The organism is Nocardia sp. AB354 (genome assembly GCF_049538315.1).
In the GTDB taxonomy this organism is placed as follows: domain Bacteria; phylum Actinomycetota; class Actinomycetes; order Mycobacteriales; family Mycobacteriaceae; genus Nocardia; species Nocardia nova.
The window spans coordinates 1-57671 of the sequence record NZ_JBMVFU010000035.1 but is presented as its reverse complement, the minus strand read 5'-3'; the positions used below and the strand labels follow the sequence as shown (position 1 = coordinate 57671).

The following is a 57671-nucleotide window of genomic DNA, read 5'->3' as shown; positions in this document are numbered from 1 at the left end:
CGAAGCAGGCACTCGGCATCGAGTTGGCAGAGGTATTCCTCCGGCTGGACACCGAGCTCAACGATGTGGGCGAGCCGTTCGGCAACCGCCCGACGACCACGACTGTCGATTACGCACCGCCTCCGCCCACCGCCGGAAGGCTGCAAGGCGTATTCCCGCCGCAGGTTCACACCAGTTTCTCGTTCGACTGCAGCACCGGCAACTCCCGCCTGAACATTTGGCGCAATGCCGTTCGCGTGCTGCAACAAGCCGGCCTCGGCAACCCGCTCATCGCCCTCGATGCAGACAGCAAGCCGGTGTGGCCGGCGCGACTCGTGGGAGATATCGCGCAGTCACACGGATTCACCATTGTCGCTGTGGCAGACGCTGCAAAGTTCAGTGCCATCGGCCTTGACGTACGTCCGGACAGCCGCCAAGCGACCGGTCCGTTCCCCACCTTGACGAGGTATGAGCATGACCGACTGACCACTCTCACAGAACAATTCGGTCACACGTCCTGGGAACAGGTCCTGGCTTCGGCCAAGGGCAACTTGGTCCGGGTACGAACACGGTTGGACGGAAGCGCGCCCGACGGTAGGCAGATCAACGTCACGCTCCGCCCGGACCCGGGCGGCGCAACCGGGCGATTCGATGCCCGGATCGCCACCGCGGACGGACCGGTTCCCATGTCTGGCACCTTCCGAATCGACCGCGGCGTCGTAATCACCGGGGTCGCCGTGCCGCATGCTGATACTGCGACTACAACGTCACGAGCCCGCACCGTCCGATCGGCCGCTGCGCCCGGACAGTCGGCTGCTCGACAATTATCTTCCGAAGATCTCGACATTTGCGGGCGCCCCGAGCACGGATCGCTTCAATCCGGCCGGCCCACACCCTGGAGCGGACGTCGGGCCAGCGATGGTACACCGCATTCGGCGCCGGATCGGCCGCTGGATGCCGGAACATCGCATCCACCAGACGCCGCGCACAGTTGCGACAGGTTTGCCGACGCACCTCCCCGACCGAACTCTCGCGCGCCCAGGTGGTGTGACTGATCATCGGCACCCCACCGCGTCCGGTGCCGCGGCTGCAGACGGCCAACTAACGGGCATCCACGATCAACCAAGGTGCTGGTGCTCACGTTTCCCACAGGGAGAAACGTAATCCAAACGGCGACTCTGACAAATGTGCCCCAAACGAGCTTGACTTGAACTGCGCTTCAAGTAGGACGATGGATTCATGACAACAAACACTTCTGACGCAGACAGCTTGAACCCCCAGGTAGCCGTCTTTTTGGAACGTCTCGCGGCAGCCAATTTCGGCGAGCTTCACACCTTCACTCCCGCGCAGGCGCGCGAGGGGTCCCGCCGTCAAATCCCACTGCTGGCGCCGCCCGAAGCGATTGCGCAAGTCGAAGACCGCACGATCTCCACGCCGGCTGGAGAAACCGCCATTCGCATCTTCACTCCGGACGCCGAGGGGCCGTTGCCGATCCTCGTGTTCTTCCATGGTGGCGGCTTCCTCCTGGGCGATCTCGACACACACGATGGGCTGTGCCGAAGCCTGGCCAACAACGGCGCCTGCATCGTCGTGTCGGTCGACTACCCGCTCGCGCCGGAGCACAAATTCCCCGCGGCGCCGAACGCATGCTTCCACGCCACCGCCTGGGTGGCCGCCAACGCGAGCAGCTTCGGTGGCGACCCTGACCGAATCGCGGTAGGGGGCGACAGCGCGGGTGGCAATCTGGCCGCCGTAGTCGCGCAACGAGCCAGCGCCGAGAACGGGCCGTCTCTCACTTTCCAGCTGCTCATCTACCCCGACCTCGACTTCCGTCGGACCAACTTCAGCATTACCGAGTACGCGGGAAAGTACGGGAATATCGGACGGGCGGCCCAGGACTGGTTCATGGACAACTATCTCAACAGTGAAGAGGAAAAGCTCTATCCAGAAGTGTCGCCACTGCTGGCGCCCGACGTAAAGGGCCTTCCTGAAGCGCTAATCATCACAGCTGAATTCGACGCGCTTCGCGACGAGGGCGAACAGTACGGTGAGCGCCTCGAGCAGGCCGGCGTGCCGGTAACGGTCACCCGCTACCCCGGCATGATCCACGAGTTCATCCGCCACAACTTCGATGACAGCGAGAAGGCGAGGCGCGATGCCGGTGCGGCACTGAAGGCGGCCTTCAGCCGATGACTGCCGGAGTGTCGCGGCGAGCCGCGATCACAGGGCTCTGTCGACCGTCGCGAAGGACCGCTTGAATTCAGGGCATTCGACGATCGGACTGTGTTCGCATGTGGCGGCGTGCCGCAACCCGTTCCGCATGCGAACCAGCCGGTCGATCTCGTCATTCAACTGGAGGGCCTTCTCGGCCATGCCGGCACGTAACTCGGTATCGTCTGGTTTCGCGGTCAAGAACCGAGACACCTGTGCAAGTGTGAATCCCGCCGCGCGGGCACAAGTCACCAGCGCGAGCCGGTCCAGCACGTCAGGCCGGTAGGTACGCCGGAGCCCATTTCGTCCCTCAGGCTCGATCAACCCGCGTTTCTCATAGAACCGCAACGCCGAGGGCGCCAATCCCGTCTGTGCTGCCACTTCCGCGATGTCGAGGACTGTCACGCTCGCCTCCCTACTTGAACTTCGCTTCAAGTACGACTATAGCCCCCGCCGCGGGCGCAGTCCTCGACCGGCCGGACTTCGGTCCTCCATCGAAAGGCCCGAAACCCCCGATGGCGGGGCGCACCCGAGCGTGCGCCCCGTCTTGCACCACCTCCGGCCTGGGGCCGTTGTGGCGCAGGCATACAGCAGCACAGGCCGACGACCGCTCGGAGTGGAATAAGGCGTACGAAAGGGCCGCGCACGCACTTGTAAGTACGTACTTCCCAATGGAAAGTCTCTCTCTGATAGTTAGTTCATGGAGCTTTCGGGATCTGGTTATCGCGCAGCGGCCGCGCAGGAGGTGCTGTTGGGCGTAACCGGAATGGCAGTTATCGCCCAACTTTACCTGTCGGTGCCTCTGTCACCCGATGTCGCGCAGTCCTTTCCGGGCGCCGAAACGCCGACGATCTTCGGCGGTTCTTTCGGTGGCAGTTACGCGACCGGGTTTCTGTTGCTGTCACGACCGGTCGGTCGAAGTGAGCCTCGGACCGCAATCGTGCTAGCACTGAGCTCCCTGGCAATCACAACGCTTTTCACCGCACAGGCAACGTCGTGGACGGAACTCGTAGGCGCCAGAGCATTGCAGGGGTTGAGCGCTTCAGCGTTCACGCCGGCTCTTCTGGCTTTCATCGCACGCCAACTGCCATCGGAGCGAAAGTCGACGGCAGCCGGCCTGACTGCCGCATTCTTCCTCTCGGCGGTCGCCGTCGCTCAAGTCGGCGGACAAGAACTCGAAATGGTCATCGGGTGGCGCGGCGTGCTCCTCATATTCGCTGCGGCATATGGCATCGCCGCTGTTACCCTTGCGGCAATTCTTCCCTCAGCTCGCACACCCGATACTTTCGATCCCGCAGCGGACCGCGTCACGTGGCGTGTCAATCTGCTAGTACTCGGCCGAGGAGAGTTCCGAGCACTACTGCTGATCACGCTGACGGCGCTGGCGGGCCTCGTGGCGTTGTATTCGGCCGCCTCACGGAGCCATGTGCTCAGCGCTAGTGAGGTACAGGCCGTGCGTCTGGCCGCGATTCCGGCGCTCGCGATGGCCTGGCCTGCCGGTCGCCTTCTCTCTCGCGTTGATCTCCGGAATGTTCTCCGGATAGGCCTGGCGACATGTGCCGTAGGCGAGCTGGCGGCCACGGTCTTGGTCGAGAACGGTTTGGTCGTAGCAGGATTCGTCATCGGAGTGGAGCTCAGCTCGCTCGGGGTGGCTATGGTCGTGCCGGCCCTCATGGAAGCAGTGCGCCGTGCGGACCCCAGCGGTGCAATCGGCCCCAGTGCATACCCGTTTTGCCTCTTCGTCGGTGCCACAGCGGGAGGTGCGGTCGTTGCTCCGCCGGGTCCCTTGTGCCTGTCGCTGAGCTCCTTACATCTGCTGGCGGCAACGGCGTCGGCCAGTTACGTCACCTCGCGTGCGTGACCGAAAATATTCCGAAGAAAGGGAACATCTCATGTCTCGACCTGCAGCAAGCAGCACGATCACTATCGGAGCGACGGCGGTTACCTACCTGCCCGATGGATACGGTTGGCTGAACCCCGCCGCCGCCTTCCCGTCCAGTCAGCCCGATGGTTGGCGGACACACTCCGAATTCCTCGACGAGCGAGGTTGGTTTCCGGTCAGTATCGGATCGTTTCTCATCCAAACTTCCGAACGTGCGGTTCTGGTCGACCTCGGGCTCGGCCGAGTCGAGTTCAGCATTCCGGATGTCGCCGACTTTCGTGGTGGAGACCTGATCGAGGCATTGGCGGGACGCGGCCTCGCACCCGCCGACATCGACACTGTCTTCTACACGCACCTTCACCACGACCACGTCGGATGGACGAGCAACGTCGCGCCCGCGCCGAACGCGCCGGAGGGACCAGAGATTTCCGGTCTGACGTTCCGGTCGGCACGGCATCTGGTCAGCGGAACCGAATGGGAACATTGGTCTGGTACCCACGAGCTGGTAGGCCCGGACCCGTCCGCGGTCCAAGCTCCACTTGAAACCGTGATCGGATATGTCTCCGACGGAGACGAGATAGCTCCCGGGGTGCGGGTACTCGCGACTCCGGGCCACACTCCGGGGCACAGCAGTTTAGTGGTAACCGATGCGGCGGGAAAGGATCCCAGACGTCTCGTCATCCTCGGCGACGTCATGCACTGCCAAGTCCAAGTGGTCGAGACGAACTGGAGCTTCGCCTTCGACGTCGATCCAGCCGCGGGCATCACCACGCGCGAGCACCTGCTCAAAGATTTGGAGGATGACAATACGATTTTGGCCGGTGGGCATTTCGCCGATAATGTCTTCGGCCGCGTGTTGCCGGCAGAAATGCGCAGAGCCTGGTCGAGCGGGTACGTCGCCGACTAGCGTCGACACCATGCGCCCACCGCATACACGCAGGCCCCGGCCGGGAACTCCCGGCCGGGTCCTCGCCTGGCTTCCGGATGGTCGACCGGCTGATGTGTACAGCGCACCGTGCCCTTCCAGGCAGGCCCTGGATCGTATAGCCGATAAATGGACCGCGTTGATTGTCGGGTGCCTTTCGACCGGCACCAAGCGCTACAGCGAGTTGCGCGCCGCGATCGACGGAGTCAGCGAGAAGATGCTCACCCAGACCCTTCGAAGCCTGGAACGCGACGGACTCATAATCCGTACGGTGCATTCGTCAGGCCCACTGAAGGTGGACTATCAACTGACTTCGCTGGGCCGAACCCTGAGCGATCCCCTCGCCGCGATTCGGGCATGGGCCGAAACGCATATCAACGAGATCAACGATGCCCGTGAGCGTTTCGATCGCTCCAACATGTCCGGTTAGGCAATGAAGAGCGGGCGAATGGCCACCGTCATCAACCGGGTGCCGCGTTCCCTGCCGTCGCTCATGTCGCGACTTCTTGATCGCCTCACCTGGGTCCGCGGGCGTCTCCACACAACACTTCGTCACCGAAGGTTTGGCGCATTCGCAGCGCCGGCGGCCCCGGGGTCGGAGGACACCGACGTGTCGACGATAGCGAGAAATGCGCGAGCGGCCGGAGTGCTGCCGGTGCGGCTCCAGATGATGTGCTCGGCGCGGGTAGGCGCGTCCGTGACGTCGATGGTAGTGACTCCTGTGAGTTGGGGAACGTAGGCCGAGGCCAGCATGGCAATGGCCAGGCGTTGCTCCACCAGTCTGGCGATCAGGTATGCGGTGGTGACCTCGAAGGCCACGTCGCGAGTGAGTCCGGCGGCCGTGAACGCCTGATCGGCCTGCGCTCGTCCGGCTGTGCCGGGTGGCAGATCGACGAATACTTCTGAAGACAGCCGGACGAGGTCGACACTGTTCCGAACCGCCAGTGGGTGATCGGGCGCCACCACAGCGACGAGGCGGTCGTGAGCCAACTTCCGGGATCGGACGCCCTGTGGGTCGGAGGTGACCGGTAGCCCGATGAAGGCTACGTCGATAGTGCCATTTTTGACGTCTTCTATGAGATTCTCGCTGGCACCGGCGCGCAAAGCGATGCGAACGTGCGGGTGACGGGTGCGGAACTCCTGCAACGCTGCAGGAACATCGACCGCCGCGACCGTCGGGATCAACCCCACGGTCAGGCGACCGCGGATGTCGCCTACGGCGGCGGCGACCTCGGCCGCTGCGCGCTCAGCCGCCTCCAGGCATTGACGTGCGGCTGGAAGAAAGGCCGCACCGGCGTCGGTCAAGCGCACTCGCCGACTGGTTCGCTCGAACAGTTTCGCGCCGAGTTCCTTTTCCAATCGGGCGATTTGGTGGCTGAGAGCGGACTGGACCACCAGGCACCGTTCTGCCGCGCGAGTGAAGTTGTTGGTCTCGGCGACCGCGATCACGTAGCGCATCTGCTGTAACTCCATTGATCAATCTTGAATCAAGATGGATGCTCTGACAAACATGTGTTGGACTCATTCTTGGTGGCCGGGCGACACTTTTGGTTGTCAAATGCTCAGCAACGCAAGGGGTTCACCGCAGTGAGCAGCACCGCACCGGCATTACCCACTACCACCGTCGATCTATGGGTCGACCCGCGCTGCCCCTGGGCGTGGATTGCCACCCAATGGCTGCTCGAGGTGGAGCAAGTGCGGTCGATCGAAACACGCATCCACGTGATGAGTTTGTCGGTACTCAACGAAGGCCGGCAGTTGCCGGAGCAGTATCGCCAGAGTCAGGCCCAAGGTTGGGGTTGCGTGCGCGTTTGCAGTGCTGTCCAGCAGCACTCCGGCGACGAAATGCTGCGCGCCCTGTATTTGGCCATGGGTACTCGGATACATCACGATCGCGCGGGCCTCGGCAGGGACATGATCCTGGCCGCTCTCACCGATGTCGGCCTGCCCGGTCACCTTGCCGACGCAGCGGACACGAGCGAGTACGACAGGGCATTACGCGCCAGCCACCACCGAGGAATGGAGCTCGTTGGTGACGCTGTCGGCACACCGGTCATGCATATACCCAGGTCCGACGGCACGCCCGCGGCGTTCTTCGGTCCGGTGATCTCCCCCGCCCCCCGCGGCGACGAGGCTGGGCGGCTCTGGGACGGCGTACTGGCCCTCGCCGGCACCGATGGCTTCTTCGAGCTCAAACGCGCCCGCAACCGCAATCCGATATTCGCCTCCCGCTGACCACTCCACCGCCGGCGATCCATCGCCGGGTCGAAGTCACACAACCGGAGAGAAGAGAGATGTCGACCAATCCGGAGCGTGCGCTGACACCAGTCCGATCGTGGCTGTGCGTCAGCGTCGTCACCGCCAGTTTGTTCACCTTCGTCACGACCGAATTGATGCCCGTTGGCCTGCTGACCTCACTGAGCGCGAGTTTGAACGTCGCGGTGGGGGTAGCCGGGCTGATCGTGACACTGTTCGGTATTTCCGCCGGGCTGGGCGTGCCCTTTCTGGTCGCCTGGACCAGACGGGTCAACCGCCGCACTCTGCTATCCGCACTCCTCGCCATCATGGCTACGGGGAATTTGATTGTCGCTGTCTCGCCGAGTTTCTGGCCGGTGCTGACCTCCCGGCTGGTCATGGGATTCGCCCACGGCGTGTTCTGGGCCATTGCCGTGAACATGGCGATGCGTTTGGTCCCCGAACGGCACGCCGGCCGGGCCGCCGCTATCGCTCTGTCGGGAATCTCGATCGGCACCGTTGTCGGCATCCCGCTGGGGACCTTTGTCGGAGGTCTCACTTCTTGGCGCACAACATTTTTCATCTGGAGCATGGTGTGCCTGCTGGTTCTGGCCCTGGTCGTGGCGACGATCCCCTCGATGCCGTCGGAAAATGCCGTTTCGGTGCGGGAAGTCTTCGCCCTGCCTCGCGATAACGCGCGGCTGCGAAGCGTCTTGTTTGCGGTCATCCTCTATGTTCTCGGCCATTTCGCGGCGTACACCTACGTCCGGCCGTTCCTCGAAAACGATGATTCGGCCTCATCAGGGTTCATCACCGGTGCGCTGATCGCCTACGGCATCGGAGGCGCTGCCGGCAACTTCATCGCGGGACAGATGGCGAGCAAGAATTTTCGGACCGGCCTGGCGATCTCGTGCGGAGGGCTCATGGTATCCCTGGCGTTCCTCGTCACGGTTGGGCACAGCCCGTTCGCGGCCATCGTTTTCATAACCCTGTGGGGCATCTCGTTCGGAGCCGCGAATTTGTGCCAGATCAACCTGACACTGGCCGCCGCACCCGACACATTCGAAGCGGCCATGTCGATCAACACCCTGGCCTACAACGTTTCCATCGCCCTCGGAGCCCTGTGCGGCGGCCTGTTCGCCGACAGGCTCGGCGTCGGCAGCGCGTTCGGGTTCGGTGTGGCACTGACGGCGTGCGCAGTGTTGCTCGTCCTCGCCAGGGGCCGCAAATCAAAGGACAGCAACAGTGCGACAGACGCTGGACGAGACGATCAGGTCATCGAGATATGAGCGAACATGATGACCACGCCGCGCAGGACTACACCTGGATCGATACTGTCGCCGGGGTCGATCTGGACGAATTGTCGGCCCTCTATCGAATCGCGCCACTGGGTGACAAGAAGCCCAATGCGTTGCGTACCGTCTTCTCGCACAGCATGTTCGTTTGCTTCGTGTACTCCAACAGCACCGAACTCGTCGGGGCGGGGCGCGCGTTGGCCGACGGGCTGGATTGCGCCTACATCGCCGACATTGCCGTTCACCCCGTACACCAGAATCGAGGGCTGGGCACCAAGATCACCTCGCACCTGGTACTCCGTTGTCGGGGGTACAAGAAGACTCTTCTCTATGCCTCGCCGGGAACCGAAGGGTTCTATCGAAGGCTGGGATTTTTGCCGATGACAACGGCGATGGCCATCTGGCACGACCCTGAGGCCGCCGTCCACAACGGACTGGCGTCCCGCGCCACACAGGCCGCGGGCAACGAATCATCGTGACGAGACCACCGAGATACGAGCTCCACGACCGCCGGGCGCCACGTCATTCGGCGCCCACAAGCATCAGCGTGAACGCGATAGATCCTGGTTACGTTGCGATCGATCCGAATCACCAAGCCGGGCCCATGTCGGCAGATGAGGCGGGGGCGTTTATCGCGCGCGTGCTGAGCAAGCTCGACGGCAATCGCCGTCGTGGCGTGTTGAGGTGGCTCAGCGCTGTCTTTTCGGTTGAAGACTGGAGCCGGCAACGATCTCGTGATTGGCCCCCCTTCAAGATTAAAAGGGCGGCGCCGCCGCCAGATCGAGGTACTCGATTACCGATTCCTGGCCGCCGTCGGCCCGGCAACACCCGCGCCGCGCCGACGGCATCGGATCGTCAAGATCGTCGACCAGCTTACGGCCGCGCCCGAGATGGGCTCCAGACACCAGCCGGGCCTTCGTTTCGGCGAATCTGCGCAGGATGCGGGGCGCGGCGGTGTGGACTCGAGCTGCGGTCGCCGCCGTCGCCCCAAAGCTTCGGTAATCACCATCGCCTTCTGTACCTACTAGTATGTATAGTCTGTTGAATGAACACGAGGAACAACCTCATCGAGAGCACACGGGCGCTGTTGTGGGAGCGGGGCTATGTGGGGACCAGCCCGAAAGCGATTCAGCAGCGCGCCGGAGCCGGGCAGGGCAGCATGTACCACCACTTCGCCGGCAAGGAGGAATTGGCGCGTGCCGCGATCGATCGGACAGCCGCGGAGTTGCGTGCCAGCGTGGACGCGCAACTATCCGGTCCGGGCACTGCGCTACAACGCATTTCGGCCTATCTGTGCCGCGAGCGAGACATCCTCAAGGGCTGCCCGATCGGTGGGCTGACCCAAGACCCGGACGTGATAGCAGCACCCACCCTGCGCGAGCCGGTCGAGGAGACCTTGACCTGGTTGTGCGCCCGCCTGGAAGGCGTACTGACCGAGGGCCTCGATGCTGGGGAGCTGAGTCCGACCCTGAACCCGGTTGCAACTGCAGCGGCGATCGTCGCTGCGCTGCAGGGCGGGTACGTCCTGGCCCGCGCCGGAAACAGCGCAACGCCTTTCGAGCAGGCGGTCGAGGGGATCCTCGCGTTGCTCACCCCCCATGCCATCCACTGAATTTCGAAAACCGCACGAGATCAAGGAAATACGTCGAGCATGCGCATATCCCACGCTCCTCACACCGCTATATCCGCTTCATCGACGTCCGTCACCGGTGACGCGCGCGCCGAAGAACTCGCTGTCCCCGACGGCCCGTCTCGAACGCGGGTCCACAGCGTCCGGTTTGCCCCTGGCGCCCGCACGCGCTGGCACCGTCACCCGGTCGGGCAGGTACTCGTGGTGACCGACGGCACGGGCCTCGTGCAGCGCCGCGGGGGTCCGGTCGAGCCCATTCGGACCGGCGACAGCGTGCGGATCGAGGCCGACGAATGGCATTGGCACGGAGCGACTCCCGGCAACTCGATGACGCATGTGGTCATCGAGGAACTTTCGGTGGACGGGAGGCCGGCGGAGTTCGCAGGGGCTGTGACGGACGTCGAATACCGCGCTGCGAGCCGAGACCAGGCCGACCCAGCTCCGCCGCTGAGCCGCGTGATCGTGATGGACCAGCAACTGCCGCAACCGCTGGCCACTCAGCGTGTCGAGATCCGGCGGATCACCATCGCACCCGGCTGCGCCGCCGGGCTGCACATTCACAACGGACCGGTATTTGGCAATATCGAGACCGGATCGGTCGTCTATCAGATCGAGGGACAACCGAAAAGCGTGCTCGAACCCGGCGACGTGTTCTACGAACCTGAGGGCATACGCATCGCACGCTTCGACGCACAGGACGACGGCGCCACGTTCCTCGGGTACTTCCTGCTTGGTGCCGGCATGAACGCCGAGCTTGTCGTCCCCGACGCCTGATTTCGCTGGCCCATTTCTCGAGGGCGGAGGAGACAGCCGCCAGTACAGGCGGTACGGGATGCGGCGCGAGGAACGGTGCCGTCTTCGGACCGCTAACCAGCCAGCCGGGGATCATTGCGCGTCGGGATGCCGCTGGCCGCCTGGGCAGCGGCGATGTCGCCCACGCATCGCCGCCAAGCAGCTCAAACAGACGGATTAGACGCCCGGGCTCAGCCCTCATCGTCGCTGGCGGCGTCGCCAGGGTCGGAACAGTATCTTGTCCGCGCGTTGCGGGGGACCCCGCAGAGTCGGGCAGCGATACCGAAGAGGCGAACGCGTTCCGATGGCCAGTTTTCTTGCTTCTCGTGACGATCGAGTGCGCGACGATAGATCTCCTGAACTATGCAGTCGGCGGCATCGGCGGAACCGAGCATGAGTCGGCAGAACAGCCGCAGCTGTGCGATGCAGCACGGCGTCGTGTTGGGCGATGTTTCCCTCGTCGGACATGCCGTTGCCTAGTCAGAGCCCGAACAGCGGAAATAGCTCGGAGCCGTGGAACGCGACGATCCTGCTGACGCCTTCGCCCCTGATGGTCAATACATGCAGTGCGTGTGGGTGGTGTGCGCCGTCGCGGCCGCGCGCGTACACCGCGAAGGCGGGCTGTCCATTGGCGGACGTGGCAATCAGTTCGGCCGGACCGATCATCCGCATCTGTTTAGCCAGGAAGCCGAGAATGATGTCACGGCCTTCGAACCAGGTCGCGATCGGCGGCATTTCCCACCGTGCGTCCTCGGTCAATACCGCGACGAGTCGATCGACATCCGCGGTTTCGAATGCGGTGACATACCGGTCGAGCAAGGCTCGCCGCAGCGGTTCGGCGGGTTCGGTCACGTCGTCCTCGCTGAGCGGAAACCGGCCTCGGGCCCGCTGCAGCGCGCTGTTGACGGCGGCTGCCGTCATCTCGAGCACTTCTGCGACCTCGGTGGTCCGCCATTGCAGCACATCGCGCAGGATCAGCACGGCTCGTTGCCGCGGTGGTAGCTGTTGGAGCGCCCCCATCAGGGCCAGGCGCATCGTATGTCGTTGCACCACGACGCTCGCCGGGTCGGCCGGTGCGGCAGTGAACAGAAAGTCAGGTATCGGCTGCAGCCACGGTATCTCTGGGGATCGCTTGGCCAGCCTGATGTCCAAATTTGTTTCGGGAGCGCCGATCTCGGCGGGCAGCGGCCTGCCTCTGCTTTTCTCCAGCGCTTTGAAACACGCCCTGGTAGCGATGCGGTAGAGCCAGGTGCGCAACGATGATCGTCCCTCGAACCCGTCGTATGCCCGCCAGGCGTTCAGATATACATCCTGAACTACATCTTCAGCCTCCTGGGTCGAGCCGAGCATGCGGTAGCAGTAGGCGATCAGCTCGCGTCGGAACGGTTCGCTCAGCCTCCCGAAATCCTCGTTGCCGGTCTGGGCCTCACTCATAGTGCGCATGATCCGCCGCTGCGGTAGTTGATCGCTCGATCGGGCCGTATTCGTCGTGTCGGTTCAGCCACGAGAATCGCGGCACCCGTGGGTAGTCCCCGTAAGAGTCCTCCCAGTCCTCCTGGCGCCCGAGTGCCGTGAAATCCAGCGAACTCAACGTCGCGCCCATGGGCTCGTGCTCGCGGTCGTTGATGAAGTAGGTGCGGTAGACGTTGTCGCCGTCGCGGATGAAGACGTTCGTTCCATACCACTCGGCCACGGCGAAGTCGGCGTCGAAGCCGTCGGTAATCGTGTACCACGGTAGAGACCAGCCCATCCGCGCTTTCACACGCTCTATGTCGGGTTGCGGCGCTCGGGAAGCGAACGCCAGCGTCGTGTCGCGGGCGTGGAGATGCGCGAGATGGGCGACCTGGTCGGCCATCAGCGAGCAACCGACGCACGCGCGATCGGGCCAGCCGGACACCCCCGGCTCGAAAAAGGCACGATAGAGCAGCAGTTGGCGGCGCCCCTCGAACAGATCGGGCAGGCGCGCTGGCCCGTTCGGCCCATCGAAGAGGTATTCCTGATCAACCTTCAGCCACGGCATTCGCCTGCGGTCGGCGGCCACGGCGTCGCGAGCGCGAGTCAGCTCCTTCTCCTTCGCCAAGAGCTGCAAGCGCGCGGCCTCCCATTCCGCAGGCGTAACGACTGGGGCTTGGTGGGTATTGTTCATCGTCACGTCCTTGTCCAGGAATTTCGAATCAAGAGATGGTGATGTCGGCCATATCGATGGCGACCAGGACAATCTGGTCGTCGCCCATTGGGGCGTAGGCGCGGCGGGTGGCGGGAATGATGATGCCGTCGATATCGCGGTAGTCGGTGGCGCAGAGCTGTGACTCGGTGGTCGGGTCGACGATGTCGATGGTGAAGTCGTGGCGACGCAGCAGCCCGTCGGGGCCGAAGCAGAACACCTGCGTACGGGTGTGGCTTTTGATGTTATCGGGGAAACTCACGCTCAATCGTCGCCAAATTTCACCATTGGCCTCGATAGGGCTGATCTCGTCGCAGACGAACCCCGGCCATGTGAGCAGGAAAGGCGTATTCATATACGTCCACAACGCTTCACCGGTGAAGTACGCCAGATGCAGGTCGTCCCAGGGGGTCTGGAATTGGTGGCCGGCGAACGACCGCTCCGGGTCCTCGCGAGTGTCGACGACCGTGCCGTCGGGTTGCTGGAGGACGACCCGGTCGGGCTGGAACACCGAGCGTCGGTGTTGCGCGCGGTAGTCCATGGTCAACTGTTGCCGGGTGGTATCCACCTCGAAGCGGACGTCGCTCATCGCGTCCGTCTTTCCTTTCATCTGCCAGAAGGCTCCGCTGATAGCGCCGTCGACCTGGATCGTCTTGATCCGTTTCCACCGGTCCAGACCGCCGTGCGCTGCAACCGCAGTCGCGAGTAAATCGTTCATTACCTTGCTCCTCTGATTCCGATAAGGGTTTGCCCGACCGCCGAAGTCCCGGCGATCGGGGGTGATGGGTCAGTCGACGATGATGCCGCCGGTCAGATTGGCGACAGTCCCGGTCATCGCCGATGCTTGGTCGGAGGCGAGAAATACCGCGACAGAGGTGAGCTCGGCCATCGTTGTGGGCCGTTTGCGGTGCGTCATCGAGGTGGCCATGGCGGTGAACTGGTCCTTGGAGATGCCCATCGCGTCGGCGTGCAGTCCATAGACGAGGTCGATGGTCGGCGTTTCAAGCATGCCCGTGGTTCGCAGGCAGAGCGAACGCACACCATGCTGCGCCCATTCCGCGGACAACGCACGGTTGAGCGCTTCCATCGCCGCCCAGCCCACGCTCATGCCACCGACCAACGGCAGGCTCACCCGGGCGGGTTCGGGTGTATGCATCAGGATCACTCCCGACCCTCGGGGGATCATATGCAGCGCAGCTGATTTCGCGGTCACGAAGTGCGCTCGGGCGTATGTCGTGATCGGCCGCATGAAATCCTCGACCGGCAAGTCGGTGAACGGGATGCCCTGCAGTCTCCGTGGTGAGATCCCGATCGCGTTGAACGACACGTCAACTCTGCCAGCGTCGGCCACGACCGCGTCAAGGTGTTCGATGACGGATTTCTCGTCCAGGGCGTCGACCACAGCGGTCTCGACGGCTCCGCCTGCGTCGGAGATTTCCTTTGCGACGGCATTGACGCTGTCCGCGGTTCGCCCGGTCAGGAAGACCCGGGCACCTTCCTGGGCGAACCCGCGGGCGACCGCGCCGCCGACCGCGCCGCCCGCGCCATAGACGACCACGTTTTTGTTCTCCAGCAACATATCCTTCTCTTTCCAGTTGGTCACGCGAACACGTGACGTCGGTGGCCTGTGAGCTGGTACCTCCCAGCTCGTCGCGGTTGCCGCTGTCCCTGTACACCCGTGCTACCTCTGCGCCGACGGTGGCGGGCGTGAGCAGCGGTTCGAGTGCTGCGGTGAAGGTGACCAGCGCTGGTTGGTGCCGCGCGATCACGGTGCGAGCAGTCTCCGCGTCGGTTGCGCCGGCGAATATCGAGATGAAGGCCGCACCCAATTTCCGGAGCACGTCCGCCCACGCCTCCGACGTACGCGCGACGCCCACGACCTCACGCCCTTGGTCGATCAGCCCGGCGGCGATCGCCGCTCCCAAACCGCGGCAGGCGCCTGAAACCACCGCCGTGGCCCGCGGCCGCTGTGATGACATGGCGTCGAGCGGCGCCTGATCGCGCACTCGACTACTCCTCCGCCTGCCTGTTCACTGACGAAGCCCCGTCCGGCCATAATGACCACCTCCTGTCAGTACAGAGGCGATCGCATCGCGAAAGTAATCGGCACTCCGCCAGATTTCAGCAGGCCTGCATCTGATACAACGTCGATGCGATGGGGCCAAGACCTAGCGGTTTGTGACTGTTGCATTCTGTGTGACGAGACCTGCGGTTACTCCACCTGCGTAAAACCGCCGTTCAGAACGGGATGTCGCGCATTCGCAGGGCTGTCAACGGCCAGTAGTTCGTGGGTCTGGCCGGAATTTGATGATGGGCCAGGCTTATTGGGCGAGGACGCGGGTGCGGAGGAGATCGAAATTGGCACGCCCGTACATGGCCCTCTTGTATGCCTTGATCCGGCAGACGGCTCCTTCGACAGCGCCGCTGTTCCAGGGCAGGGTGAGTCCGTTGCGGACGGCGTCGTAGTCCTTGAGCAGCCCGTCGGCGAAGCGGCGCAGTTGCGGGATGCTGCCGGCCTTGGCCTGGTTGATCCAGTCGTCGAGCTGCTGACCGCGGCGGTGGCGCAGCATATCGGCGAAGCCCGTGACCAGCTCTTCGAGTTCGCGCAGGGTGTCGCAGTGGTCGAGTGCGTGATGCAGGTCGGCGAGTTCGTCGGTGGTGAGTTTGTGTCGGGGCCGCATGAACAGGCTGGTGAGCTGGCGTGCGGTGATCGGCGGTTTCGCCGTCCAGACCGGCGCTGGTGCGGTGTTCTCGCGCCAGGTGTGGATGAGCCGGCGGACCGAGCGTTCGCTGCCTCGGTAGCCGCGCTGGCGTAGCTCACCGAACAGCAGCCGAGCGTTGCTGCAGCCGTCTTCCCACCGTCCCGCAAGGTAGGGCACGTGCGGGTCGAGGGCGCTGCCACGTCGCGGGGCCGGGGTGAGAAGCTGATCGGCGGTGCCGGCCAGGCGGTAGCGCCGCACGGTCTTGCCGTCCAGATTCAGGGCCTTCGCGATCGCGGTCGGACCGACGCCCTTGGCGACCAGCGCGTGGATCTCGGCATGGCGTTGCCGGGTAGCCGCTACTCGCCGTGCCGATGCCGGTCTCTGGCTCGCCAGCGTCGGGGCGGGTTGGGCGACCGCTGCGTGTTCGTCGTCTTCGCGCAGGCATTTACGATGCGCGCGAACAACTTTGTCGACCGCTGCAGTCAGATTATGGAGCAAATGCCACCTGTCCGCGATTTGAATCGCTTGCGGCGCACCGCGACTGGCACCGTCAGCATACGGGCCGCCGCGGTCGCGACACACTACGCGAATGCCTGGATGTTGGGCCAGCCAGGCGGCGAGGGTGTCGGAGGTCCGGTCCGGCAGAAGATCGACCGGCCGGTGGGTGCGCATGTCGATCACCACAGTGCCGTAGACGTGACCGCGGCGGATGGCCCAATCGTCGACGCCGACGTCCACCAGCTCACCGACCGCCGGCAGCCGGATCGACCGCACCAGCCCCAACAACGTTGATCGCGACACCTCCACCGCCAGCTGCCTCGCCATCCTCGCACCGGGCCGACTACCCAGCGCCAGTCCGACCCGCGTCAACAACTCGGTGACCAGCGGACTGCGCCGCTGATACCGAACGGCCAAGCCTGGGACCTGCTCGGAGAAGATCCGGCGCTCGCAGTGAGCAGCCTCGCACCGGAACCGGCGCACCATCAGCCGGATCACCACTTCCCGGCCCGAGACGGCCAGGTCCACGATCGTGCGGCGGTAACGGCTGTGCACCACCGACGAATGACACCCACACCGGGTGCAATCAGCCGAAGAACCACAGGTCGACGCATCGAACACGATGCCCCCGCTCGTCGTCGAAACCCCATCGATGCGAACCGCCGAAAGATGCGGAAAGAGCAGGCTCACAACATGTTTCGCGACATCATCCAACACTACGAACAGCGTCTATAACCGATCCTCGTGCGCAACAGCGGAATCGACACGCACCCCATCATCAAATTCCGGCCAGACCCAGGATTCCATGGCCGCTGTCACAGGGCCAGGACCGGGTCGGCCCAAGCTGGGCCAGCTCGGCATCGATGTCGACCTCGATGACACCGCCGAGTCGGGACCCGTTGTTACAGTTCCTCGGCGACCCGGATGGTGCGCCGATAAATCTCCACTGTGTTCCAGTTCTTCGCCCGAGGAGCCACGCCCTCAACCGACTTCGACTATCCGCCTTCTGGTCGGGCACGCGCACCACGGTGCGCTCCCCTGACCTCACGGATTCCGCGTCACCATCGGTATGGCCCAAATCTCCCCCCACGCAATTACGGCAGCTGCCACGAAGACGACGCATACGATCACTCCGCCCGACGTCTCATGGCAGCGCAGGTGTAAAAGAGCAGCCAGCACGGCGAAGACCATCAGTCCGACTGCGGCGATCGGCGTCAGTACAGGCGCGATTCCGGTGGCACCAGGCCCGATCAACCCAATTCGCCTACGACCTCCACGATCCCGATGAGACGAATGCTTGCCTCGGAAACATCCTGCATCCAGGGAAACTTCTTCGCCAGTATGTCTTTCGGCTGCGCGAGTTTGCCGACCCCGGACAGGACCACGAGCGCTGCGAGACAGCCCTGCAGGACCCACAAGAACATATTCATGTGACGCTTTCTGTTCGGACACCGATACGCCGGAATCGCAGTGGAAGCAGAGATCCCGGCACTCGAGACGGACGAACGCGCCCGTCTCTTGGAGGCGAGCTCCGGAATTCGGAGCGGCCTCGTCTCGGTAGAACCGACGAAATAGCTCACCGAAATGCCAGGCCGTGCGTCACGGTGTCGAAACCGACGCCGGCAGCGGCTCCCATCGAAGTGGAGGAGGCACTGCTGCGGAATCCGCACATCGCTTAGACCGTGTCTTACGTGGTTGTGATTCGGTTGTGGTGCGTCGGACCCGGTTGTGCTGCATGATGTTCGGTTTGTGGTCGATCAGTTGTCGAAACGTCTTGTCCCGGACGAGTTGTGGGCTCTGGCCGAACCGTTGTTGCCGGAGTTCAGTCCACGTCCGCAGGGTGGTGGCACCGCGCCGATCGACGAGCGCGTGGTGTTCACCGCGGTGGTGTTCGTGCTGACCAGCGGTTGCGTGGCCGTAAGTACGAATTCTGACACCACTTATCGGTGAATTCTGGCGTCACTCGGGGCCGTTCCGGGGCGGGTGTATCCGCGAATTTTGATGTCACCCCGGTCGGGTGTCCCGATCGCTGGGCGTGTCAGAAAGGCTCGGTGTGGAGGTTGCGGGCCGAGTTTTCGAGGCCCTCAAGAACGGTGGCGAATCGGTTCAGGTCGGCCTGTAGGTTCGTGAGTGTGTAGCCGTCCGTGCCGACGAAGGCGTGAAAGGATTGCGCGACAGCGGGGCGCTGTTGGTTAGCCAGTTGTCGATAAACGTCGGCATCTCGGCGAGTTCCATCGCGTCGTCGATGGTGAGGCCAGAGATAAGGGGGCTGGGCTGCACAGTTTCGCGACTCGATTTCGAGACTCGACGACCTGGGAGTTCTTCCGCCCTGTCGATGTGAAGGTGTCTGCACGTATGTTTGGAGCGCTCTGCACTGCGCATTCAGGGCTAGCCGAACAGACAGTCCGTTGGGTGGTATGGCGGCACAACCCGAGCTGGCGAGGTAATTCGGGAACGTCGGCATGCCAGCGGAAGGGGTAGCAAGGCAATTCGGGCAGTTGCGGTGTGTGCAGCCCTGCGGGGGCTGGTGTTCTCCTGTTCTCCGAGCGGAGAACAACCAGGGTATCGAGTCGGCAGCGCCGGGACGTCTTTCTCGTCGCCGACGACCGCCCGATCGCGGACATCTGTCCGACCCTGATGCCGACGATCCGACGTATGACTGGCGGCCGTCGGTGATGGCGTTCAATCCAAGCGACGTCTCCCGGACAAACCGATGTCTTCTGGACCGCGTGGACCGCGTGGACCGCGTGGCCAGCCGGTTCCACATCTGCAAAGAGGGTGGACTGCAGGAAGCCAGGGAGGACCGGAACCAGCCCTTGGGATCGCAGGCATCCCGCCGTGCATGTGCTTGGCGGCGATCAGCCGCAGTGCGACCGCGACTCCGGTGAGGCCCACGTGATCGAGCCGGAGGCACCTGTCCATATGATGCAGATACCTCTGGCATAGAGCCTCACCGGGCCGGCGTAGTAGGCGAAGACGCCCGAGTCATTGATGGCAGCGGGGTGATTGTCGGACGCTATTCCGGCCAGCATGTACTTTTTTGTTCCCGGGTTGTTGTTCGTCGTGACCACACAGTTGGTGGTGCCGTTGTAGAGCAGGTGGATTCGTGCGCCGGGGAGATCTTCGTGATCGATTTCGTGGTAGCTGCTGCCGCATGCCTCGGCCGGGGTCGCGACCGCATTCGCCGGTCCGGCCACAGCTATTGATCCAGCAACGACCGCCGATGCGGCGAGAGCCAACCTGACTGCCTGGGTGAGCACACGCATCGATTACGCATCCGTTCTGTGCCCGTCGGCGCGGGCAAAGCTAGAAAATATGAGATAGCGATAGTACGAGACACACTCAGCCCATCGCGTCGATCGCTTCCCCAGTGGTGGTGGCACTCTGACACGCCGACGTGCATCCGCAGGCCTCTCCCGTGTTCGGCTGCCGGGGTGGTGTCGTAGTTCGCGGATGGGCTGCTGGTCAGGACACGATTTCCAGTGACTGTTGAGTGTCGGTGAATACCGGCTGCTGCGGAGGCGGGGTCTGCGCCGCGGCGCTGGCGCCAGCGGCATTGTCGTCGATCCGACAAAGAGCCTGGATCGTAAGGAGGCCAAGGGGTTTCGCGACCGAACCCTCACCCTCCAGCAACAGCGGTCGTTGTTCCGGCGGTGGACCACAGACCCGCTGGTGCATCCGCATGAAGCCTTGGTCGGCATCCTCGCCTTGCTGCATGGCGCTTCCAGTCGTGAGGCCCGGTTGCTGATCTGCGACGATGTCGATCCGATTCTGCGGACCGTGCGGCTCGGCGATCGACCGCATCCGGTCCCGATGGATCCGGCCAGCTGGGTGATCGTGCAGCGCTGTCTGGCCCATCGAGCCTCCTGGCGAACCACCAACCCGCACGTCATCGTCACCAAAGGGACCAAGGCCGGGAGGTCACCCGCGTCGGTCGCCTATCTGAGCCATGTCCTCCGATGATTGCGGGTTCGGCCCGCGGATGATCCGCTGCACTCGCCTGATCGACTTGGTCAACACCATGGACCCCAAGCTCGTCGCCGCCGCTTTCGGCATGACCGCCGAGGCGACCATGATCTATCTTGGCCGACTTCGTCGACCTGACCCGACTGCTCAACCCGTGAAACTTCGGCGCCAGTACGCACAGATTCGCGCGAACATGTGCGCTTTGGAGAACGCTTCGTTCGAGGCGATCGCGACAGAATTCTTTTCCTCGCGTTCGGTCAAAACCTGGAACAACAGCTCGGCGCCGCGCTTGTCGAGCTCCATATATCCGAGTTCGTCAAGGCAGAGAAGATCGACTCGCCCGTAGCGGGCGATCGTCTTGGCCAGCACCTTCTCGTCGGCGGCTTCCACGAGCTCGTTCACCAGTTTCGTTGCCAGAGTGTATTTCACGCGGTAGCCGCGCATCGCGGCCTCGGTGCCCAACGCGATCAGCAGGTGGCTCTTGCCCGTCCCGGAGTCACCGATCAAGCACAGTGGTGTGCCCTTGCGCACCCAGTCGAAATTAGCGAGGGTGTTGATCACGGCAGGGTCGATGTTCGGGTTGGCGTCGAAGTCGAACGTCCGCAGCGATTTGTCGCGCGGGAACCCGGCGGCGCGGATGCGGCGTTCGGAGCGGCGCCGCGCCCGGTCGTCGCATTCGACGAGGAGCAACTCGGCCAGGAATGCCCGGTAGCTCATCTGGTCACGGGTCGCGGTTACGACGATGTCGTTGAACTGGGAGCGGATGCTGGGCAGCCGCAGCATCCGGCATGCCTGGTCGACAGCGGCGTCGGCGGCCTGATCGGTCATGCCGTGACGGCGCGGGCTCGGGGTGGTCATCAGGAATTCCCTTCTGCGGTTCTCGGTTTGGTGATGCGCAGCAGCTGGTCGTAGATGGCGACCGACGGCAGGGGCCGGGTGTCCGGCGGCAGTTGCGCCAGGCGGCGCGCGGTCAGCGACGGAACCGGATCCGGATCGGGTTCGTCGAGATCGACCACACCCGGCAGCCGCAGCGCGGCTTGCGCGGCCTTGCGGGCCTCGAGCGCGACCGCGTCCACGGTCAGCGCGCCCGCGCGCAGCGCAGCGTCCAGGCCCGCGACAACCTGGTCATGGGCCATACTGCGGTGCAGCAAAAGCACTTCGATGATCGCGCGGGTGCCGTCACGCTCGCCGTGGGCCTTGCGGACAGCGGCCCACCACGCGTCGTGGCTCTTGGTGAACTTCCCGCTCTGGCGGGCTTGTTCGAGAGCGGTCGCGCCCGCCAACGCGCCGGGCTTACGGACAAGCGCTTCGAGATAGTGATCGAGTTCCACGCGCGTACGCGTCTTGCCGATCAGACGTTCGTGGCGGGCGATCTCGGTGCGGCCGTCGTAGACGACCAGCCAGGACGCGTGCAACAGGATCCGGACAGGGCGGCCGATGAACCGGATCGGAACACTGTATTTGTTGGTCCGCGCCGCGACCATCGAATACCGATCCACCCGCGTGGCGAGCCACGACCCGGTCTCGAATTCCTCGGTGGGCAGCCGTTTCAGCGTCGGCGCCTCCAGCGCGAAATGCTCGCCGATCGTGCGCGGACGAGCTCCGATCCTGCGATTCAGATCCTGGGTATCCCACTGCTCGACAAGCGCATTGAGCTCCTCGAGGGACTCGACCTTCGGGACCGGAACGAAGTGGTTGCGCCGGTAGTACCCGATCTGGCCCTCGACACCACCCTTCTCGTGCGCGCCCTCGATGCCCGGGATGCAGTAGAACGGATCGTCGATGCCGTAATGGCTGCGGAACGCGGTCCCACGCTGCGATTCGGTTCTGGCCCTGCTCAACCCGAGAACCTTCGCCACCGCGGCCTTCAAATTGTCGTAGCGGATCTTCCCATGCGGCACCCCGCCGAGCACGGTGAACGCGTGGACGTGCCCCTCCAGAAACGCTTCCTGCCCGCCCGAGGCCGATACTCGCTGAACAGAGCGGCCCGACAACGACATCCGCAGCGAGAACAGATAGAGCACGATCAGCTCACCGCGCAACTCGACGGTCACCTCACCGAAATCGACCTCGGCTTCCGCACCCGGACGGTGGGTCTGCGGGATGAACACCTGCGGCGGTTCGCGGCCGGCCTCGACCCTGAACTGCGGCTTGCGCTTGTCGACATAGTCCCGAACCCGCTGATAGGACACATCGTCCATACCGTGCTCGTCGATCAGCCGCTCGTAGATCCGTTTGATCGTGTGCCGCTGCTTGCGCGGCGCGTCCAGATCCGCCCGCAACATCTCGTCGATGAACCCCTTGAACGGATCCAGCTTCGATACCCGCGCCGGATACTCCTTGCGCTTCTCAGGGAACGCCGATGTCAGCGCGGCGTTGACCGTGCGGTAGCCAACGTTGTACTTGGCCTGTAGATCCCGGCCCGACATGCCCGCTCTCGAGTCCCGGCGGATCGCCGCATACAACTGCGCCTTGGATTGGTTCGGCGGCACAGATCCACCCCTACGGGCCGTTGCATACTGATAGCAGGATGATCTTGCCACTGCAACCCGTCAGTGGTGTCAAAATTCGTGGATACCAACACCTTTCGCGCCGGGGTGCTGTCGAGATTCACCGATCAACGGTGTCGTGATTCACGGATAAAACCAGTTGCGCGTGGCAGATGCTGCCGCCCTCGTTCGGTGTCAGCGTCCCGACCGCGCATCGCCGGTTCACCGTGTGGACCGAAACCGGGCTCTGGCGGCGATTACACCGCGCTGTGCTGGATGAGCTGGGTGGCCGAGGCTTGATCGACTGGTCACGTGCGGTGATCGACGCTGCGTCGGTGCGGGCGGAAAAGGGCGACCTCTGACCGGGCCGAGCCCGGTCGACCGCGGCAAATCCGGCTCGAAGATTCACGTCCTGTCCGATCGTACGGAAATCCCTCTGTCGGTGGGCATTTCGGCCGCCGATACCAATGACGCGCAAGCGCTGCGGCCGCTGGTCAAAGCGATCCCCGCCGTCCGATCGCGGCGCGGGCCACGCCGGCGCAGACCCGCCAAACTGCACGCCGACAAAGCTTATGACGCTTCCGACCTGCGAATATGGGTGCGTGATCGAGGTATCGACGTCCGTATCGCCCGCAAAGGGGTCGAATCTTCCGACCGACTCGGCCGTCACCGGTGGGTGATCGAACGCACGATCTCGTGGATGACCGGCTACCACCGGCTCAATATCCGCTACGACCGCAAAGCCAGCCACTTTCTCGCCTTCCTCACCCTCGGCGCCGCTCTGACAGGCTTCAAGAAAATCGCGAAATCACCCACATAAGACACGCTCTTAGGTGGCGGCGCCCAATACCCCCACCGCGCCCGACGACGTGATCGCCTTCGGGCGCGAACACATTGCGCGGTTCGGCATGGTCGGACGCTGACGTCGAACATGCCGAATCCGGAAGTATGTGCGCCGCGTGGCGTACAGTCCTACCGGCCGGAGAGGCGCGCAGGATGCGCGGTCACCATGGCTGATGGGCACCATCGAGAGACAAGAAGGCACCCGTGGCAGGATTGCCGTCGAGCTCTTTCAGTGCCAGCGCGATGGACGCGCCTGCCTCGTCTGCCGACAGGGGGCCGGCTTGGTTGTTCAGATCGGTGGCAACGTAGCCTGGATCGATAGCATTCACCGCGATGCCCTCGGATCGCAACGTCTGCGCGTAGACAAGCGTGATCGCGTTGAGTGCTGTCTTCGAGGAGTTGTAGGCAAGAAGGTTGGCGTACTGCCACATCGGCGCATTGGGATCAGACAGGGACGCCATTGAGCCCAAACTGCTGGAAACATTGACGATGGAAGCGGATGCCGACCTGCGCAGCAAGGGGATCATGGCATTGATGACCGTTACGACGCCGAACACATTCGTCTCGTAAGTCTCGCGAAGCCGGTCGATCGGAAGGTCGGTAGGCGCATGAGGTCGATCGCGCGTGATGCCAGCGTTGTTGATGAGGACGTCCAATTTACCGTACTCATGCTCGATGAGAGATGCCGCGGCGATGACTACATCAGGTGCGGATACGTCCATGTGAATGAACCGCGCTCCGAGTCCGCAGGCTGCCAGCTCCGCCGCCGCGGCAGTGCCACGTTCTCGGTCTCGGACGCCGAGGAGCACGGTGTGACCCGCTTGCGCGAAGGCTCGTGCCGTCGCGAATCCGATGCCCTTGTTGGCCCCAGTGATCAAGATGTTTTTTACTGTTTCAGTCATGCCGACACGATCGCAACCGTGGAGCATCTGCGGGAGAGCACCGTCGAGACTGGTATCGACGATCCCACGATCCGGCGACCGTCTTGCGCAATTATGAGGTGTGGACAACTTCGACCGAGCGGCCCTGGCGACGTTCCTCCGGCACCGCAGAGCCATCGTCAAACCCGCAGATGTCGGGCTGGAAGTCGGACCGCGACGTCGCACGCCCGGGTTGCGCCGACAAGAGGTTGCGGAGTTGGCAGCGATGTCCGTCGATTACTACATCCGTTTGGAGCAGGGGCGGGGTCCTCGCCCCTCCCTGCAGATGCTCACCGCGATCGGACGGGCACTGCAACTGTCCTCCGCCGAGCGCGACTACCTGTACAACCTCGTCGGCGTCACTTCGAGCCCGCCGACCGAGCCGAGCTCGGAGGTCCGATCCGGCATCCTGCAAATGATCGAGCGACTCGACGAGACGCCGGCCTTGGTTTGCAACGCCCGCTATGATGTTCTGGCGTGGAACGCCATGGCAACCGCACTCCTCGGCGACTTCGGGTCGTTGCCTCCAGCCGAACGCAACATCGTCTGGCGCTTCTTCACCGATCCAGCGGCACACGCGCGACACGATGCGGCGGGCGCCGAGCAATTTGCGCGTGAGTCGGTCGCCGACCTCCGCGCAGCCCGGGCCCGGTACCCCAACGATGAGCACCTTTCGAAACTCATCCGACAGCTCCAACACGTCAGCGCCCAATTCCTTGATCTCTGGGAGAAGATCGAGGTAGAGACTCGCCGATCCAGTCGAAAACGCCTGCGGCACCCGTCCGTTGGTTGGATAACTCTCGACTGCGATGCCCTCCACGATCCCGAACGCGACCAGTGGGTCATTCTCTACACAGCAGCAACTGGTACTCCCGACAGGGAAGCACTGCGTCTCATCAAAGTTATCGGCACCCAGAATCTCACTTCTCACACCTAGCCTAGCGGCGAAGCCTGTGCGAGGTCGGCGCAGGAAACTTTCGTGCAAACGTCGGCCTACTCGCGTTCGGTATGGCGCCAATACCGTTCGCGGTGACGTCAGGTTCAACACAGGCGGGACTGGGTATCCAAGACAATGCAGCCAACCTAGTGCTACCGGGGAGCAATCTCGGTCGAGACGTTTGACGGCAAGCAATATGGTCAAACCGCACAAATCGGCCACAACAATGTCGCAATCAGTATCAAAAGTGTCTGACGCACTCCTCGATGCCTGAGATCGACAGTATTAAACTCATTGCAGTTGAGCGCTCTCTCGCGAACGAGGTTCACAATTTCTCCGCGCGCAAGCGCCGCAGCCCCGGGAGCGTCGTCCAATCGTTCTTGGAGCAAACTATGACTCTCACCCAGATCACCGCCCGGCCGTCCATTCCCGAGTATGTCGGTACCGACCACCCGCCCCTTTCAGGTGCCCCAGACATACGAGCGCGAGCCGTGGCCTCTACCGCGCGGACCGCGAACTGGGGGCACCACCACTGACGGCCCGCTCAAGCGATAAACCGATGCACCTACACAGCAGACACTGCCGCCTCTTCGAGTACACCATCACTACGCGGAACCCTTACGCGGCCGGTCTGACCTCCGAGGCGATTGGCACGACGACTACGTTCTTCGATTGCTTGGCGACGACCGTCAGCATCGGACCGGGCGACCTGTACACCGTCCCCGCGGCTCTTCGCCCAATTCGAGCCTTGTCTGCCCACCCGAGTGTCACGCAAATCGTCATCGAAGGGCTGACGATCCTGACGCCGACCTGCGAGCGGAGCCCAGCACACAAGAATTTCGACGTGTTGTCACAGCTCGCAGACGCGCTGGACATCCTGGATGAACTCATTGAGCGATTGGAACACCAGGGCGAACGCGTCCACCTGATTCCCTACGGATGGAACACCGAAACCCATGCCTATATCGCTGGCAAACCAGGCTCACAATGCATCATGACGCTCACGGCCGATGCCGAGAGCGGAGACGAATATTACGATCTTCGGCAAAAGAATCAGCCGTTCGAAAGGAGGTCACCCCTGATATTCAATTGCAACCCCAAGCCATGCCCGCAGCATTCCCGACGCCGCGCAGCGGATTTGCTGGACATTCGGTAGCAAATTCCGGTCTTTCTTAGGAGATTTACAACCTTGTTGAGGAGATTCAAGTGCCAGTTGCCCGAATAAGCCCAGTCATGACGTCACAGAATACCCTTTCGATATCGCATTTCAAATGAACGTCGCGGTGTTGATTATGGACCGGACCGCGGAGTTCGGTTTGGCGGCAGTCCTGGAAGCCTTCGACATGGCGAATGCCCTGCGGAAAGAGTTCGACTCTCCACCGGAGCCATGGAGCCTGCAGGTCGCTTCGCTGACCGACGCTGCGCGCACGGGACGTGGGCATCTCGTTCCGACAGTCCCGCTGTCGAGCCTTCCGTCGGCGCTGGATCTGTTGATCGTGCCAGCGGTCAACGCGCTCGACGCTGACGACCTCATCGCTACGGTTTCCTCGGCGGCTAATACTTCGGTACTACGATGCATTTCCGAAGCTGCCGACAGAGATGTTCACCTTGCTGCCGCGTGTACCGGCACCTTCTTTCTTGCCGAGGCCGGAGCCTTGGATGGCACTCGCGCGACTACGAGTTGGTGGCTAGGGCCAGCCTTTCGCCGACGCTATCCACACGTCGACGTTCAAGAGGGAAACATTCTGTGCCGCGACCGTCGCGTAACAACCGCCGGTGCCGTACTGTCCCACCTGGACCTTGCGTTGTCGCTTATCGCGACCCGCAGCCCCGCACTGGCCGAACTCACGGCCCGCTACCTTCTGCTCGGCCAACGCCAGACTCAGGCCGAGTTCGCGTTGCCCCAGGTGATCGCCCGTGGAAACTCTCTGGTTGCCGCGTTCGAGCGGTGGGCCCGCGAGCATCTTAGCGAGCAGTTTCGCCTCGTTGACGCCGCTCACTCCCTGGGCGTCACCGTGCGCAGTCTTCAGCGCGCGACGCAAGCAGAGATAGGCATGTCGCCGAGGGATTTTATCGACGAAATTCGACTGGAGCGTGCGACCCAACTTCTACGAACGACCCATCTCACCGTTGAAGCCATTGCCGCCAGAGTCGGCTACTTGAACGCCAGTACACTACGTACACTCTTTCGCCGGCGGCGCAACCGGACCATCGCCGAGATCCGATCCTCTCCGATGTCTTGGGAGTCGCACGTCACTACCTGAGAACGAATGTGCTTTCCGAGCATGATTTGGCGTACTCAAAGACGGTCGATTCGAGGCACGTAGCAACTCCGATTACCGACTTTTCGGTAACAACAATACCCCGAAGCTCTTGCAGCCGATTTGCGCTCCGCTCGACACCACGAGACGGCATCGCCGTGTTCGAAACGGACAGAAGCTGAATAGAATTTATTCCCAGGCCTGGCAACCAGTACAAAAATCGCTATCCTCGATCATATACAGTTTTCTAGAGAGAAATTTCGGAACTACAGATAGGTACCGCCATGGATTGGCTGGCACATTTTATAGTCGGTCTCACCAGCTCGCTCTCGGCCGCAGCAGTCGGTGAACACTGGTAAACTCGACAAAAAGAGCGGAGCGGCCCGGCCGGGCCGCTCCGCTCTTTTTTATTGCATGAGGCCCTTTTACTGGCCGACCATATCGAAACTCGGCGACCCCTTGCGTGGAGCTACCGCTGTCGCAAGCAGTTCTGTGAATGTCCGATGCGACACTGGCTGGACGCGAGAGTCATGCCACAATGTATATCCAGGTCCCGCAATTCATCGCATGATAGGCAGATTTCTTTGGTTACTCGACCCTCAATCTACTGGCGTGAAGACGTTGAGCGGGAGGCTCGCGAACTCGCTTCGGGAGCAATCGATCCCGACGACGCAGTCATCGCCGAATTGTTCCCGGAGTCTCTGCTTGCGTCCACCGATCAGGCATTGTCGGCCTTCGAGTGTGTGCTCAAAGGCTTGGCCGACCCAAACGACGAGCAGCTGTCGGCTCTCTTGGAGCTGACCACCCGTGCTCTCAATTCGATCAATACCGACCACGGCGGCGACGCATATGAAACGGACGAACGAGAGCAGCTGTGTGCCTTCCTCGAAGAGAGCCTGGTGGATGCAGGATGTGACTTAGATGCCTTTGCCGCGCGCAACTCCATGACCCGTCACCAGATAACCGATCGATGGCGAGCGTGGTGACACAGGCCACCCCGTGGTCGACACGGCAGGACACGCCGCCGAACATGTCGAACGGCGCACCCGAGGTCATACGCATCGCACGCTTCGATGCACAGGAGGAGGGCCTCACCTTTCAACCCGAAGTAGGCCGGCAATCACCTCGACGACGGCAGTGGCGAGGAGGACGGAGAGCCGGCCAGGGCACATGTACCGGACATTCCGCCTTTAGAGACGCCCTGCGTTGCGCGTGAGTTGCGTAAGTGCGGCCACCGACGCCCAAAGAGCATGCAGCAACGCCACACAAGTCGGACCAACGAGATGAAGACAGGAACTTCGCCGCTTCCGGTCCGAACTCGCTGCGATCGTTTTCATCCTGGTCCATGAGTCGTTTCACTAGCCATCGCTGGCCCGTCCGGCCGGCCAGATGAGTCGATCCACTCAGCTAGGCACACCCGCACTGCATCGCGTCGAGCCGCTGCTCGGCGCCCAAGTCGAACGCACCCACCTCCCCAATCAGGAGATCTGCAGAGCTCGTCTTATTGCCGCGGGTGAGTTGCCTGAACCCGCATTCCGGAACTGAGCGGTGGTTATCGACCGCGTGACCCGACCATCGGTAGTGGGTGAGCACTGCCCGAATCGATCTTCGTTTGCCGGCGACATAGTCCACGGACGCTGGCAGCGCGCGCCTCGATTTGAGCGGATCATGGAGCCCTGCACAGGGTTTAGGTCTTCGGTTTAGGCCGGTTGTCGGTGGTGACCGATGGAACCGTAACGGTCGGGCCTTGCCGGTGTGACGCTGGCTGTCGCGTCGCGCTGGTCTCCTTCTCCGAGGCCTGCGTGGAGGAATGCTCGAAGTCCAGGGCCTGCGCTGCATCGGCGGTGTCCGCGGTCTCGGTGGGCCGGCCGGTCCGCCAGGGCGTCGGTCGTGCATCGAGCCGGGCGAACACTCTGGGCTCGGATTTCGGCGGAACACCACCGCCGGACCATGGCGTTCCGGACTCGGAGGCCTCCTTCGTTGTGGACTTCCTGCAAACCGTCTTGCTGCGAGCGCGCTTTCGCCATGGGGTGACGCGTTGGTCGGATCCCCGGCCGGCACGTCCCCCGAGGCTCGACTGGCTCTGCGACGACGGATCGTCGGCATCGCCTGCCTGCTCGGGGGAGCTGCGCAACCAATCCTGCCCCATCACCGACGAGGGGGGCCCCGACGGAGTCGCACCCCACGGTGCCTGAAGATCGGACACCAGACTGTGCGGGGCATAGCGTCCGGGTGTACCGCCGGCGTCGTACTGGGCGGTGACGCCAGCCTCGGCCCTTGCCGTCGGTCCATCCGAACTTGTCCCGGACGCGACATGCCCGGGACTCGGTGCCCCGCCATGAAGACCCGCTGCCACATGACCCCCACCCGCGTCCGACGTGCGATCGCCGATCGCCGAATTTGGTTGTACACCAGCCACTCCCGTGTTCGACACAGCATCCGAACCCGGTAACCGGCCTGCGGCAGGGTGAGCTGGATACCCCGTAGCCTCAGCAGCCGCCCCGGACATGTGCGTGCGAGAGTGATCGGGCAGATATCCCGACGAGAGCGGATATTCAGAAGAGATATGGGCAGGGCCTTGCGTGCCGGAGGTGACGCCAGCCGGGGCCGTCGGTGAGGTATTAGCCACCGGTGCAGGGGTGTCGTCGTCCGTCATGTCCGACGATCCCACTCCCACAGAGGGATCCACGGCAGGCACGCCGCCGCCACCGTTGTCGAAGATGGGGGAGGCGAAGTCCAGTCCCGCGATCTTTTCCGCGAAACCCGATGCCTGCCGCAGGATGTCATCGGCCAGCCCGTCCAGGACACGACTGGTGTGGATGACCTCGTCGGGCTCGATGTATAGCGGCTGCTCGGTCGAACCGGGTGGCGGACCCAACACCTCACCCGCGAGGTCATCCGCTACTCCCCGGACCATGCGGTCGATGACATGCTCGAGCGGCTCGATCGCTTTCCCGATGACCTCGAACAGGATGTAGCCGATAAGCGCCTGCTCCATGACCTGGCAAATCTTGCGGGCGGCCGCGGCGATCGCCTGCTCGATCGCGACCGACAGACCGCCCGTCGCGATTGTGGCGGCCATCGCGGCAGTGTAACTGGCTGCCAGCACAGCGAGTTCGGCCAGCACAGCGACTTTTGTCACCACGATCACCCCAGCAGCCGCGTCCAGAGCATCGGCCACCAGATGGCACGCCGCATCCAGATCAGCCATATGGGACTTCGACCTCCGCGCCCAAGCCGCGACCAATGCCTGGTAGGAATACCCGGAGTACACCTTTCCCATATCGGCGATCACACCGGTCGCGGTATCGTGCGTATCCGCCACGCCGTTCGCGAAATTCCGCACATGAGTCCCCAGCGCGCGGACCTGATCCTCGTTGATATCCGGATACGGCACACCAATGTAGTTGAGAAACAACGCCACATCGTACGGAATCTCTACAGCCATGGAACGCGTGCTTTCCCGGTCCAACTTACACCGGCGGGAAGAGATAGGAGATTCGTCACGGGTGCACCAGCCTGGGAGAATCGAACGGCCCCCGGAAGGCCGACGAGGGCGGCCGCCGACGTGGCCGCCTCAGCGAGTGTCAGTCTTGCAGTTTCGATTGTTGGTTCGCTTTGAACTCCACCCATGGAGATCCAACGGGGAGACCGGCTGCACTGGCTTCTACCTCCGAACCGAACCCATGGAGGGTATCGCCACTCTGTCTTATATGCCCGACCTCGCCGCCTCCGCCGTTTGTCATCTCAAGAATCAGAGTGTTTTCAGTAGCGTGCACAGTGAGGCCTATTCCCGCTGAGTGCAAGGACTCGCTGGACTGCAGCGCGGCTGAATTACGCGCTGAGAAGCACGAGAGTTGGATAAGATCAGCCGTCGGCGCACCTCTTACTGCCTGCTTGAAGTATTTGTTCGCAGCTAAGATCGTTCCGTACGTATCGCCGTCGACTCGCATATCTATCCATCTGCCGAACCTTGTGTGCGGAAGATTTTTTCCGACCTGGATATAATAGACATTTCCGGTAGCGTGCGCATCCGCAAAGATCAGATCTTTCCCACTATCAGATGACCATGGCGCCGTAGCTTGTCCAATCTCGTCCCACCGCGAACCAGTCTGATTATATTGCCGATATCTTCGGCCCACTTCCTCGCGCGCCTCGACTGTAAACGTCATCGGCGTTTTCGCATCCGCGAGTTCTGCCGGGAACCGAACACCGATGACCTTTTGGTCACTGCTGAGGATCGGCATGCTGCGCACCTCGTCCGGTGTGAAGCTGTACAGGCGCCCGGTGTAGCAACTTTGACCGGAAAGACTCGGAGCCTGGGAATCGAAGTTCGCGATCGAGCTGACGCCCTTTTGGTCAGCGAAGACAAAATTGTCCGAAACCTTGCGCAGATCGATCGCAAAACCGCGCAGACCGGATTCCAGGGCATCACCCGCGTCTGCAGCGACAGCGCTGAGCCGTGCAGTTATCCGAGTCAGTTGAGCGGTAAGCACTACCAGTCCTTCAAGTATTGGGAAATAGTGATCGCATTTAGTAGCAGGATCGAAGGATCACCCCCGTCCACAGCAGACTCTCAAGCCGAATATCCTTCTCGGAACGAGATTCGCCACTTCTTCGCAACTCTCGTGCTCACTCCCGCGCAAACCGCCATAGGCCGCCTACACTGGTTGAAACCAACGTCGAAGACACCAGCAACGCGCCCACACCAGTCACTACCAGCGCCGATCCGCAAAATTCAACTGATCACGAACTCGTCCTAAGTATTAGGTAGCTCCAGCCTGGAGACTGTCCTCTACTGCGACATCTGGTCGACCGAGGCCGGCCATCTCTTCACGCATCATTGTGTAGCAAAATTCCCGGAAGTCGACACCCGCGCGGTCAGGCGGTACCCGGCAAGTCCAGCTCGCGCTTCACCAGAATCTCGGATCGAGTGTTCCGCCTTGCCTCAGGGTGCCGGAAGGCGGTGCACCCACCCGGCGACAACTCACATGCGCTAATCGCGTCGAGATGGCATTGGAGCAGTAACTTCGAGGTGTATGCCGTCGGGGTCGTTGAACGCCAAGATCGCGATACCGAACTGATTGATTTCTGTGACGTCGCCGTGTCGTATCCGGGCTTTGTCCAATTTTTGAACGATAGTGTGCAAGTCATCGATCGTGTTTACGGCAAAGCTGACGTGGTCGAGACCGACCCGCTCGGAATCGAAATGGTCATCTCGGTTTGCCACTGGCCGGAGGCCGAACAGCATGCCGTTGGTTTCGAATACGACGCCGCCATAGAGCTGGGCGGGATCTGTGCGTACAGCAGGATTCTCTGGGCTGCCAGTTGATTCGGCTACAACGGTGAATCCCAAAACATTTTCGTAGAATGCGCGCGAGCGGTCGATGTCGGTAATGGTCAGCCGAAAGTGGTGTATACCGGTTGTGTGAATAAGAGTCAAGAAGAGCTCCAGACAGAGTTGGACGATGCTCCCAGGACTGCCGAATCGGCGCAGGTCTCCGATATTGCGGCAGACAAGACGAGCAAGGAGCACACTATTTCGGCTGAACCACTCTCACCAGTGCCACACCGGACATTTCCGACACCGGTCGCGACACGTGACAGACCATGGCAGGGTCGCTATAGATGTAGAGGACAACTGAGATGGCTTGCCGAAGGCGCGACTGGGCAGATCTCACTGTGCCCGAACTGTTCCCGAAGGAGCGGGGGATCACGCTGAATCAGACCACGGACGACTTCGGGAACCACCCGACGACGTTATCGAAATGGATGTTTCAAGCCGAGATCGGCGATGGGTACGAGCTGGCCACAACTGGTGCAGAGTCGGCTGAGTCGCGGGATGCCCGCCGCCGAATCCGGTCGTCGGAGCGAGAAAAGCAGGGGCTCCGTCGAGGCCGCGGCGTATCCGTCACAAGCTCAACCAGCCGGCCTGCCGGTGACTGCCCGAACCCGTTTACCGGCAGCGAGCTGTCGCATACAGTACCTCAAATGTCTGATGCGACTATCGCCCGGCCTTTCCCGGAGTCATAGCCTTCCTGGTGTACCAGCTCGTCAACTGGTTTGTCCTCTCAACTGTCGCACTCCCGACCGAGCATGGGACGACAACGCCAGGCCATCTGCGGAGCCTTCCATGCTTATCCTTCACACTCCGCCGGTTACCGAGGTCGCACCCCTGTCAGGTCTCGAATGCCGCCAGAGTTGCATGCGTTGCTCCGCTGCCCCTATCGCACAGCAACTGTTGACAGTTTTCGGTCCACCGCACCTGAACCTGACCGTGTGCACCCGAAGCGACAGTGGGCCAGGAAGAAAGCGTACGACCCCATTCGTCTCATTCGGCGGGCCGTGCACCATACGCACCATACGACACATAATCGCGGCAAACTCAATGCACAGCCGCGTCATCCACGTTCAGACTGCGCAAAGATCGCTTACATCGGGAGGCACGCAATGACCCGTACGACAACTCCGATGCCAGACGGGCCCCGGCTACCGACCGATAAGCTGTGCGTGCGCAAGGCGATCGGCCCGAGCGGTGTCCCGCAGGTTGAACATCGTGCGTCCGCTGTCGCAGAGCCAACGATTCACCTGGTTAGCGTTACTGCGAAACATCTTCCGACGCTATAGGTTTCGCCATGCTGTCGACGACCTACGAAGCAAGACAACACGTATGACCCGCATCCAAGGGCGCCGCAAGCAGTATGCGACTCGCATTTCGATTATGCGTCGAGAGCGGCTACCAGCGGACCCTCGGTCTGTCAGCGCCTCCGGTGTCGCTCATAGCGCCGACTCGACGACCAGCGCTTCGAAAGTTCGAATGCCGTCAGGAAACCCTCTGGATACATCCTGCGACGGAATGCGCACAGCCGGACGCTACGGGGCAAGAAAGCACCTGTCAGCATCCGGGGACGTGCACGTCAGAATCTGGCTGCACGGCACAGCTTTCGACTACAGAGCCAGCGCGATGGCAGCGAGGATGCTCGTTTCCGATTGGTTTCGAATGCATTGGTGCGCGGTCGAAGTCATCTTCCGGTCTGCAGAAATTGATCTACCCGAAGCCCGGCTACCAAACGAGCGACTCTTCCTCGGCCTCTAGACGCCGGTTGCGAATCGGCACGAATATCAAAGCGACTACACGAAAGCACCTCGAATCAAGGTGCAGTGCACCTCTATTACGACAGCAGGAAATATTCAGTGCAACTTTCAGCACCCCCTTCGTCAGAGACTTTCTATCGCATCACGGATATTGCCAGGTCAGAGAGCGAACTGCTACGCCACCTAGAAACGTTTATCGACATGATGCGCTCCGAGGAGCCGTATGCGATAGGTTTCCCGGGCAATCTGGACTTCGAATTCAGCCGATTATCAGGCCTCTTGGACATCTTCGTGAATAATGTCGGCGATCCAAGTGGCATCGAAAAGTCTGCGGTCAGCTCCAAAGCGATGGAGTGCGCTGTCGTCGAATTCATAGCTCGTCTCGCCAATGCTGATTCTACAGAAGTATACGGCTATATAACAGCGGGCGGCAGCGAAGCAAATTTGTTCGGTCTCGACCGTGGCTGCGAGGCCCTTCCGCAAGCCTCGATCTATTGCAGCACTGCCGCACATTACTCGATCGCGAAGAATGCTCGCCTCATGCGAAGGCAGCTGGTCGCGGTCGACACTGATGCAAGCGGTCGAATCGCTCCCGACGCTCTCGAAAGGGCATGCCGACGAGCAGAAGGCCGCGGCGCTGTCGTAGTGGCAACTATCGGCACCACTATGAGCGGGGCAGTCGACGATGTCGACGCAATCGTGACGGCGGCAGCGGCCGCCGGCCCTGTATATGTTCATGCTGACGCCGCGCTCAGTGGGCTGATCGTGCCGTTCACCGAGATCGCCGAAACGTGGGGGTTTGCGCGCCCCGAGGTCGGCAGTATCGCTATCAGCATGCACAAAGGTCTAGGCATGCCGGTGCCCTGCGCGCTGGCAATCTGTCGCAACGATCTTGTACACCAGCACATACACGGCGAATACATCGGCGCCGCCGACGCCACACTCGGTTGCTCACGAAGCGGACTGGCTGCAATCCTCATCTGGTACGCCCTGGCCGCGAAGGGAGCCGCAGGGCTAGCGGAAAACGCCCACCGCGCCCTCGCTACCGCCCGTTACGCGAGTAGCCGCCTCGCCGAACTCGGCCTTTCCCCGAAATTGCAACCCTATTCGATCGTGGTCGTATTCGACCGGCCTGCCGAGTCGATATGCCGGAAATATCACCTCGCCACCGAGGGTACGGTCGCACATCTCGTTACCGTGTCACACGTGACGCCGGCAATCATCGATGAACTTTGCAAGGACATACAAAGGTCAGCCGATAATGTTGAGCGATGATGTCGATCCAGCCACTGCAAAACAGGTCAAAGATTGGCTGCGCGAATACGTGGCGCTACCTCATACCGAGTTGGGCCGGCGCGGCCCGGTTTGCCCGTTCGTACGTCCCGCGCTGAAGCGAGACGCAGTGATTCTTTGTTGCGCGTCCTGGCAGCCTGGCGACGGCGCCGATCACCTTCAGCGCATCGCATATTTAGCAATGAACAAATACAACGACCTCAGGCCGACGATCACCCACGGCGAGTTGTTCGCACTCGTGGTCGTGTTGCCTGCGATGCCGCGTGAACAATGGCGTCTCATCGACGCTGTGCATCCGCGTATCAAGAATCGCGCGGTGACTACCGGCCTGATGGTCGGTCAGTTTCATCCCGAGTGCCCTACCCCTGCAATACACAACCCGAGATTTCACGTCAACCGATCACCGATGCCGCTACTCGTCATTCGTCAGATGGCGGTTCACGACATATTGTTCCTCGCCGACGAACCGGGGTGGCTCCGCGCCTACCACCAAAGGTTCCCACGACGAATCGCACCGTAGCCGATGCACCTCCGCAGGCGCATCACCGAGCAATGCGCGCGATTCAGTACTCGCCGACCACTCTCTATCGGAGAGCGCGGTGTAAGCTCGGCGCTTGCCGCACCGACACTGGTGGTACCCCCAGAAGACGTGAATACGTACGAGCCGTAGCCTATCCTCCTGCGCGCTTCATCCGCGTCATCGGGCCGCCCGCGACTGCACTGTGTCCGGTGCGCCGCCATACAAGGACGCGCACAACTTGGATCGTCGCCGATGACTTCGTCGTGAGTGAAACCTCACGGTGTCCAGTGTCGCATCGGGTGCCGAATGTGTCTGATGCGGTGCTCGTTCCGCTGGAGACCAAGGCCGTACCTTTTCCTCATGCCAAACTTGTCCGGTCGTAGTCATTCCAAGGTTGCTTTTTGAATCCAGCCTGGACGCCGAGAACCAGAATGATCGTCGAACAACCGCCGAGACTTCCTTCGGGGCCTCCGACTCCGCAGGTCCGTGAAAAGAATATCGGGCGTTCTTCATCAAACCTCATCGGCGTGATGACGGATATTCCGCTGACCCTTCGTTCGTTCGGCCAGGCCCCTTGCCGCGGTGCGCTGCCGTGTAACACCCGGAGGAGAGCTGGAGTGCCTACTCCACATGCGCCGGGCCGACACGGCAAGGAACGGGTCACCACATCGTTCAGGGTGCCAAACGAGGTGGTGCCGGGGACAGCGATGCCGACCTCAGCTGCGCAATCGTAATAGCTCAAAACAACACGCCGAAACCATGGAGTCGTCAGATATGCCCTTCGCCCGCCTGACCGCGACCGGACCTGACCTGCCCGCTCAGACCCGGGCCGCCCTGGCCGCCGACATCACCGCACTGTTGGAGAAGGACCTGTTCAAAGCGCCGGAAGTCACAGTGGTTCAGATCAACACAGTCCCGGCGTCACACTGGTTCGTAGCCGGCGCAGGCATCAAGAATGCCACCGGGGTCCACCTCGAAGTCGACATCACCGCCGGCACCAATACCGCTGCCGAGCAAGCGACCTTCATCGAGCACGCCTACGCTGTACTGAACCAGCACCTGGGCCTACTGACGACCGCCACGTATGTCGTCTTGCGCGAGCTCGGCGGCGAGAGCTGGGGGTTCAACGGAATGACCCAGATGGCTCGCCGCCGTGATCCTTTTCAGAAGAGCTGAGATAAGACCGGCCCCTGCGGCTTTGGCCCAGAATCAAAGGCAGCCGCCAACGGATATGGCGGCACCAACGGTCATGGCCGGCCACATCTTGGCGCTTGGAATAATGGCCCCCGCAATCCCATTGATGGTCAAAGGGGCAACCGAGTACAGTCACGAGAGAAATTCTGTGCCCGGACAACCAACGCATGGTTGGGCGCGGAATACCGCCGTCGATCACCCGATCGTGAGATCCCATACAGCGGAAACCCTGGCCCGTAATGCGATCAATGCCGCACAAGACAGCGGCGCCTATGAAACGGACGAACGGAAGCAGCTGTGTGCTTTCCTAGAGGAAAGCCTCGTCGAAGCACAACAGTGATGAGCATATTGGTGGCACCTTCCCTGCGATGGGAATCGCAACAATTGACGAACTCCTGCTAGGGTGGAAACATCTCGAATGTGGAATTGAAAACTTGCTGCAAGGACTCGAATTTTAAGGTGAATAATACCCTGCGATGTGAATCGTTGCACGCTGGTTCTCGCCTTTGCCTGCCCTCGTTGCAGGTGAGGCGATTTCTTTCATTGGCGCGGCTTTGACCGGCAAGTAATGCCGGCGCCAGAAGCCGTGCGGCTCGTGACGGCAGAGTCCGGCTGGAATCCTCCCCGGTATCGCGAGCAGCCTCGCCGTGAAGCCGGGATCCGATACTGCGTGTGATCGGTCGGAGGCATCGGGTCTCGGACATCTGCCAATCTCAGGCTATAGCCGTGAGGCGGGCTGCTTGCGTGATGGATTCCATTGCCATCTCTGCGAGTTCTCGGTTGGAAAAATTCTATTGATCATTTGCCTCTGGACTGGAGTTTGATGAATAGCGGTGTCGACTTCATTAGCAATTTTCGCAATCATGTTGAGCGCAACGGCACGAAAACGGCGTTAAAATTTCTCGACTTGGTCGACGGGCAAGTTGTGGAATCTTCTCTGAATTATTCAGAGCTTGATGAGCGAGCGCGTGCGGTGGCAGTGGCGCTCCGCGCACGGTTAGAGCGCGGCGACAGAGTGCTGCTTCTGTATCCTCCCGGGATAGAGTTCGTGGTGGGGTTTATTGGTGCATTGATGGCTGGCATAATCGCTGTGCCCGCCCCGGTTCCGGACGGTCGCACCACCGATCATGAACGCCTTATCGGCATCGCCCGAGATGCTGGCGTAAAGGCGGTGCTTACGTCGTCCGCGTTTGCTGAGATTGTGCAATTCGGGGTATCCGACCTACCATCCGCTCCGTTGGTGTTGGCAACCGACACTGTGTCGGTTGAGGATGCTGAACGGTGGGTCCCGGTCGAAATTGATGGCCAAACGGTCGCGTTGGTGCAGTACACCTCCGGCTCGACCAGCGAGCCGAAGGGTGTGATTGTGACCCACGCCAACCTCAGCGAGAACCAGCGAGAGATCGGCGCGGCTATCTGCTCAAACGAGGAGACTATCGGCTGCGGATGGCTCCCTCACTTCCACGACATGGGTCTGATCGGGCTGATCCTGCATCCGCTGTGGTGCGGCGCCAGTGTTGTGCTTATGTCGCCATTGACTTTTCTCAGACGTCCACAGTTGTGGCTCGAAGCACTGCACAAATATAGGGCTACAATCACGCTTGCACCGAACTTCGCTCTCGCTTATGTCGCGCGGCGCGTTAAGGCCGAAACGATCGTACAGCTTGACCTCAGTTCTGTCGACACAGTTCTCACTGGTTCGGAGCCGGTGCAAGCCGACTCGATCCGCGGGTTTGTCGACTTACTTTCTCCCTGCGGACTGAAGCCGCAGGCGGTCATGCCCGTCTATGGCTTAGCGGAGGCAACTCTGTTCGTCACAGGTGCGTCAGCGGAGGCTGGTCCTGTCGAATACAAGGTAAGTGGCCGTCTGCTAGCCCGAAATATGATCGAAGAAACCACCGATGCATCTGATATGCACTGTCTGGTCAGCAGCGGCCGTCCGCAAAAGATGGAAGTTGCGATCGTCGATTTAGACTCCGAAACCGAACAACCGCGAGGGCGCGTCGGCGAAATCTGGTTGCACGGCAGCAGCATCGCTCGCGGCTACTGGAATAAGCCGACAGAGACCGCCGGTACGTTTGATGGTCACCTGCGCGGCCACGGCGGTTGGCTACGAACTGGAGATTTCGGCGCAATGCTCGATGGGCAACTGTTCGTCACCGGACGGATCAAGGATATGATCATCATTAATGGGCGCAATATTTATGCGCACGATATCGAATTGACTGCACGGCGAGCGTCTCCTGCAACAGCGGCAGGCGTTGGGTCTGCCTTCGGAGTCGGACGGCCGGAACGGCTGGTTCTTGTCCAAGAAATAGATCTCAAACTCCTTCCGCAAGACGAGAGCATTGCGTCCTTGACCGGGAGTATTCATGCTATTCTCGGACGAGAATGTAGTGTTCGGCTGTCGAAATTGATCCTTGTGCCTAAGGGCACTGTCGCTCGAACATCGAGCGGAAAAATCCGTCGCGCACATATGCGCGAACTGTACGAATCCGGAAAGATCGCGTCGATAGAGCCCTCGAAGTCATCATCTGACTGACACCGAGATACACAATGCACCCAACGTTAGGAGCTTCGAATGAGTGATACACCTCTTGATTCCGCTGTGGGCGACCGGTTGGCCATCCTCGTCGGCGAGCAATTGGAAATCGAACCAACTTCGCTCGATCGTGACCGATCGCTGAGCGAGTACGGCGTCTCGTCGGTAGTAGCAGCGGCGCTGGCGGGTGATATAGAGGAGGAATTCGGGGTGACCGTAGACCTCCTCGGCATGCGTGACCATCCGACGATTAATGCGATGTCGCAATTTCTTCGCGATCGGGGAGCCATCTGTTGATATCGGGAGTGACGATTACCACCGCGCCCGCCGCGGTCAAGCGCCGGGCCAGCTCGCGCATGCTCGCCGGGCACGGTGGATTCGGCCCCATCCGAAGGCGGGAATGTCTGAAAGACGGCTCTGGCTCACTTCCGGTGGCTGGCTCGATCGTCTGACGGCACGATGCCTTGGTGGGTGAGGTGAATGTTGCAGTGGGGCTGGTGTTCTCAAGTTTGTCGGCGCTGGCGGTCGACGAGGTTGTGGATGAGGGTTGCAGGCTTGTGGTGCGGGCCCGGACAGCGCCCGGCCCGGCGGTGTGCTGGCGTTGAGGGGAGGGATTGGAGAAAGTCCATAGCTACCACCACCGGATCGTCGCCGACCTACCCGTCGACGGTCGCGGGGTGGTCGTGCGGGTACGAGTTCGACGGCTGGTTTGCTCGACACCGCAGTGCTGCAGGCCTTTCCGTGAACAGGTTCCCGGCCTGATCGAACGCTATCAACGGCGAACTACAGGCTGACCGGCCAGGTGCGTTCGATCGAGAGAGAACTGGCGGGCAGAGCGGCCGTTCGTGTGCTGGCCGCGTTGCCGGTGCGGTTGTCTCGGCACACCGCGGTGCGGATACTGCTGACGATCCCGCTACCAAATCGGCGAATTACTCGGGTAGTGAGTGTGGACGACTTTGCTCTGCAACCGGATGCGGATTTCGGACGCATCCTCGCCGCCTACGGCGGCGTCTTCGTCGCCGGATCCCTGCTGTGAGGCACGGCAGTCGACGGTTTCCGGCCCGACCGCTGGGACATCACCGGCACCGCTATCTGCCTACTCGGCGTCGCCATCATCATGTATGCCCCACGCAGCTGACCTCGATAACAGGCGAGCTGGGACGGCGCGTCTAGGAAGTCGCCGCCGTGGGCTGGTGGAGGTCCGGATGCACGGTCGTGGTGTACGCGCCGACGACGCCGCTGCGAGACGACACTAGATACGCGACAACTTGAGTGTCGTCGGGGTGCAGGTGAACGCTGTCGACCGCGCCGGTGCATTTCTTCGCGCTTCTGGTCATTGACCCACGCAAGACTCGTAATCAGCGATTGGACGGACGAAGACAACCACCGCCGACCGCGTTCCGCACTGGGCTACGGACCCGGCGGGATACACTGTAACCGCACCCACCGATAACCGGCTCTCACTCCTTGCAGACCAACTCAGGAGCCCCGTCGGTTCCAGTTGTTTCGAATCAGCGACCGCTCGGGTGTGAGAGCCTTCGCCAGCGGGGGCCAGCCTTTGATGCGTAGGGCGAAACGTTGCCCGCAGCGGTAATGGCGCCCGCAAATGTTGGGTCCCTGCCGGCGGCAGTTCGGCCTGAGAGATCAACGTTTCGTGGTCCGGCCTAAGCTTGCCAGTCGGATAGTTCGGCAATAGGTTTCGACAAACTGTGGAGGACTGCAACGTGGCGAAGAAAGTCATCGTCGTGCTGATCGACGACTTCGACGGCAAGTCGAAAGCCGAGGAAACGGTCTCGTTCAGCCTCGACGGCGTCGAGTACGAGATCGACCTGTCGACCAAGAACGCGGGCAAGCTTCGTGGCGTGTTCGAGCAGTGGACCGGCCCTGCCCGCAAAGTCGGCCGTATCCCCCGGGGTAAGGCCAGGACCACCGGTGCGCGCACCGCAGCCGACAAGCAGCAGACCGCCGCAATTCGCGAATGGGCGAAGAACAACGGCTACAACGTTTCCAGCCGCGGACGAATCCAAGCCGACATCGTGGAGGCATACAACAAGGCAAGCTAGGGCCAGCCGAACGCGGCACCGGCAGGCCCTCCACTGCGGTCGCGTCATCGACCGCTCGCCGGGCCGCCGCCGGGTGCCGCCGTCGGTCCTCGCCACACCGAGGAACGGTCGCTGCACCGCTCCCCACCGTCCGCCTGAGGCAGGGTGCGTCAAATAGCTTCGCGGGCAAGGACAGTGCGCAGTCGCGGCGATGCGTCTACGCGGCTGATTCCGTCGGATCGTCGTCGACTGTACTGCTTGAATCCCCCTCGTCAGCCAGCTGTCGCGCTGGACTTTCGGGTTCGCTATCGCGGCTGTCTGGATGTTTTCGGATGGCTGACCATGATGCGTTCACTGCCCGTCGTGCGCGTGTGTGGCTGGTGGGCATGAGGTGGGCATAGTGCCTCAAGGTGACCGCGGGGTCGCTGTGGCCGAGATAGTTCGCCAGTTCCAGGATCGAAACCCCTTCGGCCAGGCACGATGACGCGTAGTAATGCCGCAACGCATGCAAGCCGTCGACCCGGTCGCGTTTGGTCAGTCCTGCGCGGCGAAACGCCGCGTTCCACACCGTCACCAAGAACAGGTAGCCGTACATCGGGCGGGAATCGCCTGTCCGTGACATTAGCACGCGAGCCGTGACCGGGCGTCCATCCAGTGTCCGCCACGGCAGCGTAATGGTCACCGGCTCGAACATTTCCATGTAGGCGTCGATCTCGGCGAGAATGTCTTCGGCCATCGGCACGATCCTCGTCTTGCCGCCTTTCGGTGGCGAAAACACGGCCCCGCCCTTCAACCGCCGAATCTGTCGCTGCACGACGAAGACTCCTTCCTTGCGGCGGATGTCGTCGGGTGAGAACCCGAGGATTTCTCCCATCCGCATGCCGCAGCCGGCTCCGAGCGGGATGACGATCTTGTTGCGGTCGGGCAGCGCTGTCCAGATCGCGTTCAGCCGGTCTTCGGTCCAGGGGATGATTTTCGGGCTCGTACCGCGGGGCCGTTTGATCAGCCGCGACCGGCACGGGTTTTCCGGGATCGTATGCTCGGCGACAGCGATATCCATGATCGTCACGACATGATCGAAGATCATTCCCTGCGTGCTCGGATCCAGGCCACGGCCGTTGAGCCACTCCACATAGTCGCGCACCGTGTCCACCGTGCAGGCCCCGGCGATCGAACGGCCGCCGAAGTAGGGAGTGATGTGGGTTCGGGCCCGCTGCGCATACTTCTCTCGGCTGACCGGGTCCGGTGATGTCGCTTTGAGCCACTTAACTATCAGCGGATCGAACGGACGGCGACGAGAGTGGGGGTCGACGTAGCGGCCCATGAGCATTTCGGCGTCGAGCTGTTTCTGGAAGCTCTCCGCGGCCGATTTTTGCTTGTCGGGGAACGACTTCGACCGATCGGCGCCGTCCGGGGTCAGCCACCGCACCTTGTACCGCATTCCCTGCCCGTGGTTGTCGGACTTGACACGAAGCGTCTCGCCCGGGTTGTTCGGGTCCGGGACTTCTTTGAACCATCTGTCCTCTATGTGCGACATCGCAGACCACTCCCCCTATGCGGCGTTGTCGGTGGGCAGTTCACGGAACCAGTCGAGTACCTCGTCGGGCACCCATCTCAAGTGCCTGCCCACCTTCCGGGGCGGCGGGCCGTAGCCGTGGCGGCGCCATTCGCGGACCGTGTCGGGCGTGACCTTGAAGAACTTCGCCACATCGTCGATATCCCAACAATTTTCATCACGAGCACTCTCCCCTTCTCGAGCGCGGTCTGCTTCAGCGCCTATGTCCTTCTGCCGCGTCCGGCCCATGGAAACCCTCTTCTGAAAGTCGTGCGCCCAGGAAAAAATAGATGCCATACCTGCATCCACGCTCCATAGGCCGCCGTTTGTCAAATATTCGCCTCTACGTGACCGTTTCAAGAAATGAAGCCGACAATCCCCTTCCTGCTCATTGCCACGCGAAATGAAACGCATCGCCGAAAAATTCTCGACGGCACCGCAATTCCAGTGCAGTGGGAAAAGCCCTGCTACCACGAATCGAAAGTCACGCTGGAAATTTTCATCCGACGTCAGTTGCGCAGGTAACTGCTTCGTCACGACTCCTACGCCTCGAGTGTGATGTCTTCCTCTGCGACGGTATCGGTCTCGTAAGCGATGTCTTCGGTCTGCGGGTCACCTGTGGCCTCGGCGGCCGGGGGAGGAAGCGGAAGGGCATCGAGGCCGACATCGTGGCCCTCGTCGGTGGTGAGTTCGCCGGGTGCGGTAACCGGAAGTCCTCGATGTTCGTTTCGGCTGTCGTTGCCGAGTTCCTGCTGTAGGCCAGGTAGCGGGTGTCGGCCGTATTGCATCCCCTCTCTTGACATTTCGTCGGGATTCTCGACAGACTGCCGTGGATTTCGATCGTCGGTCGTTGTTCGGCAACTGGAGGTCTCGTGCAGCTGGCGGTGGTCCGGTCGCTGGGGGCGCCTCGCCGGTTGACGACGTCGCAGGAGCTGGAGGATTTCGAGCAGGAGCTGGTGGATCAGTTTCTGTTGGCGGCGGTGGGCGCCGGGATCGGTGACAGCTCGGTGAACGCGGATCGGGCGGTGTTGTTCGAGTTCGCGCGGTTCGTGGGATGTCCGATCTGGATGGCGCAACCGCATGATGCCGATCGGTTCCTTGTGCATCAGCGGGTGGATCTGGGGCGGGCGCGGTTGACGGTGCAGCACAAGGCGTGGACGCTGGGCCATTTCTTCGACTTTCTGATCGATCGGTATCAAGGCGACATCCAGGCGCTGACCGGAGTGGTAGTCACGCAGCCGATCGATGAGCACAATCGGCCGGCGAGAGCGGATTACGGTGCGGTGCGGATACCGCCCTCGGATGAGGAGGTGGGGGCGCTGTTCTCGGCGTGGCGCGAGTCGCTGGTGGACGCACGCAAGTTCCTGCCTGCGGCACGGGACTATCTGGCGGCGTCGTTGTGGCGCCGGACCGGGCTGCGGATCCAGGAGACCTACATGCTCGATATCCGCGATTGGCGCCGCGATCTCGGCGAGTACGGGAAGCTGCACGTGCGCTTCGGCAAGGGAAGCCGCGGCCGGGGCCCGAAGACCCGGCTCGTGCCCGCGATCAACCAGGCCGCTGATCTGCTGGATTGGTGGCTTGCCGAGGTGCGACACCAGTTCGGCGATGACTGGCAGCATCCGGACGCACCGCTGCTGCCGAGCGAACGCTCCGATCCGCATACCGGGTTCTGCGGCCGGGTCGGCGATCAGTCGCTGCGCGACGGGCTGGCGCAGGCGACGAGGCGTTGGTTGCCGAGCTGGCAGGGCCGGTTGACGCCACACACGTTGCGGCACTACTGCGCATCGTCTTTGTATGCGCGAGGGCTGGACCTGAAAGCGATTCAGGAGGTGCTGGGCCACGAGTGGCTCTCGACCACGACCCGCTATATCCATGTCCAGTCCGACCACGTCGAACGTGCGTGGGAGCAATCCAACCAGCGGGTCTCGGCGCGGCTGGGACTGCCCACAGGGACGAGGTGATCGAGTGCAGTGGAATCTGAGGATGAAAGCCGCCGAAGCGGGGATCTGGAAGTCGACCGAGATGCGGCGACGCCTGGCTGAGGCCGGGCTGGAAATCAGCGCCGGGAAGATGTCGGCATTGTGGATCGGCAACCCGACCACGATCCGCCTCGACGATCTGGACGTGATCTGCAGCGTGCTCGACTGCACACCGTCGGAGCTGCTGATCCGCGAACCGGACAAGGTCGCCGCCCGCAAACCCGGCCGCACCGAGGCCGTCAACGACAGCAGCGGCGGTGGCGGCGGCGGTGTGAATGCGCCGCTCACGCCGAGACTGGGCCGGCATCGGTCACTGCCGCCGGCATGAGACCGCCACGACATCGCTGCACGGTCTGCGGCATCCGCCCACCGGCGATGCGGGAAATCCCGTACTGCTTCGCCTGCTGGCCCGGCGGCCCGGTCACACCGCCACCATGTCGGCGATGCTTGTCGAGGACCGACTACTACACCTCCGGACTGTGTGCCCGATGTCATCCCGACGCTCCCGGCGCACGCACACCCGACCGGCTGCTGCCGTATCCGATTGTGCCGGTCGTGGATTCGTGCGCGGACTGCTATGCATGGGGCGTAATGCGCACCGATCGCTGGATTTGTGCGGGATGCAGATCGTGGCGGGAGAACCATCCCCGCATCGGCGACTGCACCACATGCGGCCGTCGCGTCGCTGTCGCTGGCGACGGATCGTGCCGGTTGTGCCACAAGCAGCGCGGGCTTCTTGCTCGCCAGCGCAACTGCCGCGCAGACAAATTCGACCTCACGGAGGCGAACAGATATGGGCAGCAACTGTTCTTCGCTGGTATGTGGCGCCGGGAGGGCACGGGTCGGCGACCCTACCTCCCGAAGACCGTCGCGGCGGATCTGTTGCTGCTGCGCCCGGCCCCCGATCAGCAGCTGACGCTGCTGGAGCTGCCACGCGACCTCGCCGCCGGCCGGGCACGAGGTTTCCCGCCACCACCGGATGCGGCACGCGCAGCGGCCTGGCAGGAATTCGTCCGCGAGCACGCCACCCGACACGGGTGGACCATCTCGATCACCGAGAGAGTTCAGCGGGCCGTCCGCATTCTGCTCGGCACCCAGGACACACCCGGCGCGGCGATCCGCGCCTCCGACGTTCTGACGATGTCGAGTATCCGGCTGCCGATCCGGCCGGTGCTGGACGTACTCGCCGCAGCCGGCATGCTCACCGACGACCACGTCCCGCCGATCGTGCGCTGGTTCGACACCCAGACCGGGGTGCTGCCCGAACAGATGCGCCACGAACTGAATGTCTGGTTCGACATCGCCCGCCACGGCAGCACGACGCCGCCCCGCTTCCGTCCCCGCGCCGAAACCACCATGGATAACCGCGGCCATCCGGTGTCGAGACCACTGGCTCCAACGCGGCTACTTCACCGGCCACGAGGTTCGACGACAGGCACACCGCAACCTTCGGAGCGCCACACTGCACGTGCTCGAGACATTGCACTCGCGATTCTCCGAAATCGTCATCGACGAAGCCCAAGACTGCTCGGTGGCCGACCTGGAACTCTTCGACGCGATGCGCCGCCACGGGATCCCCTTGATGGTTGTCGCCGACCCCGACCAGTCCATCTACGGCTGGAACGGCGCCGACGTCGCGCGGCTGCTCCAGCTCCGCGACAACCTCACCACCATCCCCGTAACCCTCAGCGGGAACCGCCGCAGCACACCACCGATCTGCGCCCTCGCGGCCACTATTCGTACCGGCGCCCGCCCACCCGATGTATCCGTCATCCGCACCGCAGGCCCACCAATCCACCTGGTGCCCACTAAATTCGGGAACGTCGGCAAAATCACCCACACCCACACCGGCGAATCCCTGCTCGACCTGACCCTCCGGCTGGCCACCGTCCTCAGCGACACCACCGATCCCAACCCCACCGTCATGCTCCTGGCCCGCAAACACACCCAACTCCCACCCGCGTTGCGCCGCGATGAAAACGACACCAACACCATCACCCGGCTCGCCCGTGCACACCAGACACTTCATTTCGGGGTCCCAGAACCCGCCGAACTCGACCACGCGTGCCGACAAGCCGAACACGTCCTACTCAAGCACTGGTACCCCAAGCATTCCGGAACCATCACCGAGATCTGCCGCGAGACTGACCTTTCGCCTGCGACTCTCCGCCGGCACGCCTACGCACTGCTAGCCCACCTCCCAGCACCGACCAAGAACTGGGCCGGACAGGTCAACGCTTGCCTTAAAAGCTGGTGGCGACCACCGACCGCTCCCCCACTCCGCCCCACCCGCACACTGGGCGGAAATGTCACCACGGCAAGCAGTTCCAAACGTCCCGACGCGCCCGCCACCCTCACCACTGTGCACCAAGCCAAAGGCACCGAAGCCGACGCGGTCTGCGTCCTAATGGACGACACCTCGGTACTGCGAAACTGGCTCTCCGGCCCCCCAACCACTACCAGCGAGCTCGAGGAACTACGCACCTTCTACGTCGCCGTAACCCGCGCACGCAGCCTCCTGGTCCTCGCACTCCCCGAGGACACGATCGGCGCCATCCACGACTTCCTCACCCGCCGACACATACCAACCAAAGTGGTCGAATCCTGAAACACCCAGCATTACCGAGCGGCTCCGCGACGTCGAACGCTACGGCGCACAGGTCGTGCGCGAGATCACCCGGCTGGCGGGCATGGTCATCGACGTCGGTTTGCCATACACACACGGCTGCGCCTTGCCGAGGATTACGGAACACCCTGCTCCACAACATATCCCCCGACTTGCGGTCGGCTCGATACCCGCGCTGCAACAGCAGATCCCGCCCATCCTCGGCGGCGAAGCCGTCGCGCACGTCGCCCCGGACTGGGACGGCTACGTCGCGGTCCACCGCATGATGCGGCGAAAGAGCACCACTCGACGTGGATCCCCGGGGAATTGCAGGGCTTCGCGCCATTCCACGACGGTGTCGGTGGTTACCCAGCGGTTGCGCCAGATCGGCGTGCCGGGATGGTAGCCGCCGACCGAGGTCGACAACACGGCTTCGTCGTCCCAGCCCGGAGCAGACAGCCACGATGTCGCCGCAGGGCCAGACAGTGCAGCTCGTTCGCCGTCGCCCGGTAACTCGTATCGCGCAGCGAGTCCTACGGGAAGCTCTGCCAGTGCATTTCGCTCATGGTTTCACCGGCGGTTCGGTGGCGGCGTGCGACCGTGTGGTCATCTCAGCTATCCCGGTGATGAGGCAGGAATTCCTGGGCCTTGGACTTGAGGCCTTGTTTGATGATTTCCCACCTGTCCGCGTCACCCTTGGCCAAGGCCAGGGCGGCGTCTTTCATCTGTTCGACGGTGGCGTGTGGCGGTATCGGCGGGAAGTTCGGGTCGCAGTGGACATCCAGCAGGGTCGGCCGGTTGGCCGACAGGGCGCGTTCCCAGGCGGGGGCGAGCTGGTCAGGATCGGTGATCGTGTCGGTCGCCAACCCGAGCCCGGCAGCGAACGCGGCATAGTCCACGTCTGGAAGCCGTTGAGATTGTTCGAATTTCGGTGCTCCTTCCATCGCGCGCATCTCCCAGGTCACCTGGTTGAGATCGTTGTTGTGCAGCACGGCGACGATCAGGCGCGGGTCGGTCCAGTCGGTCCAATACCGTTTGATGGTGATGAGTTCGTTGAGCCCGTTCATCTGCATTGCGCCGTCGCCGGCGAACGCGATCGCGGGCCGGTCGGGACAGGCGAACTTCGCGCCGATCGCATACGGCACGCCCGGGCCCATGGTTGCCAGGTTTCCCGATAGTGACCCCGCATGTCGGTGTGGAAGCGCAGGTGCCGGGCATACCAATTCGCCGAGGAGCCCGAGTCCGCGGTGACGATGGCGTCGGCGGGCAGTTGTTCCGAAAGTTCCCAGAACAGGCGCATCGGATTGACCGGGTCGCCATCGACCATCGCCTCGGCCCGCATCGTCGACCACCAGGTATCGACGTTCTTCTCGATCTTTTGCCGCCATGATCGATCCTCGCGCCGCCGCAGCCGCGGCAGCAGCGCGCGCAGTGTCGCCTGGGCGTCACCGACCAGATTGACCTCGTAGGGATAGCGCATGCCGACGAATCGGCCGTCGATGTCGATCTGCACCGCACGCGCCTGTCCGAACTCGGGCATGAACTGGGTGTAGGGAAGGCTGGAGCCGATGGTCAGCAGAGTGTCACAGCCGCGCATCATCTCGTAGCTTGGCCGGGTGCCCAACAGCCCGATCGAACCGGTGACGAAGGGCAGGTCGTCGGGAAGAACGTCCTTGCCGAGCAGCGCCTTCGCGACGCCGGCTCCCAGGACTTCGGCGACATCAAGGATCTCTCGGCGTGCGCCGCGTGCGCCCTGCCCGACCAGGATCGCGGTCTTGTTCCCGGAATTGAGGACCTCCGCTGCGCGGGCGATCGCCTCGTCGTCGACGGTGGGTGTCGGGAAGTCGATACCGAGGGAGGAGGGCACCATCTTGAACTCGTGGCTCGGTGGGGAGTAAGGCAGTTCTTGGACATCGGCGGGAATGATGACCGCCGTGGGCGCGCGTTGGCTCAAGGCGGTGCGGATCGCGCGGTCGAGGACGTTGGGCAGCTGTTCGGGCACGGTGACCATCTGGACGTATTCGGAGGCAACGTCTTTGAACAGCGTCAGCAGATCGACTTCCTGCTGGTAGGACCCGCCCATTGCCGAGCGGTTGGTCTGCCCGACGAGGGCCACCACCGGTACATGGTCGAGTTTGGCGTCGTACAGGCCGTTGAGCAGGTGGATCGCCCCGGGGCCCGAGGTCGCCGCGCAGACGCCCACTTTCCCGCTGAACTTGGCGTAACCCACAGCCTCGAAAGCGGCCATCTCCTCATGACGCACCTGGATGAAGCGCGGATCGTCTTCGGCGCGACCCCATGCGGCGAGCAGTCCGTTGATGCCGTCACCGGCGTAACCGAAAACGGTCTCGACATCCCAATGCCGAAGCCGGGCGAGCAGGTAGTCGGCAACTGTTTCAGGCATGGTTTCCTCCGTACAAGTTGGTATGGCGAAGCTGCGGCCGTCCGCGTCGACGACTCCGTCCTCAGGCCGGTCGCCCATACGGGCACCGCCGACCAGGTGGGCGTATCGCTGGAAGGTGATCACTTCCCGCGCCGGCCGCGCGCTGAATGTCTTCCATGACCGACTGGGCGGCTTGCATCAGGGCGCGGTCGTTGTCGCACTGGCTGTAGGAGAAGCGGGCGATCGACAGCCCGTAGCGGTCGGTCTCGTCGGCCACGGTGACCCTGTTCTCGGCGCGGGGTAGAAACTCGCACAGCGCTCCCAGACACGACCAACGCACATAATCGCGCATGTACTCGCGCAACGCCGCACCCCAATGTCCCTGTCCGACGATGTGTTCGGACCAGGTAATCGGCAGAGGGCACACCGTTTGGATCGAGAAGCCACGCGCGTAGGGCTTGGCGGGGTCGGTCTCGTAGAACTGTTCGCTCGACGCTTCGGGTGATAGCGCCTTGTACATACGCACCTCGGCGTCGGAGCGGCCCGCCGTTTGCGGCGCGCCCTGCACAACGAGATACCGGCCGACGAGGTCGTGGTCGTTGCACAGCGTCACCGACAACCGCTGCCCCTCAGCCTGCTTCGTGCGATTCGCCCAATTCCGATGGCCGCCAGTATGTCGGTGCCTTGCTCGAGCACATCGGCGCTCGCCGACCCTGGCTGGATGAGCCCCCCGTGCCGCTTCCAACGGACTTACTCCTCGTCGGGCTTGCGTACGTCCCGTAGCGCGTCACGGACCCTGTCGAACACGGCCAACGGCGGGCCGGCCAGGAAATTTGCCGCTCTCGATTCACCTGCGTGCGGATGTGGCCGGGTGGGCGCGAAGGCTTCGGCGGCTCGGACCGAATTGGCCATGTGATCGAGGTGATTTTCCGAGAACGATTGACGCAGAAGAGGGAACTCCTCATTTTCTTCGTGCTGGGCGTGGTCCAGGACGGCCTGTGCGAACGTCGACAACTTCTCATCGAATTCTCGGTGATCCACGCCGAGGTCGTAGAGCTCGGCGAGGTCGTTCTTGGCTTGGCTCTCTTCCGCGAGTCGGTTCTCGACCATGGGTTTCGCGCCGAATTGTGCGCGCTGGGCCGCCGGGTGCACGACCTCCTCCTCGGCGGTCTCGTGGACCGCCAAAAGTCGTACCAGCTCGTCGAACAGATTCTGCTTGTTTTCCGAGCCGGAACGCAACGCCTGAAACAGGTCTTCAATTCGGCGATGTTGCCCTACCAGCAGGTCCACGACGTCTGCCTTCTCCGCGTTCATATGCCGCCCTCTCATCGAAAAGTAGTTGCCGACGCCGAACAGCGAACGAAGCCGACCAGGTACACATGGACGCACTACCCGGCTCCTGCCGCCGTACTCCCCTCTACAACCCCATTTCTCGCGACGTGGCGACGGTGATCCCGTTCGAGGCCATCTACGCCGACCTGCCCTCGATCCGCCCGAGCTACAGCCGGCGCCAACGCGGTCTCAACCGGTGGGGAGTGACGCTGATCGCGCGTGCCCAACGCCGGCCAATATGATTCGGCGATCGGCACTTTTGTCGCCATGACGGGTAGAACGGATGCAGGCCAGGGAGGTGACCGTGACGAAGACCGAGACCGACGCGGCACAGGACGTCGACCAGTTGACCGACGCGTTGCTGACTGCGTCTCGACTGCTGGTGGCGATGTCGGCGCGCTCCATCGCGGCAGTCGACGACACGATCACCATTCCGCAATTTCGCACGCTGGTCATCCTGTCCAGCCGCGGGCCGTCGAATATCGCCACGCTGGCCGGGTTGCTGAACGTGCAGCCCTCCACGGCCACTCGCATGGTGGACCGCTTGGTGACCGGCGGTCTACTGGACCGGCGGACCAACCCGAAGTCGCGCCGGGAGCAGATCGTCGCGCTGACCGAGCGCGGCCGCCGGGTGGTCGATACCGCCACCGCCCACCGCCGCGACGAGATCGCCGCGGTCGCGGCGAGGATGCCCGTCGCCGATCGAGCAGGGTTGGTGCGGGCGCTGACCGCGTTCACCGCGGCCGGTGGCGAACCACCTCCCGGGGAAGACATCGAGGGCTATCAGCTCTAGCACCCGCTCCCGCGACGATGGGTGCCGTGCCGCCGTCGGCAATCCCGGACTGCCCAGCGGCCGCCGGCTGCGGCGTCCGTGTTCGATCGTGCAGTGCGCCGAGTACGGCGCTGTGGGTGAGCCAGCCGACGACCGTATCGCCGCCGCCGTTCACGACCGGGACTCCGGTGCCCGACTCCCCCGCCAACGCGTCGAGAGCTGTTGCGAGCGTGTTGGTTGCGGTGACCGTGGACGGCAGTACCGCCAGGTCGGCGACGGTGGTGTCGGCGGATTCGGTGTCGGCGAGTGTTTCGGCCACCGCCGCGGCGGTCACACAACCGGCGTATCGTCCGTCCGCGCCGGCGACCGGCACCATCGCATGCGCTGATGCCCAGACGACCCGGGCGGCGTCCTCGACGGTGGTGTCGGCCGGGATCGGTTCCGGGCACGGCTCCATCACCTGCGCGACCCGGATGCGGTCCAGTCGTCCGGACGGACCCGCGTGTGCGGCATCGAGATCCACGCCGCGGCGACTGAGTTTGAGGGTGTAGATCGTCTCCTTCGACAACACGCGGGACACCCCGGTGGCTATCACCACGGCCAGCATGAGCGGCAGGATGATCGAATACTCCCCGGTCAGCTCGAACAAGATGATCACCGCGGTGATCGCCGCCCGCGTCGCACCCGCGAACGCGGCCCCCATGCCGATCAGCCCATACATCCCCGGTGCCGCGGTCGCGGCCGGGAACAGGTGGTGGACGACGACACCGAACGCGGTGCCGCCCATCGCACCGATGAACAGCGACGGCGCGAACACCCCGCCCGAGCCGCCGATTCCGATCGTGAGGCTCGTCGCGAGCATCTTGCCCACCATGAGTATCACCAGCATCCACAGCACATAGTGGCCGCCGATGGCATCACCCAGCACCGGATAGCCGACGCCGTACATCTGCGGCAGCACCAGCAGCACCCCACCCAGCACCAGGCCGCCGACCGCAGGCCGCAACCATTCCGGACCCCGCCACGCCCAATCACACAGATCCTCGATCCGGTACAGCACGTGCGTGAAGACGACACCGATCAGCCCAACCGCCACGCCCAGCAGTGCGAACGCACCGTATTCCCACCCCGACCGCAAGCTGAAGGCGGGCAGGTCCAGAAACGGCTCGTTGCCCAGGGCAGCTCGGCCGATCACGCTCGCGGTGACACTGGACAACACCACCGCTCCGAAGGATTCGGCGGCGAAGTCGCGCAGGATCAACTCCATCGCGAAGAACGGTCCGGCAATGGGCGCGTTGAACGTCGCCGCGATACCGCCGGCCGCACCACAGGCCACGAGTATTCGTAAGCGCCGCTCCGGCATTCGGGTCAACCGCCCGATACTCGAGCCCCACGCCGAGCCGATCTGCACGATCGGCCCCTCGCGGCCCACGGATCCACCGCCACCGATACACAATGCGGAAGCGAGGGCCTTCACGACGGTCACCTGCGGCGGAATCCGTCCGCCCCGCTCGGCCACGGCATACATCACCTCCGGCACACCGTGGCCACGCGCCTCGGGCGCGAACCGATACACCAGTGGACCGTAGATCAGACCCGCGACCACCGGAGCCAGCACCACGAACCACGGCCCCAAGAAGGGCACATGCGGATTCGGGACGTGCCCGGCGGCCGAATAGTCCGCGAACCCGGACAGGACACGCGTGAAAGTCGTTATCAGCCAACGAAAGACGATCGCACCGCCGCCGGAACCGGCGCCGATCACCAGCGCGAGCACCACCAGACCGCCGCGACTTTCCCGCAGCCAGTCCCGCCACGGCGTCCGCCCCGGCAACGGCAGCGACCACCACCGTCGGCTCGCCATCTCCGAAGGCATCACACCCATCACAACCACCCTCGAACACATCGCGAACCATGCACAATGCAACAATTGTAGAGTGCTCATATTTGGAGACCGACAGTGACCGGCATGCCGGGCGTTCCCCCACCCACCGCGGCCACGATTTTCGGCACCTGGACCTGGTCGCCGATCGTGGACACGCTCGTCCTGGCCGCCGCGGCCGGCTACCTGTTCCTGACATGGCGGGCGGCGCGCCGAGGGCTGCGCCGGCCGCTGCTGCGGACAGCCTGCTGGCTGGTCGCACTGGCGCTGGTGGTCGCCGCCGTCGACAGTGCCCTCGCCACCTATTCGCGCGCACTGTTCTCGGTGCACATGGTGGTGCACCTGCTGCTGATCATGGTCATTCCCGCGCTGCTGGTGTGGGCACAGCCGATCCGCCTCCTACACGAGGCCACCGAACCCGGCACCGCCACCGTGATCGACCGGGTCCGGGCGAGCCGCGCCTTCCGGATCCTGGTCTCCGCCAAGTTCACCGTGCCGCTCTACAGCGCTGTCCTGTTGCTCACCCACCTCACCGGATTTCAGCAGGCGATGTCGACACACATGTGGATCCACGACAGCGAACTCGTGCTCTACCTGGTCACCGGATATCTGCTACTACTCCCCCTCGCCGGTGACGAACTGACCGTCGAGCCCGAGTGGCCGCACGGATTGCGTTTCGTGGTTCTGGCCCTCTGCGTCGGACCCGACACCCTCGTCGGCGTCACACTCATGATGTCGTCGACCGTGCTCGCTCCGGCCTATGCCGGCTCCCGCGACTGGGGTCCGAGCGCGCTGGCCGACCAGAACCTCGCCGGGATCATCATGTGGCTCGGCGGCGACGGCTTGATGATGCTGATCATGATTGCCGTTGCCGGACAATGGATTCGACGCGCCGACCGCGATACCGGGCTCGGCCCCTGGCTCGACGGCATCCGCCACCGCGCCCTCCTCGGCACCGCCACCGCCGATACCGACGTCGACCACGAACAAGCCGCCCTCGACACCTACAACGCACGCCTCGCACAGTTGAACGGCGCACCACCCCACAGACACCGGTACGCGCGCCGCAGCAGCGCCCTTGGCACCGCTGTCGCATCCACGTCCGAAGACACCGCGCCATCACCGCATGCCGACCCCAGCCCCGATCGAGAGGAGCACCCGTGAAACCACTCCGACGATGGGCCGTGATCTGGAGCGCCACCGCGGTGTGCGCCTGTCTGGCGCTCCCCGGCTGCGCCACGAATACCGCTGGCGCCCAGCATGATACGAACAACGCGGCGGTGTCGCTGGATAAGCCGCGACCGGGCGACACCGTTCCGGGCGCGCTCGCCATGACACCGTGGCTTACCTGGCAACCCTGGCACGACACTCGATTGCCCTACTCACAACGATGGGGCCCGACCACGGTTTCCGACGACACCGTCTCCGGATTCAGCCACACCCCCGAAGGCGCCGTACTGGCGATGATCCAGCACACCGCGCGGCTATCCGGCATCGACGCAACCTCATGGCTCGGCGCGGCACGCACCATGGCCGTAGTCGCCCCGGCCGACCAACCACCCACCAATCGCATGGGGACCGGCATCGACACCACGCCCGGACTGCCCTTCTTCGCCGGTTTCCGGTGGATCTCCTACGACGGCACCCACGCCGTCGCTGATCTGGCCCTGCAAGAGCCCGACGGCTCACTGCGATCCCTGCGCACCAGCGAGATCTGGCACAACTCCGACTGGCGCGCCGAACTCACCACCACCCCCGCCACTGCATCACTGTCCGGCCTCGACGGCTACCAGCCCTGGCCAGGCCAACCCCGCCCCTGACCAGCCTCGTCGTAGCTCGCCGTCCACCCATCCGCAAGCAACCATCCGGGAGGTCGAATGGTTTTCGGACCACGAAGGATCACCGTGCCGCTACTGGTCCTCATCGCGGTCGCCACGATGAGCGCATGCGGCGGCAAGACCCACAGTCCAACCACAGGCGGCCCGCAGCCGCTGATCAGCCCGCCACCGGGTCCGGTCATCGTCGGCTCGCGAAATCTTGCCGGTTTCGGCCCGGTGCTCGTCGACGCCCGTGGTTACACGCTCTACATCTTCCCCACCGACACCGACCATTCCACCAGCTGCAGCGATGCATGTTCGGGCAGCTGGCCACCGGTCACAGTCCCGGCCGGCAAAGAGTTGCACGCCGGCAACGGGGTGCAGCAGAAGCTGCTGGCAACGATCTCCGGTCCGTACGGCGAGAAGATCGCCACCTACGCCGGACGGCCGCTGTATGCCTATGCGGGCGATGTGGAACCAGGACAGGCCAACGGCCAGGGACTCAACCTCGACGGAGACTCCTGGTTCGTCATCAACCCGGACGGTAAGGCCCTTGTCCCGCCCGATCAGCAGGGCGTCATGCCCGACGGAACCTATCTGGTCACCGGCCCGGGACCGGCGACGAGCTCACATCCACAGCGGATGCCCGGCATGCACGAAAACTCGCAGACGACACCGAACGCGGATGGAGAACATCGGTGACCGACCACGACGAGACCAACACCGCGACACCGGATGACGGTCGCCGGCCCAGCTCTCCGGCGATGAACCGGCGAACCATGATGCTGGGCGGTGTCGGAATCGGCGGTCTCGCTCTGGGAGCCGGCGCCGCGGTCGGCGCGCAACACGCCCTCGCCACGCAACCCGCGGCGCCGGTCGTTCCCGCCACCGAGGAGTTGATGACCGACCACGGTCTCCTGAAGCGAAT

52 protein-coding genes and 6 pseudogenes (1 of these 58 running past the window's edge) are annotated in these 57671 nt (G+C 63.0%); 35 read left to right on the top strand and 23 right to left on the bottom strand.

Annotated elements, in window-relative coordinates; genetic code table 11:
• Both ACPCUW_RS32820 and ACPCUW_RS32815 read left to right on the top strand, forming a co-directional pair.
• Positions 1-1034, top strand: the 3' portion of a protein-coding gene (locus ACPCUW_RS32820; protein WP_423429170.1) for an MFS transporter. It extends 11029 nt beyond the left edge of the window; 1034 of the gene's 12063 nt are visible here — the last part of the coding sequence; the start codon falls outside the window, past its left edge; the stop codon is at positions 1032-1034.
• Between the two features lie 184 nt (positions 1035-1218).
• Entirely contained in the window at positions 1219-2172 is a 954-nt protein-coding gene (locus tag ACPCUW_RS32815; protein ID WP_423429169.1) for an alpha/beta hydrolase, read from the top strand.
• A gap of 27 nt (positions 2173-2199) precedes the next feature.
• Here the strand turns inward: ACPCUW_RS32815 and ACPCUW_RS32810 are convergent, their stop codons facing one another.
• Positions 2200-2595 carry a MerR family transcriptional regulator gene (locus ACPCUW_RS32810; RefSeq protein ID WP_423429167.1) on the bottom strand — a complete coding sequence of 132 codons (396 nt, stop codon included), beginning with the start codon at positions 2593-2595 and terminating at the stop codon, positions 2200-2202.
• A gap of 295 nt (positions 2596-2890) precedes the next feature.
• Here ACPCUW_RS32810 and ACPCUW_RS32805 point away from each other — a divergent pair, with 295 nt between their 5' ends.
• From ACPCUW_RS32805 to ACPCUW_RS32795, 3 genes are all read left to right on the top strand, one after another.
• Entirely contained in the window at positions 2891-4051 is a 1161-nt protein-coding gene (locus ACPCUW_RS32805) for an MFS transporter (RefSeq protein WP_423429165.1), read from the top strand.
• 31 nt (positions 4052-4082) lie between these two features.
• The gene (locus tag ACPCUW_RS32800) at positions 4083-4979 is read left to right on the top strand and encodes an MBL fold metallo-hydrolase (RefSeq protein ID WP_423429163.1); all 897 of its coding nucleotides are present in this window, start codon (positions 4083-4085) and stop codon (positions 4977-4979) included.
• A 94-nt stretch (positions 4980-5073) separates the two neighbouring features.
• Positions 5074-5427 carry a winged helix-turn-helix transcriptional regulator gene (locus tag ACPCUW_RS32795; RefSeq protein WP_423429162.1) on the top strand — a complete coding sequence of 118 codons (354 nt, stop codon included), beginning with the start codon at positions 5074-5076 and terminating at the stop codon, positions 5425-5427.
• Positions 5428-5549: 122 nt separating this feature from the next.
• Here ACPCUW_RS32795 and ACPCUW_RS32790 read toward each other — a convergent pair whose 3' ends face one another.
• A complete protein-coding gene (locus tag ACPCUW_RS32790) occupies positions 5550-6470 on the bottom strand; it encodes a LysR substrate-binding domain-containing protein (protein WP_423429160.1) in 921 nt (306 codons plus the stop codon).
• 114 nt (positions 6471-6584) lie between these two features.
• Here ACPCUW_RS32790 and ACPCUW_RS32785 point away from each other — a divergent pair, with 114 nt between their 5' ends.
• The 5 genes from ACPCUW_RS32785 to ACPCUW_RS32765 all read left to right on the top strand — a co-directional run bounded on the left by ACPCUW_RS32785 (position 6585) and on the right by ACPCUW_RS32765 (position 10931).
• Positions 6585-7232: a disulfide bond formation protein DsbA gene (locus ACPCUW_RS32785; RefSeq protein ID WP_423429158.1), complete on the top strand. Its 648-nt coding sequence runs from the start codon at positions 6585-6587 to the stop codon at positions 7230-7232.
• Positions 7233-7291: 59 nt separating this feature from the next.
• On the top strand, positions 7292-8521 hold the full coding sequence (locus ACPCUW_RS32780; protein ID WP_423429157.1) for an MFS transporter: 1230 nt from the start codon (positions 7292-7294) through the stop codon (positions 8519-8521).
• Positions 8518-9006, top strand: a complete 489-nt coding sequence (locus ACPCUW_RS32775; RefSeq protein WP_423429155.1) for a GNAT family N-acetyltransferase — start codon at positions 8518-8520, stop codon at positions 9004-9006. The genes ACPCUW_RS32780 and ACPCUW_RS32775 overlap by 4 nt, the downstream gene beginning before the upstream one ends.
• Before the next feature lie 566 nt (positions 9007-9572).
• On the top strand, positions 9573-10139 hold the full coding sequence (locus ACPCUW_RS32770) for a TetR/AcrR family transcriptional regulator (RefSeq protein WP_423429154.1): 567 nt from the start codon (positions 9573-9575) through the stop codon (positions 10137-10139).
• Between the two features lie 39 nt (positions 10140-10178).
• A complete protein-coding gene (locus ACPCUW_RS32765; RefSeq protein WP_423429152.1) occupies positions 10179-10931 on the top strand; it encodes a cupin domain-containing protein in 753 nt (250 codons plus the stop codon).
• 498 nt (positions 10932-11429) lie between these two features.
• Here ACPCUW_RS32765 and ACPCUW_RS32760 read toward each other — a convergent pair whose 3' ends face one another.
• From ACPCUW_RS32760 to ACPCUW_RS32730, 7 genes and pseudogenes are all read right to left on the bottom strand, one after another.
• The gene (locus ACPCUW_RS32760; protein WP_423429150.1) at positions 11430-12383 is read right to left on the bottom strand and encodes a sigma-70 family RNA polymerase sigma factor; all 954 of its coding nucleotides are present in this window, start codon (positions 12381-12383) and stop codon (positions 11430-11432) included.
• A complete protein-coding gene (locus ACPCUW_RS32755) occupies positions 12376-13095 on the bottom strand; it encodes a DUF899 domain-containing protein (protein ID WP_423429148.1) in 720 nt (239 codons plus the stop codon). Before ACPCUW_RS32755 ends, ACPCUW_RS32760 begins: the two co-directional genes overlap by 8 nt.
• Before the next feature lie 28 nt (positions 13096-13123).
• Positions 13124-13831, bottom strand: a complete 708-nt coding sequence (locus ACPCUW_RS32750) for a hypothetical protein (RefSeq protein WP_423429147.1) — start codon at positions 13829-13831, stop codon at positions 13124-13126.
• A gap of 69 nt (positions 13832-13900) precedes the next feature.
• On the bottom strand, positions 13901-14716 hold the full coding sequence (locus ACPCUW_RS32745; RefSeq protein ID WP_423429145.1) for an SDR family NAD(P)-dependent oxidoreductase: 816 nt from the start codon (positions 14714-14716) through the stop codon (positions 13901-13903).
• 217 nt (positions 14717-14933) lie between these two features.
• Positions 14934-15092 (bottom strand): annotated as a pseudogene (locus tag ACPCUW_RS32740) (SDR family NAD(P)-dependent oxidoreductase); the annotation flags it as partial.
• Positions 15093-15434: 342 nt separating this feature from the next.
• A complete protein-coding gene (locus tag ACPCUW_RS32735; protein WP_423429144.1) occupies positions 15435-16934 on the bottom strand; it encodes an ISL3 family transposase in 1500 nt (499 codons plus the stop codon).
• A 629-nt stretch (positions 16935-17563) separates the two neighbouring features.
• Positions 17564-17743, bottom strand: coding sequence for a DoxX family protein (locus tag ACPCUW_RS32730; RefSeq protein WP_423429142.1), 180 nt, complete (start codon positions 17741-17743; stop codon positions 17564-17566).
• A gap of 319 nt (positions 17744-18062) precedes the next feature.
• Here ACPCUW_RS32730 and ACPCUW_RS32725 point away from each other — a divergent pair.
• A pseudogene (locus ACPCUW_RS32725) lies at positions 18063-18224 on the top strand (transposase); the annotation flags it as partial.
• Between the two features lie 947 nt (positions 18225-19171).
• Here ACPCUW_RS32725 and ACPCUW_RS32720 read toward each other — a convergent pair.
• Positions 19172-19579, bottom strand: coding sequence for a hypothetical protein (locus ACPCUW_RS32720; protein WP_423429141.1), 408 nt, complete (start codon positions 19577-19579; stop codon positions 19172-19174).
• Positions 19580-19802: 223 nt separating this feature from the next.
• Here ACPCUW_RS32720 and ACPCUW_RS32715 point away from each other — a divergent pair, with 223 nt between their 5' ends.
• Positions 19803-20276, top strand: a complete 474-nt coding sequence (locus ACPCUW_RS32715; RefSeq protein ID WP_423429139.1) for a hypothetical protein — start codon at positions 19803-19805, stop codon at positions 20274-20276.
• Positions 20277-20426: 150 nt separating this feature from the next.
• Here the strand turns inward: ACPCUW_RS32715 and ACPCUW_RS32710 are convergent, their stop codons facing one another.
• Positions 20427-21137, bottom strand: coding sequence for an ATP-binding protein (locus ACPCUW_RS32710; protein ID WP_423429138.1), 711 nt, complete (start codon positions 21135-21137; stop codon positions 20427-20429).
• On the bottom strand, positions 21137-22708 hold the full coding sequence (gene istA, locus ACPCUW_RS32705) for an IS21 family transposase (protein WP_423429172.1): 1572 nt from the start codon (positions 22706-22708) through the stop codon (positions 21137-21139). The genes ACPCUW_RS32710 and istA overlap by 1 nt, the downstream gene beginning before the upstream one ends.
• A 215-nt stretch (positions 22709-22923) precedes the next feature.
• Between istA and ACPCUW_RS32700 the strand changes: the two are divergent.
• Positions 22924-23588: pseudogene (locus tag ACPCUW_RS32700) on the top strand (IS5 family transposase); the annotation flags it as partial.
• A gap of 184 nt (positions 23589-23772) precedes the next feature.
• Here ACPCUW_RS32700 and ACPCUW_RS32695 read toward each other — a convergent pair.
• Complete coding sequence (locus ACPCUW_RS32695; RefSeq protein WP_423429136.1) at positions 23773-24513, bottom strand: SDR family NAD(P)-dependent oxidoreductase; 741 nt, start codon at positions 24511-24513, stop codon at positions 23773-23775.
• Between the two features lie 100 nt (positions 24514-24613).
• Here ACPCUW_RS32695 and ACPCUW_RS32690 point away from each other — a divergent pair, with 100 nt between their 5' ends.
• The 4 genes from ACPCUW_RS32690 (at position 24614) to ACPCUW_RS32675 (ending at position 28715) form a co-directional block, all read left to right on the top strand.
• Positions 24614-25468, top strand: a complete 855-nt coding sequence (locus tag ACPCUW_RS32690; RefSeq protein ID WP_423429135.1) for a helix-turn-helix transcriptional regulator — start codon at positions 24614-24616, stop codon at positions 25466-25468.
• A gap of 676 nt (positions 25469-26144) precedes the next feature.
• A complete protein-coding gene (locus tag ACPCUW_RS32685; RefSeq protein WP_423429133.1) occupies positions 26145-26624 on the top strand; it encodes a hypothetical protein in 480 nt (159 codons plus the stop codon).
• A gap of 115 nt (positions 26625-26739) precedes the next feature.
• A complete protein-coding gene (locus tag ACPCUW_RS32680) occupies positions 26740-27732 on the top strand; it encodes a GlxA family transcriptional regulator (protein WP_423429131.1) in 993 nt (330 codons plus the stop codon).
• A gap of 581 nt (positions 27733-28313) precedes the next feature.
• The gene (locus tag ACPCUW_RS32675) at positions 28314-28715 is read left to right on the top strand and encodes a hypothetical protein (protein WP_423429130.1); all 402 of its coding nucleotides are present in this window, start codon (positions 28314-28316) and stop codon (positions 28713-28715) included.
• Between the two features lie 701 nt (positions 28716-29416).
• Here ACPCUW_RS32675 and ACPCUW_RS32670 read toward each other — a convergent pair.
• From ACPCUW_RS32670 to ACPCUW_RS32660, 3 genes are all read right to left on the bottom strand, one after another.
• Positions 29417-31177, bottom strand: a complete 1761-nt coding sequence (locus ACPCUW_RS32670; RefSeq protein ID WP_423429128.1) for a hypothetical protein — start codon at positions 31175-31177, stop codon at positions 29417-29419.
• 139 nt (positions 31178-31316) lie between these two features.
• Positions 31317-32225: a hypothetical protein gene (locus ACPCUW_RS32665; RefSeq protein WP_423429126.1), complete on the bottom strand. Its 909-nt coding sequence runs from the start codon at positions 32223-32225 to the stop codon at positions 31317-31319.
• Positions 32226-32725: 500 nt separating this feature from the next.
• Positions 32726-33172 carry a VOC family protein gene (locus tag ACPCUW_RS32660; protein WP_423429124.1) on the bottom strand — a complete coding sequence of 149 codons (447 nt, stop codon included), beginning with the start codon at positions 33170-33172 and terminating at the stop codon, positions 32726-32728.
• 1718 nt (positions 33173-34890) lie between these two features.
• Between ACPCUW_RS32660 and ACPCUW_RS32655 the strand changes: the two genes are divergently transcribed.
• The 8 genes and pseudogenes from ACPCUW_RS32655 (at position 34891) to ACPCUW_RS32620 (ending at position 42436) form a co-directional block, all read left to right on the top strand.
• A complete protein-coding gene (locus ACPCUW_RS32655) occupies positions 34891-36099 on the top strand; it encodes a histidine decarboxylase (RefSeq protein ID WP_423429122.1) in 1209 nt (402 codons plus the stop codon).
• Positions 36086-36637, top strand: a complete 552-nt coding sequence (locus ACPCUW_RS32650) for a DUF6875 domain-containing protein (protein ID WP_423429121.1) — start codon at positions 36086-36088, stop codon at positions 36635-36637. Before ACPCUW_RS32655 ends, ACPCUW_RS32650 begins: the two co-directional genes overlap by 14 nt.
• A gap of 774 nt (positions 36638-37411) precedes the next feature.
• Entirely contained in the window at positions 37412-37813 is a 402-nt protein-coding gene (locus tag ACPCUW_RS32645; protein ID WP_423429119.1) for a tautomerase family protein, read from the top strand.
• Positions 37814-38654: 841 nt separating this feature from the next.
• Positions 38655-40373, top strand: a complete 1719-nt coding sequence (locus ACPCUW_RS32640; protein WP_423429118.1) for a fatty acyl-AMP ligase — start codon at positions 38655-38657, stop codon at positions 40371-40373.
• A 39-nt stretch (positions 40374-40412) separates the two neighbouring features.
• Complete coding sequence (locus ACPCUW_RS32635) at positions 40413-40670, top strand: acyl carrier protein (RefSeq protein WP_423429116.1); 258 nt, start codon at positions 40413-40415, stop codon at positions 40668-40670.
• A 317-nt stretch (positions 40671-40987) separates the two neighbouring features.
• Positions 40988-41167, top strand: coding sequence for a transposase family protein (locus tag ACPCUW_RS32630; RefSeq protein WP_423429114.1), 180 nt, complete (start codon positions 40988-40990; stop codon positions 41165-41167).
• 164 nt (positions 41168-41331) lie between these two features.
• Positions 41332-41511: pseudogene (locus ACPCUW_RS32625) on the top strand (YnfA family protein); the annotation flags it as partial.
• A 586-nt stretch (positions 41512-42097) separates the two neighbouring features.
• Positions 42098-42436, top strand: coding sequence for a histone-like nucleoid-structuring protein Lsr2 (locus ACPCUW_RS32620; protein ID WP_423429112.1), 339 nt, complete (start codon positions 42098-42100; stop codon positions 42434-42436).
• A 196-nt stretch (positions 42437-42632) separates the two neighbouring features.
• Here the strand turns inward: ACPCUW_RS32620 and ACPCUW_RS32615 are convergent, their stop codons facing one another.
• From ACPCUW_RS32615 to ACPCUW_RS32605, 3 genes are read right to left on the bottom strand one after another with little or no spacing between them, the layout of a single operon-like run.
• Complete coding sequence (locus ACPCUW_RS32615; protein WP_423429111.1) at positions 42633-43952, bottom strand: tyrosine-type recombinase/integrase; 1320 nt, start codon at positions 43950-43952, stop codon at positions 42633-42635.
• A gap of 15 nt (positions 43953-43967) precedes the next feature.
• On the bottom strand, positions 43968-44507 hold the full coding sequence (locus tag ACPCUW_RS32610) for a helix-turn-helix transcriptional regulator (protein ID WP_423429109.1): 540 nt from the start codon (positions 44505-44507) through the stop codon (positions 43968-43970).
• A gap of 5 nt (positions 44508-44512) precedes the next feature.
• On the bottom strand, positions 44513-44758 hold the full coding sequence (locus ACPCUW_RS32605) for a hypothetical protein (RefSeq protein ID WP_423429107.1): 246 nt from the start codon (positions 44756-44758) through the stop codon (positions 44513-44515).
• Between the two features lie 84 nt (positions 44759-44842).
• Between ACPCUW_RS32605 and ACPCUW_RS32600 the strand changes: the two genes are divergently transcribed.
• Both ACPCUW_RS32600 and ACPCUW_RS32595 read left to right on the top strand, forming a co-directional pair.
• The gene (locus tag ACPCUW_RS32600) at positions 44843-45934 is read left to right on the top strand and encodes a tyrosine-type recombinase/integrase (protein WP_423429105.1); all 1092 of its coding nucleotides are present in this window, start codon (positions 44843-44845) and stop codon (positions 45932-45934) included.
• Between the two features lie 22 nt (positions 45935-45956).
• Entirely contained in the window at positions 45957-46280 is a 324-nt protein-coding gene (locus ACPCUW_RS32595) for a helix-turn-helix domain-containing protein (RefSeq protein WP_423429104.1), read from the top strand.
• 736 nt (positions 46281-47016) lie between these two features.
• Here the strand turns inward: ACPCUW_RS32595 and ACPCUW_RS32590 are convergent.
• Positions 47017-47253: a hypothetical protein gene (locus tag ACPCUW_RS32590; protein ID WP_423429102.1), complete on the bottom strand. Its 237-nt coding sequence runs from the start codon at positions 47251-47253 to the stop codon at positions 47017-47019.
• 167 nt (positions 47254-47420) lie between these two features.
• Between ACPCUW_RS32590 and ACPCUW_RS32585 the strand changes: the two genes are divergently transcribed.
• On the top strand, positions 47421-48560 hold the full coding sequence (locus tag ACPCUW_RS32585) for a UvrD-helicase domain-containing protein (protein ID WP_423429101.1): 1140 nt from the start codon (positions 47421-47423) through the stop codon (positions 48558-48560).
• Positions 48561-48615: 55 nt separating this feature from the next.
• Positions 48616-48963 (top strand): hypothetical protein, encoded by a 348-nt coding sequence (locus tag ACPCUW_RS32580; protein ID WP_423429099.1) that lies wholly within the window; start codon positions 48616-48618, stop codon positions 48961-48963.
• 205 nt (positions 48964-49168) lie between these two features.
• Here the strand turns inward: ACPCUW_RS32580 and ACPCUW_RS32575 are convergent.
• Positions 49169-50961: pseudogene (locus tag ACPCUW_RS32575) on the bottom strand (thiamine pyrophosphate-requiring protein).
• A gap of 729 nt (positions 50962-51690) precedes the next feature.
• Positions 51691-52254, bottom strand: a complete 564-nt coding sequence (locus tag ACPCUW_RS32570) for a hemerythrin domain-containing protein (protein ID WP_423429098.1) — start codon at positions 52252-52254, stop codon at positions 51691-51693.
• Between the two features lie 65 nt (positions 52255-52319).
• On the opposite strand from ACPCUW_RS32570, the gene ACPCUW_RS32565 reads away from it, so the two are divergent.
• Together ACPCUW_RS32565 and ACPCUW_RS32560 are read left to right on the top strand one after the other, a co-directional pair.
• Positions 52320-52514: a hypothetical protein gene (locus ACPCUW_RS32565; protein WP_423429096.1), complete on the top strand. Its 195-nt coding sequence runs from the start codon at positions 52320-52322 to the stop codon at positions 52512-52514.
• 62 nt (positions 52515-52576) lie between these two features.
• Entirely contained in the window at positions 52577-53065 is a 489-nt protein-coding gene (locus tag ACPCUW_RS32560; RefSeq protein WP_423429094.1) for a MarR family winged helix-turn-helix transcriptional regulator, read from the top strand.
• Here the strand turns inward: ACPCUW_RS32560 and ACPCUW_RS32555 are convergent.
• On the bottom strand, positions 53007-54929 hold the full coding sequence (locus tag ACPCUW_RS32555) for a chloride channel protein (protein WP_423429092.1): 1923 nt from the start codon (positions 54927-54929) through the stop codon (positions 53007-53009). The two genes, ACPCUW_RS32560 and ACPCUW_RS32555, sit on opposite strands and share 59 nt — an antisense overlap.
• Positions 54930-55013: 84 nt before the next feature.
• Here ACPCUW_RS32555 and ACPCUW_RS32550 point away from each other — a divergent pair, with 84 nt between their 5' ends.
• The 4 genes and pseudogenes from ACPCUW_RS32550 to ACPCUW_RS32535 form a co-directional block, all read left to right on the top strand.
• Entirely contained in the window at positions 55014-56090 is a 1077-nt protein-coding gene (locus ACPCUW_RS32550) for a cytochrome c oxidase assembly protein (protein ID WP_423429090.1), read from the top strand.
• A complete protein-coding gene (locus ACPCUW_RS32545) occupies positions 56087-56746 on the top strand; it encodes a hypothetical protein (RefSeq protein ID WP_423429088.1) in 660 nt (219 codons plus the stop codon). The genes ACPCUW_RS32550 and ACPCUW_RS32545 overlap by 4 nt, the downstream gene beginning before the upstream one ends.
• Before the next feature lie 84 nt (positions 56747-56830).
• The gene (locus ACPCUW_RS32540; protein ID WP_423429086.1) at positions 56831-57445 is read left to right on the top strand and encodes a hypothetical protein; all 615 of its coding nucleotides are present in this window, start codon (positions 56831-56833) and stop codon (positions 57443-57445) included.
• Positions 57442-57671, top strand: a pseudogene (locus ACPCUW_RS32535) (hypothetical protein); the annotation flags it as partial. The gene ACPCUW_RS32540 and the pseudogene ACPCUW_RS32535, both read left to right, overlap by 4 nt.

Coding starts and splice junctions, on each gene's coding strand:
- ACPCUW_RS32680 (WP_423429131.1), top strand. CDS start 26,740: ATGAACGTCGCGGTGTTGATTATGGACCGGACCGCGGAGTTCGGTTTG.
- ACPCUW_RS32550 (WP_423429090.1), top strand. CDS start 55,014: ATGCCGGGCGTTCCCCCACCCACCGCGGCCACGATTTTCGGCACCTGG.
- ACPCUW_RS32615 (WP_423429111.1), bottom strand. CDS start 43,952: ATGTCGCACATAGAGGACAGATGGTTCAAAGAAGTCCCGGACCCGAAC.
- ACPCUW_RS32710 (WP_423429138.1), bottom strand. CDS start 21,137: ATGACCACCCCGAGCCCGCGCCGTCACGGCATGACCGATCAGGCCGCC.
- istA (WP_423429172.1), bottom strand. CDS start 22,708: ATGTCGGGCCGGGATCTACAGGCCAAGTACAACGTTGGCTACCGCACG.
- ACPCUW_RS32670 (WP_423429128.1), bottom strand. CDS start 31,177: ATGGCTGTAGAGATTCCGTACGATGTGGCGTTGTTTCTCAACTACATT.
- ACPCUW_RS32750 (WP_423429147.1), bottom strand. CDS start 13,831: ATGAACGATTTACTCGCGACTGCGGTTGCAGCGCACGGCGGTCTGGAC.
- ACPCUW_RS32805 (WP_423429165.1), top strand. CDS start 2,891: ATGGAGCTTTCGGGATCTGGTTATCGCGCAGCGGCCGCGCAGGAGGTG.
- ACPCUW_RS32780 (WP_423429157.1), top strand. CDS start 7,292: ATGTCGACCAATCCGGAGCGTGCGCTGACACCAGTCCGATCGTGGCTG.
- ACPCUW_RS32555 (WP_423429092.1), bottom strand. CDS start 54,929: ATGGGTGTGATGCCTTCGGAGATGGCGAGCCGACGGTGGTGGTCGCTG.
- ACPCUW_RS32605 (WP_423429107.1), bottom strand. CDS start 44,758: ATGCAATACGGCCGACACCCGCTACCTGGCCTACAGCAGGAACTCGGC.
- ACPCUW_RS32570 (WP_423429098.1), bottom strand. CDS start 52,254: ATGAACGCGGAGAAGGCAGACGTCGTGGACCTGCTGGTAGGGCAACAT.
- ACPCUW_RS32635 (WP_423429116.1), top strand. CDS start 40,413: ATGAGTGATACACCTCTTGATTCCGCTGTGGGCGACCGGTTGGCCATC.
- ACPCUW_RS32800 (WP_423429163.1), top strand. CDS start 4,083: ATGTCTCGACCTGCAGCAAGCAGCACGATCACTATCGGAGCGACGGCG.
- ACPCUW_RS32645 (WP_423429119.1), top strand. CDS start 37,412: ATGCCCTTCGCCCGCCTGACCGCGACCGGACCTGACCTGCCCGCTCAG.
- ACPCUW_RS32565 (WP_423429096.1), top strand. CDS start 52,320: ATGGACGCACTACCCGGCTCCTGCCGCCGTACTCCCCTCTACAACCCC.
- ACPCUW_RS32695 (WP_423429136.1), bottom strand. CDS start 24,513: ATGACTGAAACAGTAAAAAACATCTTGATCACTGGGGCCAACAAGGGC.
- ACPCUW_RS32730 (WP_423429142.1), bottom strand. CDS start 17,743: ATGAATATGTTCTTGTGGGTCCTGCAGGGCTGTCTCGCAGCGCTCGTG.
- ACPCUW_RS32790 (WP_423429160.1), bottom strand. CDS start 6,470: ATGGAGTTACAGCAGATGCGCTACGTGATCGCGGTCGCCGAGACCAAC.
- ACPCUW_RS32815 (WP_423429169.1), top strand. CDS start 1,219: ATGACAACAAACACTTCTGACGCAGACAGCTTGAACCCCCAGGTAGCC.
- ACPCUW_RS32720 (WP_423429141.1), bottom strand. CDS start 19,579: ATGCGTGTGCTCACCCAGGCAGTCAGGTTGGCTCTCGCCGCATCGGCG.
- ACPCUW_RS32590 (WP_423429102.1), bottom strand. CDS start 47,253: ATGTCGAACCAGACATTCAGTTCGTGGCGCATCTGTTCGGGCAGCACC.
- ACPCUW_RS32760 (WP_423429150.1), bottom strand. CDS start 12,383: ATGAGTGAGGCCCAGACCGGCAACGAGGATTTCGGGAGGCTGAGCGAA.
- ACPCUW_RS32595 (WP_423429104.1), top strand. CDS start 45,957: ATGAAAGCCGCCGAAGCGGGGATCTGGAAGTCGACCGAGATGCGGCGA.
- ACPCUW_RS32765 (WP_423429152.1), top strand. CDS start 10,179: ATGCGCATATCCCACGCTCCTCACACCGCTATATCCGCTTCATCGACG.
- ACPCUW_RS32650 (WP_423429121.1), top strand. CDS start 36,086: ATGTTGAGCGATGATGTCGATCCAGCCACTGCAAAACAGGTCAAAGAT.
- ACPCUW_RS32775 (WP_423429155.1), top strand. CDS start 8,518: ATGAGCGAACATGATGACCACGCCGCGCAGGACTACACCTGGATCGAT.
- ACPCUW_RS32770 (WP_423429154.1), top strand. CDS start 9,573: ATGAACACGAGGAACAACCTCATCGAGAGCACACGGGCGCTGTTGTGG.
- ACPCUW_RS32640 (WP_423429118.1), top strand. CDS start 38,655: ATGAATAGCGGTGTCGACTTCATTAGCAATTTTCGCAATCATGTTGAG.
- ACPCUW_RS32755 (WP_423429148.1), bottom strand. CDS start 13,095: ATGAACAATACCCACCAAGCCCCAGTCGTTACGCCTGCGGAATGGGAG.